Origin of the sequence: Pseudomonas sp. NFACC25 (assembly GCF_900100935.1) — a bacterium.
Lineage (GTDB): Bacteria > Pseudomonadota > Gammaproteobacteria > Pseudomonadales > Pseudomonadaceae > Aquipseudomonas > Aquipseudomonas marginalis.
In genome coordinates this window covers 1-57671 of sequence record NZ_FMUC01000022.1, presented here as the reverse complement: position 1 = coordinate 57671, position 57671 = coordinate 1, and the positions used below count along the sequence as shown (strand labels likewise).

Genomic DNA, 57671 nt, shown 5'->3' with positions numbered 1-57671 from the left:
GTGGACGTACTTCGAGAACAGTGTGATTGCTCGGGAACAACACCACCCCTGATAAGGAGGGTTGGGACGGACCGAACCCCAGATCAGCCATCATTTTTAGGGCATGGCGTTTGGGTCGGTAAGCAGTGGGTGTCACGGCAGGTAGATGGGAGCCCTGACGAACCAAGTCGCTCACTTCAACCTGATAAAAGTGGTCAGCTTTCTGCCGCGCAGAATTGCTCTCGGTTTGCTCACCGCTGGATTTTGAAAATTTCGTTTGTTCAGCTCTGACCTGAAGGTCGGTGATGGGTAACGGATACTTTTCTCGCCTCTGCAATGTCGAATAGTAGCTCCCCAACTCCTGATACATAGCATCGAAAACCAACACTACAGGACCACGGCAGTGCCCCTCTAATCGTACAAAACCATCTCCATTCAAACGGCCTGCGTATCGCTGCCCTGCACTGTCAAAAATTTCATAGTTGAGCCCTCCATAGGCTTTCCCGTCACCGGACTCGTCCACTAGACAAAAACTCAGCCAGTCTCCACGCAGCGTACAGGCGGGAATTTTTTCGTTAAAAAACGGTTTTTTCCATTGTTCTATCGTCATGCCTGAACATCCTTATTCACTGCAACTTGGATATATGTCACATACACGCCCATCGGGCATTTTGAAGGATTTGAAATCTGTAGTGTTACCCCCACAAAACGCGTACTGGTCCTCAAAGCTTTTGCCTCGACAGCGTTTCCACCCTTGAGAAAAACGAACCCAGTTATCGCCCATATAAGGTCGTTCCTCACTAATGAGGTTCAGCTTTATCACTACCTTTTTCCCACCCAACTCATCTCGCGAAAAAATACCGTTCGAGTGAGTTTTATATCTTTGCCCTGTAGCGCCCAGCGAATTACAGTTCAGAACCTTTCTGATCGCATGTATCGGCCCCACAGTCCGAAACAACCACTGACATTGCCAAGACAGTTCCTGAACTCCCGACTCCGGCATTCCAGGCCTATCACCCTCCAGACGATCCCGAATCGAAATCCCCGCAATATCCCCGCCAACATCCGAATCCCGCGTACCCCACTTAGCGTAAAAATCAAACTCCACATTGCGTAATACCAGCGGACACCCCTGTACCGTTTCACTCAGCGGTAACTCATAACTCGCCCGACTTGCCACCGGTTTGTACTCGGTAAAAAAAACCTTCCTCTCCGGCCTCTTGCCTCGGCGCCTTGGCAAGGTGCAGGTCTCACCCGTTGCGGGCCCGTAGTTGGCGGCAGTTTTAAGTTCAAATTCCGCCGGTAAATCCACCTCCAACGTAAAGCGATCAACCGGCTTCATCGCACACCCCGAAAGTCCCGCCGTTGCCAGTGCAAGCAGCACGCCCCATACACGCTTACTCATCCTTGTTCTCCAACATGAGCCACTGCTGCTTAACTCGTTCAAAGTGATCCTGCGGTGTTTCTCCAACCGTCGGCTGCCAACGAATCCCACTGCTGCGAGTGGCCTCTTCCAACCGTCGCACGACCAGAAACTCCAACTGTTCCGGCTGGCTCCATCGCCAACTGCGAGCCTGTTCCAACACTTGGGTCAGCCAGACCCTGGGGTCTTGGAACTCAACCAATGCCGCCAGATCTTCACTGCGTTCAGCCAGCAGGTAACGCAGGATATTGGCGTGCAGGATGGCGCTGGCATTCGGGTTGGGCGTGTTCAGCCAGGGGGCTGGCTCGGGCACCGGATAGTCACCGGGGGCAGGGTTGTCGCCACAGTGCCAACTGCCTTCATGCCAGTAGCACACACTGATCAGTGGGCCGAGGAATGCTGGCCAGTGTTCAAGGCCCAGATGGTTCAGTGCGCGCGCCAACGTACGATTGTCGTGAAGGCGGTACAGCGTCCGGTTATTCTCCGGTCCGACCAGCAGCCGGTCGCGCCAATGCCGGGACATGTCCGTCAGGTCCGCGTCTGGCAAGCTGCCCAGCCAGCCCCAATTCATCTCTGGTTCTTGCAGAAGATCGAGCAACGCGGGCTCCCCTACCTGATCCAGCAACAGGATCACGGGGCCAGCCATGGCCATTTCCGCCAGTGGGGTTTGTGCGTAGAGGCGGCAGTACGCTGGAAAACCGCGTGCCGCCAACATTGGCTGGCACGCTGCGTGATTTCCCTCAAGCATCAGGCACAGCCTGTGCCCCGCCTGTTGCTGTTGGCTCATCCATCGGCTTGGAAGGTTTTCCATCAGGCCGCCCTCCCGCCGACAGTGCAGAGGCCTTCGCGGCAGTCCTCGCATAGCGGGCAGAAGTCCGCATCCAGTTGCCTGGCCAAGTGCATGATGGCGCCCTGTGTGGCGGAGATTTTCGGGCTCTGCGCAACCAACAGGGCGTTCGCCGACCTGGTCGCGGACGGGGTTCCACCGAGGGTGATGGGCCGACTGCTGAAAATGCCGCCTGCCTGGATCACCAGGTGCTCTCCGCCGGCCTTGAAACTCAGTTGTACGCCCGCGTCGATAACCAGGCTGGCGCCGGCCTTGAGATGCACCTGTTGCCCGGCTTCAATCATCAGGGTTTGCCCGACATAGGTCCGGCTGTCGCCCTGCACGTCCAGATGATCGCTGGCGTTGAGTGCAACCTTGCGGTCACCGGTGACGTGACGATGCTCCTCGCTTTCCAGGTGCGCCGTACTTAACCCTCGAATGATTTCACGCCGCTCACCGGCCACTTCCAGGCGACTGTCATGCCCCACCTGCTGCTCCAGGTCCCGCTGGGCACGAAGGTAGATGAGCTCCTTGCCACGGCGGTCTTCCAGGTGCAATTCGTTGCCGCCGCCTCCGCCCGGGGTGCTGCGACTACGCAAGACGCTTCGGGTCTTGTGTTGCGGCAAGGAATAGGTCGGCATGTGCAACGCATTGGCCAGGCAACCGTTGATCAGCGGCTGGTCCGGGTCGCCCTCCAGGAACGTCACCAGCACTTCCATGCCCACCCGCGGGATCATCGTTGCGCCAAACCCGTCTCCGGCCCAACCCGATGCCACCCGCACCCAACAACTGCTTGTGTCATCGCTCTTGTCCAGTCGGTCCCAGTGAAACCGTACTTTCACCCGGCCGTATGCATCGCAATGCACCTCCTCGCCGGCAGGCCCGGTCACCGTGGCGGTCTGGGTGCCGTGGATGGTCGGCTTGGGGTACTTGAGAGGGGGTCGATACGGCGCACTCCAGGGTGTCGCGGTGAAACGGTTGCGATACCCCTGGAATGCATCCACCTCCTCACCAGTCGCATCCTCCAGCACCTGCGGTTGATAACCCTCGTGACGGACCGAAGTGATCAACCATAAATCATTGCAGGCCGGATCCGGATGGTCGTGCAGCTCAAGAAAGTGCCCACTGCGCAGCACCGCTTGGTCGCTCTTGCCCAATGCACGATATCGGCCGATCTGAAGGCGCTCCAACCCCCTGCGCGCCAGGCGAGCCCCCCGTGCATGGCCGGTAAACCCAGCCGGGTAGCGGTAGTCCTCAAGGGGTTGCGCTGAGGCAGAACCCGCGCTGTCTTGCAGGCATAAGGACGGATGCTCGAAGTCATGATCACGACGCACCGTTCGCTGGCTGCGGGTCGCCAGGCGTACGTCGAAACGCTGGATAACCCGTGTCTCGGCCAGCGGGCCGCCGGCAGCTGAATAACGCTGCGCAGGCAGGCGCTGAAATACGGTCTGGTCGTCGCCAAACACCAGCACATGCTGGTGCTCGCTGTGACGGAAGTGGTAGTGAATGCCCTCCTCTTCACACAGCCGCTGGATGAAATGCAGGTCGGTTTCCGCGTATTGCACGCAGAACGTCCGCGGCGGGTAGACCACCGGCCCCAACTCAAAGGCGTAGCGGTCGGCCAGGATGCCGTGGTGTTCGAGGACTGCCGCGATGATCTGCGGAACACTGCGCTGCTGGAAAATCCGCTGGTCGCGTCGATGGGCAAGGTAGGCGAGACTCGGCGCCAATGTCAGGTGATAGCGGGTGAGCCGCCGCCCGGGGTCGTCGCGGCCAATCGCGTAAACCTGCCCGTGCAGGCCTTCATTCGCATCGCCGAAAACCAGGTAGGCAGGCTGGTGGAGCAGTGACTCCAGGTCCAGCGAAGGGTTTTCGCTGACCACCTGCACCTGGATGAAAAACGGCTGATCAAGCACCTCCTGACCGTTGAACGCCAGTACTTGAAAGTCAGTCTTTATGCCTGGAAGGATTAATTTGAAACGTGACGAAACAAACGCGTTAACCATCCGTTGTTACCCGCCAATATCGATAGTTATTACCGGACTGAGATACCTCCCCCGCCAAACATGAAATAAGTTGCCGAGGAAAAGCGCCTGAACGCCTTGAAGCTTAGCGTTTCCAGGAAAAAATCGGCCCCGAAAAAATAAAAAAGAAGTTTCGTACGACTGAGATTGAAGTGTCTTTTACAAAATAATAAATCGAGTCAATGAGCCACTTCTTAAACATAAGAAATGCCCTACACCAACTTTTATCTGATCAATTAATCAATAGCGAAACAGCTGACACCCACTCAGGGCGTCAACTGCTCAAAAGACTTCATGCCCGAGGCAGTGCAGTCCCGAACAGACTGACGCTCAGCAGCGTATCGACCTGGGTATGCAAACGTACCGGCGCAGTGCCACCCGGCATCACCACCGCGACTTCACCCCCCTCAACCCAACCCGCTCGCCACGCCGCACAGGCGACGGCACTGGCGCTGGTGCCGGAGGACGCCGTGGGGCCCTCTCCCCGCTCGAACACCCGGGCAACCACCCGGTTGCCGGATTGCCTGGCGACCCATTGCAAATTGACGCCGGCCAAGCATGGCTCGCCGCTTCCTGCCGGGGGGGCGAAGGCAATTGCCTGCAACGGTTCGAACAGCGCTGGCTGTTGCATCTGCAGATTGTCCGGCAAGGCTGACAGGTGTTCGACCAGGGTCACACAATGAGGATTGCCCACACGCACAAACTGACTGTGCGCCCACTGTGGGTTGATCGCCGCCAACGCCTTCACATGGCTCAGTTCAATGTCGCCTTGGAACACCTGCTCAACCCCCTGCGCCCCCACGGCCGACGGCCCGAACCCGGGCAAACCCAATGCCAGCCAGAATCCAGAGCGGTGCCCATAGACAGCAGGCTCGACCCGAGTCACCAACGGCGACACCCCGTCAGGCTGGTCATGATGCACGCGCAAATCACAGGCCTCGGTCATCAAGCCCTGGTCAGTAAGCGCCTGGGCAAAAATCGTCAACCCATTGCCACTGCGCTCGGCCAGGGAGCCGTCGGTGTTCACGATCAACAGGTCAAACGGCGGCTCGGCCTGGAACGGGCCCACCAGCAAGCCATCGCAGCGGTGAGCCTTGGCATCGACCGGGCGCGGTATCGAACCCCACTCGCATTCGGAGCTTATGGCTGATGCAGCCCAACCCTCGCGAGTCCTCGCGGCCTGTGCGGCGTTATTGGGCACCTCGATACCCTGCTGTCGTAAAAACGCCGGGCTGGCGACCCCGTAAATGTTGCCACGTGCGTCATAGAACTGGGTCATGGCGCCACTTGCCTTGCAATCTTCATCGGTGCGTCCGCTCGGTTGCCTACAGGGTTGGACCAGCAGCGTATTACACAATGCAGGGTATGTGGGAGGCGGCCTGGAAGGTGGTAATCCACCGTGAAAAACCCGGGGGTTCACCAGTTCCCACAGGGATTACACACCTTCCAGAACGCCTTCTGCAAAGACACTTCGTGTGTGGTTGCCAACGCCCATGGCGTTCCCGAATTGCAAAAAGAAATCATCGCCGCTGATCTCGGGGGGGAACCCGGCTCGCCCCCAAGGGCCTGATGTGCAAGGATATCGCGCCGGACATCGTTCGCTGAACGCAAAACCAAGGATTTTTTCATGACTGCCATCCCCACCTCAGCACCCGTGGTTCCCGGGCGGCTGGAACAAATGTCGACCCGTATCGCATTTTTCATCGCCGGCTTCGGCATTGCTGCCTGGGCGCCGTTGGTGCCATACGCCAAAGCACGCGCCGAACTGAGTGAAGGCACCCTGGGCCTGCTGCTGTTGTGCCTGGGGGTGGGGTCTATCATCGCCATGCCGGCCGCCGGTGCGCTGGCGTCTCGTTATGGCTGCCGACGTGTGCTGAGCGCCGGCACGATCATGATCTGCCTGGCCTTGCCCATGCTGGCCACGGTCAGCTCGATTCCGTTACTGATCGCCGGATTGTTCCTGTTTGGCGCGGGCCTTGGCACGGTGGACTCCACGGTGAACCTGCAAGCGGTGATTGTTGAGCGCGCCAGTGGCAAAACCATGATGTCGGGCTTCCACGGCTTGTTCAGCCTGGGAGGGATCGTCGGCGCGGCCGGGGTTGCCGGGCTGCTGGGGTTGGGTCTGTCACCTCTGCAGGCGACCCTGGTGGTGATCGTCATCATGGCGCTGGCGCTGCTCAAGGCCGGGCCCCATTTGTTGCCCTACGGCAGTGAAAGTTCGGGTCCGGCATTTGCGATCCCCCACGGCGTAGTACTGTTCATCGGCTGTCTGTGCTTTATCGTGTTTTTGGCAGAAGGCGCCGTACTGGATTGGAGCGCCGTGTTCCTCAGTGCCGAACGCGGTCTGGACGAGGCCTACGCCGGCCTGGGTTACGCAGCCTTCGCCCTGACCATGACTGCCGGGCGCCTGACCGGCGATGCCATCGTGCGGCGCCTGGGCGCAACCCGCGTGATCGTGATCGGTGGTGCACTGGCCACTGCTGGCATGTTGCTGGCAACGTTATTGCCAGCCTGGGAAACCGCATTGCTGGGGTATGCGCTGGTAGGTGCCGGTTGCTCGAATATCGTGCCGGTGCTGTACACCGCCGTCGGCAAGCAAACGGTGATGCCGGAACATATTGCCGTGCCTGCCATCACGACCTTGGGGTATGCCGGGATTCTTGCCGGCCCCGCAGTGATCGGCTTCATTGCCCATGGCAGCAGCCTGAGCAGTGCCTTTGTGCTGATCGCAGTACTGCTCGCCGGTGTATCCCTGAGCGGCAAGGTCCTCAAGGTATGACCCCCGCACATCAGCGCGCTTTGCGGGCCTTGTCCTGTTCCAGCCAACGCTCGAGGCTTTTGTTACTGAGCCAGCCGTCCTTTTGCGGTGGACCAAACAATCGTGTGCCGTTCGCACGTACCAGCGAAGGCAGCAGACCTGGCCGCTCAAGAATGTTCTTCGCCGTGTAGACACAGAGCTCGCTGTACCTGGGCCGGGGCATGCCGGAGGAAGGATCCAGCACAGGCGCACCCTCTTGATCAACGGCATGCGGGTCCTGCATGACGGCCTTGAGCGTGGCGATTTCAACGTACTGGTGTTGTTCAAAGAAGAACGTCCGATCCTGCGATTTATCCCTCAATTGTTCGAACTGGCCCTGCAGGGCCAGCACCACCTGGGTATTGCCCTGGGCATGGAACGGGTCCTGGCTGAACACACTTGGCGAGCTGTTCCCCTGTAGCGTTTGGGCGGCCGCCCTGAGACTGTCCCGGGTGATATCGCCGTCGCGGCTCAAAATTGCATCGCTCAACCGCGGGCGCTTGAGAATCTCGCTGACCACTTGAATCGTCCGGTCCAACTCCTCGCTTTTCCCCATACGTTCGTCTGCAACACACTGCAATGACGAGCAGGTCAAACGCCCGTCGTTCAGGAAGGGGTACAGCCTGCCAAAATCCTTTTCCAGGGCCAACGCCAGTTGGCTGTCGGTGGACGTTACGCCGGGCTGGGCGAGGTTCGCGCGCGTAGCAGCGGGCAGGTTCTGCAGCGCTCGCTGGCGCAGCACCGACGTTGTCCCGCGCAGCACCAGAGGCACCCGCGACACGCCGTCGGGGCGCGCAGGAACAGCCCCCTGCCAGGTTCCAGAGGGCGTGAGCGGCGCTGGCACTGTAGACCGTAAAGCCGGCTCGTCCAGTGCCAAGGGCAGACCATGAGGGGGTACACCCTCGATCGTCATGGGTTTTCTCCAACGCGTTTCCGATACATACCTGCCCGGTGATCACCACCCCCAGACGGAATCAGCGAATGGATTCCACCGGCAAGTACCCCATGTGTGGTTGGACAAACACAACAGTTCCGGACAACCGATGAATACCAATGACAGCATGTAAACAACGACCAGAAGGTACGGAGATTCCCACCCTTACCGACGCAACCAGGTCGTCAGGCTATTGATCAGCCTGGAATATCTGGGGGCCTTGGCGTCATCACTCGCGACCTGCCCGGTCGCGAGCATGCCCCGGGAAAAGTCTTCCTCGACCGGCGCCTGGAATTTGCGCTGACCGGCAAAAGCCCTCATGCGCCTGGCTTCGACAGCATGCACATCGGCCGGGGCCGGGGGCTCGTGCGCAACGATGTCACCCGTGGGTACAGTCGGATCGCCATCATCCGTATTGCGAAAGAGCTCATGACAGCTGGGCTGGGGCGGGTGAAACGAGCTTGACGTCATTTGCTAGCCCTCCACACGGAATCTGAAAGCCGACCGGTTTGATCAAGGCCGGTGCCTATGAACTATGTGGTCAGTCGGCGTAAACAGTTCCTGACAAAATTGAGCCAGGCACGTCATTCAATGGCGGCGCCTGGCGGGCGGTCAGCGGGAAAGCTGATAAAGCGCTTGCCAACTGATCCGGCCGTCATCATCACGACCGGCGAGATTGTCCATTTTCCTCAACACGTCACTGCGCTTGAGCATTTCCTGGGACAGTTGGATCAGATGATCCATGGGCGAATCGCCTGTCTGCTCCTGGGCCGCCAGGCTCCTCAGGTGGTTGAAGCTCAGCTCCCGCTCCCAGGGATTACGTTTCAACTCGCCGAAATGCTCAAGCATTTCACCGGCCATTTCCTTGTCGGTCTTGTACTTGAAGTAGTTTTCCCCCTTGACCACGATGTTCACATTTTGCCGGTCGATCAGGCCATCCAGTGCACCGGTAGAAGAGTGCCGGTCCAGGGCGCCCAACACTTCCGGACGTCGTAGCAATTCGTTGGCCAGGCGAATGTTCGCGTTCGTGACCGGATTGGGAGACCAGGTTTTTTTCGCCATCCCATAGATACTGTCAACGCTGACATACCCAGGGTTGCTGCGGTCCCTGAAGGCATTGAAATTGTCACGTAACTGTTGCGCCAACTCGTCATTGCTTTTCAGCGAGTACGTCGGATCAGGCCAGCCCGGCGCGGGTGGATACGGTTTACCCACGCTAGGATAGGGGCGTGGTGGCGGATTGCTGCAGCCAGGACTCGGCCTCGGCGGCGGACTGCAGCAGCCAGGATTCGGCCTCGGCGGCGGATTGCAGCAGCCAGGACCTGGTTGTGGGCGATTCCAGCCAAACCAAGGGCCCATCCAGTGTCTGACCGTATTCATCAGGCCCTGCGCAGCCGGCACGCTGGAGTGACGCATCACGTTGTCAGCAGCACTCTGACGGGGGGCCTGCGAAGAGGGCGCGCCGAACACGGGCCCCCTCTGGTTTTCCCGAGGCAGGAAGCTGACGTTTGCAGCCGTTTGGCCGTTGGAGGCAGTCGCTGGCCGAGGGGCTTTGACCTCAGGCCTGGAAGTGGCCTGCAAAAGGTCAGAGGTTGATGAGGTAGAGGCCTGTGTATCGGACACCAATACCGACATAGTTTTCTCCATTACAGTGGGCGCGATCTTCAGCTTGCCGCTCCAACGCAACGTCGAAGCCCTTTAGCTTTCCCATGTGTGGCAATTCTGTCGGAAACGGTTCCTGAACCAGCCGCAATATGCGCTGCGAGGATGTAAGAAACAGGACAAACGATCGCAGCCTCTTGCAAGACTGCGACTTTTCCAAGCCGATAAAGGTCAGAACCCGACGCTGGCCTGTACAAAAAACGTACGCGGCTCGCCCAGGTACAGCCCGGCATTGTTGTCGCTGGAGCGGGTGTAGTGCTGCTGGTCAAAGACGTTTTTCACCCCCACCCCCAGCTTCAGGTTCGACAGTTGTTCGCCAAAGTCGTAGCCACTGCGCACGTTGACCGAGACATAGCCCGGGATATCACCGTACTGCCCATCGGCGGTGCCCTGGGTAATGTAGGTGCTGGTGGTACCCGGTGCACGCTGTCCGGACTGGGCGTACACATCCAGGTTGTGGGTCCAGTGGTTGACGTCGTAGCGCAGGCCCAGGGTTGCCACTTCCCGGGAATACAGTGGCAGGTCGCGCCCTTTGAACGGTACGTCACCTTCGGCGGTAGCCTTGGTGTAGGTGAAGCCGGCGTTGGCGGTCAGGCCGTCCAGGCGAGGGTCCAGGTTCGACAAGTCATAGTGGGCCGACGCTTCGATGCCGGTGTGCTTGGTGGCGCCAAGGTTGGTCCAGCCCACGGCATTGCTGACGTATTGCAGCTCATCCGAGAAGTCGATGTAGAAATACGTGAGTTCCCCGCCCCACACACTGTCGTTGTAGCGCGTACCGACCTCATAGGTCCTGGCTTTTTCCGGGTTCAGGCCGCTGGCGGTCTGGTCGCCGCTGCCGCCTTGTCCGAGTTGGAAGTACTGCAGGCTGCCGAAGGAGGTTTCGTAGTTGGCGAACAATTTCCACGCATCGGAAAGGTGGTACATCACGCTCAGTGCCGGCAGCGGTTCCCGGCTATGGACCTCGCGGCGTTTTTCCTGGGTGCGGGGCCCCGTAAGGGGGATGACCGGACGGTCGTGCCATTCGGTGCGGATGTCTTCAAAACGGATGCCCGGGGTGACGGTCCACTTGCCGATATCGATCTTGTTGTCCACATAGAAGGCGTTGGCCTCGGTGCCACCGGTGCGATCCTGGTAGACGTGACCATCGCTGCGGCCACCCGGCGTCGGCACGTTGTTGATCAGGTTCAGGCTGGTGGCCTGCTCGTGCATGCCTTCCTTGAGGTAGCGGTAACCGACGCTGACTTCCTGGGTGCTGGGGCCCACGTCGAATACATGGGACACCCGCGGCTCGATGCCGAAGGTGTAGTAGGTGCGCGGGTAGGACCCGAGGGTCGCGAGGTCGCGGTTAGCGATGTTACTGCCGCGGAAACTGTCGGAATAATAAGTCAGCACTTCGGCCTGGGTCCGGTCGTCGATCTGCCGGATGTACTTGAAGGACACGTCTTTGCGACGCCCGCTGAAATTGTCCCAATCGCGCACCGACTGGTACGGGTTGGCATCGAACTGTTTCTGGGTCAGCCCGCCGGGCATGTCGGCGCTGGCGTCGTAATAGTGGAAGTTCAGCGAGAAGTCGTCCTGGTCGGTCGGCGCCCAGTGGGTCTTGAAGATCACGTCGTCGATGTCGTTGCCGTTGTTGCTGTTGCGGTAGCCGTTGCCATTCACTCCGGAGTACAACAGCGCAGCGCCGATGCCGTTTTCGGCAGTGCCGCCGATAAAAGCGCTCTCGATGTGCTTCCAGCCACCATGGGCTGAAGTTTGCAGGGTGGTGCCGACTTCACCGGAGAATTTCTCGGGGATCGCGCGGGTCACGAAGTTGATCACGCCACCGACGTTCTGTGGCCCATAACGCACGGAACCGGCGCCGCGTACCACGTCGATGCTGTCCAGGTTGCTGGCGGTAATCGGCGCCATCGACAGTTGTGGCTGGCCATAGGGCGCGAATGCCGCCGGCACCCCGTCGATCAGCACGGTGGAGCGTGGTGACAGACGTGATGTCAGCCCGCGTACGCCGACATTGAGGGAAATATCGCTGCCACCTGTGCCGTTGGATTCCTGCACCTGGACCCCAGGCATACGACGCAGCACATCACCGACATTCATCGCGCCCTGCTCCACCATGGCTTCGCGACGAATCACCGTACGCGCGCCCGGGTGGTTCTGCACCACTTCGGTATTGGCATCCCCAAGCCAGTCGCCGACCACCCTGATGTCGGTGGCACCCAGTTCCAGGGGCGAACCGGCGTCACCGGCGCCGCTGCCGAGCGGGCGCAGGGTCACGGAACCGGCGTCGATCTGATAGTCCAGGCCACTGCCTTGCAGCAATTGGCGCAGGGCCTGTTCCGCCGACAGGTTGCCATCTACTGCGGGGGCCTGCTTGCCGGCGACCAGGTCGGGGCTGAAAAACACTTGCAGGGACGTCTGCTGCCCCAGTTGGCTCAGCGCGCTCCCCAGGGGTTGGGCCTGGATATGGATAGCGTCGCCAGCATAGGCTGCCGGCACTGCGGCACTGACAGCGAGCGCAAGGGCAAGCGGCGCCCAGCGGGAGATTTTATTGTTGTGAACGGCACAGTTTTTCACGTCGACCCCAGTCCTGTAATCGCAAGAGTATGCGGCTGTTAATGCAAACCAGTTGCAGCTGCAGGAGAAGACGAAGAACTCGGAAAAAACCTGAATCTCAGCGCGAAATAATTTCCTGGCTGCCATCCGGCAGGGTTCGCAGGGCCACGGGCAGGATATGGGGCAAAGCCTTGAGCAAGGCATCGGTATCATTGGCCTTGAACACACTGGTCAGTCGCAGGTTGCCAACGGCGGGTGTGCTGACGCGCAACGGGCGCTCGCGATAACGCGACACCTCACGGGCGACTTCACCCAGGGAGGCGTTGTTGAACACCAGTTTGCCGCTGCGCCAGGCCGTCAGTTCCTCGGTATTCACTGCGTAGGACGCTGCCACCAGGCCTTGGTCATTGATATGGGTCCCCAGCCCCGCCGTCAGCGTCACCCCCTCGTTCGGCGAGCGCCCCTGCACCTTCACCGTACCGGCCTCGACCACCACACGGGTCTGGTCATCATCGCGACGCACATCAAAGCGCGTTCCGGTGACCGTCACCTGCCCTGCACCGGCGGCGACCACAAAGGGACGGCGGGTGTCATGCTCGACACTGAACATGGCCTCGCCCTGCTTGAGTTCAACACTGCGGCGGCCTTTTTCGTAGTGCACCGAGACAACACTGCGGCTGTTCAAATCCATCGTCGAGCCGTCGGGCAATGCCACCTGGCGATGCTCACCCAGGCGCGTGCTGAAATCGGCCCGGTAGGGCTTCGGATGATCAAGGCCGCTGAACAAGCCGAGCCCCAAGGCCACGGCGACCACACTGGCCGCGACGGCGTAACGCAACACGCCGCGACGTTTTGGACGCTCGGCCGACGCCTCGCCCAACGCCTGCAAGCGGGCCTTGGGCACCAGGTCGGCGGCGCTCCACAGGCCTTGCAGCACATCGAATTCATATTGGTGTTCGGGCTTTTCACTGCGCCACGCATCGAAACGCTCGCGCTCGGTGGCGTCCAACCCAGCGTCTTGCAGGCGTACAAACCATTGCGCGGCTTCGTCGCGGGCACGGTTATCCATCATGGAAGGTCCTGTTTCAGAGCGAGCGTGTGTCATGGGGCCATCGCGTCCAGGCGCTCACGCAAATGCCGCAGGGTGCGGATCATATACTTTTCCACCATGTTCTTGGACAAGCCCAGGCGCTCGGCGATCTCCTGCTGGGTGAGGCCCTCGATCTTCTGCCAGATAAAGATCCTGCGGCAGTTGAGCGGCAACTCGGCCAATGCCCGCTCGATGGAGTCCGCCAGCTGGATCGCGTGCATGAAATGCTCCGGGTCACCGCCGTGGGGCTGGCTCTGATCAAAGGCTTCCAACGCCATGGCTTCCCGCCGGTCTTCGCGTCGGTAGGCATCCACGGCGATATTTCGCGCAGTTTGATGCAGATAAGCGCGCGGTTGCTCTACCTGGGAGGCGGTTGTCTCCAGCACTCTCACAAAGGTGTCATGGGCCAGGTCCTCGGCCTGCTGACGGTTTCTCAGGCGGCGTGTCCAGGTGCCGATCAACTCTTCGTAGTGCTCGAAAAAGCCTGTTCTGCGGGGCGGCTGAGGGATCATCGCGAGGGCACTGGGGAGGCGGGGCGTGAATAGTAATGTTTCCTATTAAGTGGAGCAATTGCTACCCGTCGACCGCGACATTGCCTGGCAACTAAAGCGCCTGTTTAAGGCGGCTCAATTTCTCCCGGCTGCCGCACACGCTCATCTGGCACCATTTGCGCAGCTTGTTCTTGGAAATATCCAGGAATAGCCAATCGCAGTCGGTGGCCGTGCAGCACTTCAAGGCACGAAGATCACCGGACACCAGCAATTGCGTGGCCTCGATCGCCAGGCGTCCGATCAACATTGCACTCAGTTCCTGGGCAGAGGTGCAGGTTTTCCACGCCCAGGCCGGCGTCCCGTCAACCGTGCGCAGCACTCGCCAGGCGGTGCCTTGCTGGAAATTCAGGTTGATCTGCTGCAAGGCGTCATCGGCCGCAGCCTGGCGCAAGGACAACGGGTAAAACACGGCATACAGGCATTCGCGGAACGCAATGATGGCGTCCAGATCCGGCTGGTAGGAAATAGGCGACTCAAACACCATGGCCTTGTATTCAGCGAACTCCTGGGCGGAGATCAACGAGGCGTGCAGCGCCCATTCAAAGAAAAACTGAAAACTGGTGAGCCGCTCTTCCATGACCTTGAGCGGCGACCCAGGACGGCGGCCGTTGGTGGTATTGATGAAGTCCAACACCTGGGCCCCGCCGATCAGACGGATGGATTTTGCAGTGCCGGTGAAATGCGTCATGCCTGCTCCTGAAAAAACGCGGTATGCCTGCGATGGCGCAGATTACCTTGTTTTCCGAAGGTGCAGGCACCGCCACCGCGGCGCCAAGACCAGCGGCTATGTGCGCTCGTCGTTACGGGCCATCCAATCGAGAATAGTCGCGACAGACTGTTCGACCGACAGCGCCTGGGTGTCCACGTGCACTTCCGGAAAGATCGGCACGTCGTAGTTCGAATCAATCCCGGTGAAATGTTGGATCAGCCCCAGGCGGGCTTTTTTATACAAGCCTTTAGGGTCACGTTGTTCCGCCGTTTCCAGCGGCGCATCCACATGCACCTCGACAAAATGCTCATTGCCGACAATGGCGCGCGCGTAGTGCCGGCTGGCCGCCGACGGTGAGATCAGCGCCACGATCACCACCAGCCCCGCGTCCAGCATCAAGCGCGCCACTTCGGCGACCCGCCGGATATTCTCATCGCGGTCGCTGTCGGTAAAACCCAGGTCGCGGCACAGGCCGTCGCGCACCGAGTCGCCGTCAATGATGCAGGTCAAGCGCCCCTGTGCCTGCAAGGCGCTGTCCAGCGCATCGGCAATCGTCGACTTGCCGGCCGCCGAGATGCCCGTCATCCAGATGACCAAGGGCTTCTGCCCCATACGCGAGCGTTCCGCGCCGAGATGGCTGAACGCAAACGCATGCAAATTCCGCTCTGGACGTTCCGCAAAATGACTCATGGCCGCTCACCCTCCGTCCCCGCCACAGGCGGTTTACCCAACAGGAACACCATCACGCATTGCACGAACAGCAACAGCGCAACCACCCAGTAGACGGTTGCGAACGAGCCGGTCAGGTCCTTGGAGAAACCGCCCAGGAAGTTGCCGCACACGCCCCCCAGGCCGATCAGCACATTGGCAATGCCGAATGCCTGGGTCAGTCGGCTGACTGGCACGATTTGTCCGATGTAGCTGGGGACAAGCCCGAAGATGGGGTAGAACGCCAGCGCAAACAAAAATGCCGCCAGGTAGAACAGCGGGAGGCTGTTGAAACTGAACACCAGGGTGGCGGCCAGCCCCGCACTCAGAAAGCACATGGCCAGCGACGCCCTGACGCCCACCTTGTCGGCGATCCACCCCACCAGAAAGCCCGAGGCCATGCCCACCGCACCGATGGTGGTCCAGACAAACCCGGCGTCCTGCACCGACACTCCCAACTCGTCCCGCAGGAACGGAGCCAGGTAAGTCTGGAACGGCAACAGCGCCATCCCGTTCAAAAACGCAATGGCCCAGGTCAGGTACAGCGAGCGACTCAACCAAGGTGCATGACTCTCGAACGCCGTCGAACGCGGCCCGGAAAAACCGGCGCCCTTGTCCGCCACCAGGTTGCGCAGCAGAAACCAGGCCACCACGCACAGGGCCACCGAGATCAGGCCCGCGGTGAGCCAGATCGAGCGCCAGCCGCCCTGCAGGGTGAGGAACGACACCAGCAAGCCATTGATGAACACGCCGTAGCTGGTGCCGCTGGAAATCAGCCCCATGACCCGCGAGCGATTCCCCGGGCTGAAGCCCTTGGTGACAATCTCCGCCAACGGGATGTACACCGAGGCCGAGCAGCCGCCGAGCAAAATCAACAGCGCCCCGGACAGCCAGATACTGTTGCTGACACTCAGCCCCAACAGCGCCAGGGAGGTCATCAGCGTCGACACCAGGCTGATTTTCCAGCCTTCGAAAAAACGGCTGATATAACTGGTGACCGATGAAAACAGCAGGAAGCCGATCTGCGCACCGCCAGTGATCAGGCCCACCGTGGTGTAGTCGAAACCGATATCGCGGCGCATGTCCACCACCAGGTTGGCGAACAGGTAGACACCAAACCCGTAGGTACTGGCCACGAACCCGGTCAACACCACCGCCAGCACGACGCTGTCCAACGGGCGCGCGCTACTGTGTACCAGTGTGCTCATCAGGTACTCCTTAAACGGCGCGTGCGGTGTGGATGACAAAATCACAATTCATCATGTCGTAGTCACGCTGGAAATCCCCGTAGCTCTCATGGGCGCAAAATCCGGACTTGAGCACCTCCCCCTTCAACTCGCCCGGCAACAGCGGATAGACCTGCAACCGGTACTGCTCGGCGTTATCGAACGAGTAGATGAACTCACACACGTGCTCATCCACCTGCCCCAGGCCGACGGATGCCTGCGTGCCGCAGTAATAGTAATGACCGCTGGATTTGAACTTGCCTGCGCGAATGGCAAAGAAGTTACGTTGATCCACAATCAGCAAGCCACCCGGATTGAGCAATGCCCTGAATTTCTCCAGCACCGCCAACCGTTCATGGGCTGCAAACACATGGCACAGCGAACTGCCCAGGCACACCACGGCATCGAAGCGCCCCAGTTCGGCGGGATCGAGGGCCTGCCAATCCCGATAGTGCGATTCGATCGCCAACCCGCGTTGCCGAAAATTCTCCCGGGCCTTGGTCAACATCGTGCTGCTGCCGTCCGTGGCGACGACATCGAACCCCGCCTGCTTAAGCTGGACCGCATGAAAACCACTGCCCGTGGAGACGTCGATCACCGACTTCACGCCGTGCTGCTTCAGCAGGTTTTCAAAGAACCCGTTCTCCCCCGCCTTTCTTTTTTCCCAATCGATCAAGTCATCCCAGCGCTCGACGAATTTTTTCGAGTATTGCGTGGCGTAACTGGCGACTTCGCTGTGCTTGTGCCGCGACATTTGATTCATCACACACCTACCAGGTTGAATGTTTGAAAGACAGGTATTTGCTCGACAGCTCGCGGGCAAATTCGGCGGACTGTTCGATGGACATGGTTTTCTTCGAGTACCCCAGCATCGCCTGCATCACGGCCATGCATTGCGGGTTATAGGTGACCGAACCATCGCAATGAATTTCATCGATACCATCCTGGCTCTGGCAGATGGTATTGATGCGCACCGCTTCGTCCTGGGGGCAGTCGGCGCTGAACTGCACCTTGATCTGCCCCTCCTGCAGCCACACCGGATAGCCGCCCGGCAACCCCAGCGGGCCGGGCGCGTGCACCAGCACCGGCGTGGGCGAAAACAACCCCTCGATCACGGTGACGGCCGAGCACGCCGTGAGGAACTGCCCATCGATACCGCCCAGGCGGCGGAACTCGGATTTAACCGTGGAAAAAATCGCTTCGGCCGGCAGGTGGGCCGCAGCCGGGCGGTCGCGCACCTCATACAACAAGCGGTAACTGGCACGCGGGGGCAAGCCGCCGCGCGGCACGTAGTGGCTGAAATAGTGCTGGGCATACAGGCACACCTGCACATCGGCGGGCGCACACTCCAGCAGCCGCGCGATGGAAAATCGCAGCGCCGGGACCAGGTTGGCGACATTGCCCACGCCAATATCCGGCGCCAGCCCGACCCTGGCCAGGATCGGGTTGACCGCATCGGGAAAGGCCGCGTTGACCGTCCTGGCCGCGATACCGGAGGCTTTTACCGCCTGCATCAAGTGATGCATCAGCGTCAGGTGCATGGGCAGCCAAGGTCCGAACTGCGCCTGGTCGAGCTGCTCGAAGGAGAGCCGGGGCAACCCCGTGATCACCCGCCACGATTGCAACGACGCACAGTTCACCACCATGTCCGGGGCCTCTTCATGCAGCACCCGCGTCACCCGCTCGATATCGGTGAGGTCGGCGATCACCGGCTTGATCGCGATGCAGTGCCCCAACTGCGCACACGACAGGGCCACCAGGTTGCACAGCCGCACGGTCGCGTCTTCATTGCGCCCCAACACCACGAATTCAAAGGCATTTTTCGGCCCGAGAATCTTCAGGATCTGCAGGCACAGGTTGCCCGCGCCCACCAGCAGCAGTTTCTTCTTGGTGGCTGACGGGCTCATCGTGGGTAGGCTCCGTTGTCTACCGGAATGACCTTGCCGGTGACATGCCGCATGGCATCGCTGATCACCAGCAAAATGACCTCGGCGACGCCGCCGGGCAGGATCGGTTCCTTGAGGATTTCCTGGCGCGCGTACTCGGCGCGGCGGTATTCAGGGATGGTGTCGTAGATGGCGGTGTCATGGATCAGCGCCGGCGACACTGCGTTAACCCGCACGAACGGCGCAAAATTCCAGGCATTGGCTTTGGTCAGGCCGATCACCGCCGCCTTGGTGGCGCCGTACAAGGCATCGCAGCTGCCTACCTCACCGGCCACCGAGGCGATATTGACGATGCTGCGCGGCGCCTCGTGTTTCATCTCCCGTTCGGCGAAGTCTTTGGAGAGATAGACCAAGGCCTTGAGGTTCACAGTCAGGATTTCGTCCACTTCGGCATCGGAATAGGCGTAGATGCTTTTGCCGTGGTAAATACCGGCGTTATTGATTAATGCATGAATAGTTGCGTGGCGCTCATACAGCGCAGGGATAAACCCCTTGATCAGCGCGTTATCCGAAAAGTCCGCGACATGGGTTTCCAATACATCCGCCGTGTAAGTGCGCTGTAACGCACGCAGGCCTTCGGCATCCTTGTCGGCACCGATAACGAAATAACCTGCCTGGATAGCCTTTTCCACAGTAGCCCGGCCGATCCCATTGGCCGCACCGGTGACAATCAACTTTTTCATACAACAATCCTTATTGGCAAAATTCATTCATGCGTGCGTAGAAGGGTCGGTGGTATTCGTAAAAGGCTTTTAATTTTGGCGACCGATCGAAAGCGTCCATATCGATAGCAGGTTTATCCGGCAGAGCAATGCGTTCACTGTTCTCCGCCGCCACATGCCAACTTCTCCAGGTTTTCCACTGTCGCGGACATTCGCGTTTCCATGTCATGGCGTGGGGCAAAAATTCAATCTGCAAGTAGTCACACAGTTTACGAATGACACGCTCCGGCTCGGCGGCGAGGTCATCGGCATTAATCACATAAGGCACTTTTCCGATGAGTTTGGTGACCACACAAAAAATCTCGTACAAGGCTTTATGCCCGATGGCCTGCACGGGCATATCGGGGTGTACCCGGTGATGGGAAATAATGCTGCTGGCGGGCTCGCGGATAATAAAAATATTGTGTTGTTGCGCCAGGAAGTCCCGGTCAACTTTCAAGTCATCCAGGCAGTGGTAACACATGTCTTTGTGAAACACATTGGTACTTTCCCGGGCCTTGAGCAGTTGCTCTTTTATGCCTTGATACGTGGTGGGCAAACTGTGATCCCATTCATCCGAAGGAATCACTGAATCTGCGGAAAACGCCATATGGGCAAACGGCTCGTGGAAAACCTCAAAATCCCCCCGCTCGATAAACACCCGTTCCAACACCGTGGAACGGGAACGCGGGTGCGCCCACAACCCGACCATCTTGTTCATGCCAGCACCCCGTATTCAGCGGCCAGGATGGCGTTGAGCGAGCGTGCGAAAGGCTTCGCCACCGGACACAGGCGCACGCAGTAGTCGGTCAGGCGCCGATTCGCACTGTTGGCCTCGTTGCAGGCGTTGATAAACGCCTCATGATTGCCAAAGTCGTAGGGCTCGATGCTGTCGATGAAATAGGCTTCGCAGAAGTACGGAATGCGAATGAGCCGGGCGAACGTCTCAGCCGGCGCCTGCTGGGGTTCACAGGCGGGTGCCACCGGTTTGCCGTGGCTTTCACGCTCGATCAGAAACTCCACCACATCCGGCGTCAGGGTGTAGCACGTGGTGGTCAGCCCGGTCTTTTCCAGGTGCCAGCAGTGCTTGTGGCCACGCTCGTCAACGTCGACCTTGATACTGGACAGCAGGGTCTTGACCGGTACCTTCGAGGCCGCGACCAGGGCCTGGATCTGCTGGTAAATCATCAGCTCGGCCCAGCGCATGTCCTCCGGGCCCAGCGCCAGGCCACGCTCGGCGGCCTGCAAGGCGAACTCGGGCTGGCAGGAAAAACGCCCGATCATAAAGGTGATCACATACTTGCAACAGTCGGTGTCGACGCCGTTGCGACGGGCGCTGGCGATGCCCCGCTCTATCGCCTGGATACCGGCCTGGAACTGCGAAACGGTGAAGCAGAACGTGATGTTGACCGAAACGCCTTGGGCCACCAGGTGTTCGATCGTCGCGAAACCCTCCAGGCTGCCCGGCACTTTGACCATCACATTCGCGGCCAGGCGATGCAGCTCCAGGCCCCGCGCGGTCATGCGTTCGCTGCACCGCACATCCGACGGGTCGACCTGGGCGCATAGCCAACCATCGGCCTGAGCCGATTGCACCCACAACGGCTTGAGCATCGAGGCGCCTTCTGCAATCACTTCGTTGTACAGCTGCTTGCGCAATTCCCCGGGAGACAGGCTGGCCAGATTAAAACGCGACGACCAATACTCTTTCTTGTCGAGGATTGCCGCCGTCACCAGCCGGGGGTTGGTGGTCACACTGCTGAAGCCCCAAGGCTGGGAGAGATCCTGCGGCATCAACTGTTCGATATGGGCAGCGGCCGCCGGGTACTTGTCCAACAAATGCTGTTTATACGGTGCGTACACCACGGGCGACGAATCCCACCACACTTCCGAACGTGGATCATTACGTTTAAGTCGCTCTATATAACCCAGTGTGCCCACAACACTTGCTCCTTGAGTAACGTGATCAATGAGGGTCGGTAACTCACGCATATCGGCAAAAGGTAACGCGCCGGCTTCGGCCAATATTCGATGTCGAGACAACGGACCAAAACCCAGGACTTTTATAGTGGCTGCAACGGCGGCTTGAATCCCTGTGACACTGTCTTCAATCACCAGCGCATCACAGGGTTCGACGTTGTAAGTTTCACACGCCGTTAAAAACACCAGCGGATCAGGCTTCCAACGCCCCAATTCATAACAACTGAATATTCGCCCTTCGAAATAAGGTAACAACCCCACAACGCGCAAACACTGTTCGATCTTATTGCGCGGCGCACTCGAGGCTACGCAATAGGGAGTTTCCAGCACTTCCAATACGTCAAGTATCCCATCAGTCGCTTTCACATTAAGCGTCAATGCTTCAAGCGCTCGAACTCGGAAGTCCTCTTCAAACTGAGGGGGCAAACAAATACCCAATAACGGTTCTACTTCGCGCAGGCAATCGGCAATCTTTCTTCCACGAAAGTGCTCAATGAAATACACACTATCCAGTGTCTTGCCGTCCTGTACGTGAGCATTAAGCATGCCGATCAATACAGACAAGGTGATCTCTTCGCTTTGGACGAGTACACCGTCGCAATCGAAAATAACTAACTTAGGCAACGGCGTAGCTCCCTGCTCTGGTAGTTCCCCTATAGCTGCCGATAAACACATAGGCATCTCTTATAGGTGACTCCGCATGACTTCCGAACTACCAGCGGAACGGGTTGAGGTGTGCTTATAAGACACGGGGCAAAAAACCCTGTCAAACGCTTTTTAGCGGTTTTTTAGTATCTTATGGTTATTTTTTATTCTTCTGTTATTCCATTTTTCACCATGGTTGTAGTCGCTAATTTCACACGGCTGAACTTCCGTTACGCGCCGTCAGTCAGCTACTTGAACTCACGAATTCAAGGTCGGGTGGGCAATGCATATCTCGTTGGAGCAACAAGTGGCACTGGTAACAGGCGCCAGTTCCGGTATCGGCGCCGGTGCGGCCAGGGCCCTGGCGCAGGCCGGTGCTGCGGTGGTGCTCAATTACAACAGCCAGGCCGCGCCCGCCGAGGCCTTGGCAGAGCAGATCAACGCCGAGGGCGGCCGGGCGATTGCCATCGGCGCCGACGTGTCGAAAGAAGCCGATGTGGAACGCCTGTTCGCAAAGACCCTCGAGGCGTTCGGCCATCTGGACATCCTGGTGGCCAACTCCGGTATGCAGAAGGACGCCGCCGTGGTCGACATGACCCTCGACGACTGGAACGCCGTGATCGGCGTCAACCTCACCGGCCAGTTCCTCTGTGCCCGGGCGGCGGTACGCCTCTTCAAGCGCCAGGGCATCCGTGAAGGCGTATCCCGCGCCGCCGGCAAAATCATCCACATGAGCTCGGTGCACCAGTTGATCCCCTGGGCCGGGCACGTGAATTACGCGGCGTCCAAGGGCGGCGTTGACATGCTGATGCGCACCCTCGCCCAGGAAGTGAGTGAACAGCGCATCCGTATCAACGGCATTGCGCCGGGGGCGATTCGTACGGCGATCAACCGTGCCGCCACCGAAGGTGCGGCGGAACAGGCGCTGCTCAAGTTGATCCCCTATGGCCGGGTCGGCGATGTGGAGGACGTGGCCAACGCTGTGGTATGGCTGGCCAGTGACGCCTCCGACTACGTGGTCGGCAGCACCCTGTTCATTGATGGCGGCATGAGCCTTTACCCGGAGTTTCGTGACAATGGTTGATTTGAAAAAAGAACCACAAAGCGCCATCGATGCCCACGGCATCATCGGCGACATGCGCAGCGCAGCGCTGGTAAACGATAAAGGCAGCATCGATTTCTTCTGCTGGCCGGAGTTCGACAGCCCGTCGATCTTCTGCTCACTGCTCGACACCCCCGATGCCGGCACGTTCCAACTCACCCCGGACCTGCCCAACGCCCGCCGCGAACAGATCTACCTGCCCGACACCAATGTGCTGCAAACCCGTTGGCTCAGCGATGAAGCCGTGGTGGAAATCACCGACCTGCTGGTCATCAGCGAAGAAATCGACGACGTGCCCCTGCTGATTCGCCGCGTACGCGTAGTCAGCGGCACGGCCACCCTCCATCTGCGCTGCGCCGTGCGCCATGACTATGCGCGCGCGCCCACCGAGACGAGCCTGGATAACGCCAGCGTCTGTTTCAACGCCGATGGCCAGCCGGGCATGCGCCTGTGCGGCAGCCATCCGTTGCAGATCGAAGATAACGCCGCCGTGGCCCGCTTCACCCTGGGTCAGGAAGAAAGCGCCGAGTTCGTACTCGGCGGCCAGGACGATGAGCGTGTGGGCAGTGTCTGCACCGACCTGGCCCTGGCCCACACCTTGAAGTTCTGGCGCGGCTGGATCGCGAAGTCGAACTACCGCGGGCGCTGGCGCGAAATGGTCAACCGCTCGGCCCTGGCCCTCAAGCTGCTGACCTCGCGCAAACACGGCGCAATCATCGCCGCGGCCACCTTCGGCTTGCCGGAAACGCCTGCGGGCGAACGCAACTGGGACTACCGCTACACCTGGATCCGCGACGCCTCGTTTACCGTCTACGCGTTTATGCGCCTGGGTTTTGTCGACGAGGCCAACGCCTATATGCGCTGGCTCAAGGGCCGGGTCAGCGACTGCTGTGGCCAGCCGACCAAGATCCATATCCTCTACGGCATCGACGGCCGCCAGGAGCTGCCCGAAACCACGCTGGAGCACCTCAGCGGCCACGGCGGCGCCAAGCCGGTGCGCGTCGGCAATGGCGCGGTCGACCAGGTCCAGCTGGATATCTATGGCGAGTTGATGGACGCGGTGTACCTGGTCAACAAGTACGGCGAAGCCATCTCCCACGAGGGCTGGAAACACACGGTGGAAGTCGCTGACCAGGTGTGTGAAATCTGGAACCAGAAAGACGTGGGCATCTGGGAAATGCGCGGCGAGCAGCATCACTTCCTGCATTCGCGGCTGATGTGCTGGGTGGCCCTGGACCGTGCGATCCGCCTGGCCTCCAAGCGCTCGTTGCCGGCGCCGTTTGCACGTTGGGACCAGACGCGCCAGGCGATCTATGCCGATATCTGGAGCAACTTCTGGAACGAAGAACGCGGGCATTTCGTGCAGCACATCGGCAGCACCGCCCTGGACGGTTCGATGCTGCTGATGCCGCTGGTGCGTTTTGTCGCCGCCACCGACCCGCGCTGGCTGAGCACGTTGCAGGCGATCCAGAAAAGCCTGGTGCGCGACGGCATGGTCTACCGCTACCGCAACGACGACAACGCGATCGACGGCCTGCAAGGCACCGAAGGCGCATTCGCCGCCTGCTCGTTCTGGTACGTCGAATGCCTGGCCCGCGCCGGGCAGGTGGAGAAGGCCCACCTGGAATTCGAACAACTGCTGCGCTACGCCAACCCGCTGGGCCTGTATGCCGAAGAGTTCGACAGCCAGGCCCGCCACCTGGGCAATACGCCCCAGGCGTTGAGCCATCTGGCGTTGATCAGCGCGGCGACGTTCCTGGACCGCAAGCTCAGTGGCGAGAAGACGACCTGGCAGCCCTGAGGCGCCCTGCCTTTACAGGCAGGGCATCCCGCCATGTCTTTCGACTAGAGTTTCAACACCTGACAGGAGTCCACCATGACCATCACCGCCCCACTCCTCTACGTGCGCACCTCCATGCTCGATGTGGCGTATGAAACCCACGGTCCCATCGACGGCGAGCCTGTGATCCTGCTGCATGGTTTCCCTTACGACCCGCGCGGCTATGACGAGATTGCGCCGGTGCTGGCCGAACGCGGCTACCGGGTGCTGGTGCCGTACCTGCGCGGTTATGGCCCTACGCGGTTTATCAACGCGCAGGTGATGCGCTCCGGCCAACAGGCGGCGCTGGGCAAGGATCTGCTGGATTTCATGGATGCGCTGTCGATCCCGCGCGCCACCCTGGCCGGGTATGACTGGGGCGGGCGCGCGGCGTGTATCGTCGCGGCGCTGTGGCCCGAACGGGTACGCGGGCTGGTGACCGGCGATGGCTATAACATCCAGGACATTGCCAGGTCGCGCCAGCCACGGGCGCCGGCGACGGAGCATCGGTTGTGGTACCAGTTCTACTTCCACACCCCGCGCGGTGTGGACGGGCTGACGGCCAATCGCCGCGAACTGTGTGAGTTGCTGTGGTCGCTGTGGTCGCCGTCCTGGGCCGAAGGGCCGGGGCTGTATGGGCAGACGGCGCCGTCATTCGATAACCCGGATTTTGTCGAGGTGGTGATTCACTCCTATCGCCATCGTTTCATGTATGCGCCTGGCGATCCGGCGCTGGAAGCCATCGAGCAGGCCCTCGCGCGGCAACCGGCGATTGCGGTGCCGAGCATTTCGCTGTGCGGCGCCGATGACGGCGTAGGCCCGCCGTCGCAAGAGGATGACGACGTGGAGCATTTCAGCGCTTTTTACCGGCGGGAGGTGTTGCCCGGTGTGGGCCACAATATTCCCCAGGAAGCACCGCAGGCCACCCTCGACGCCCTGCTTGAATTGCTCGCCTAGGCCACCGGCGAGAACCGCTCGCGGTAGGCCTGGGGCGTCACCGACAAGGCCCGCATAAAGCTGCGGCGCAAGGTTTCTTCGCAGCCGAAACCACACTGCACGGCGATGCGCTTGATCGATGTGGTGCTGTCGGCCAGTTGCCGGCGCGCGCTTTCGACACGGATCAGCTCCACCGCGCGCGCGGGCGTCTGGCCGGTTTCGGCGCGGTAGTGGCGCACGAAGCTGCGCTCGCTCATGCCGGCCTGGGCGGCCAGGGTCGGGATACTCAGGTCGAGGGCCAGATGCTCGGCTATCCAGGCATGCAGCTCGGTGAAACGACTGCCGCCCTTTTGCAGGGACAGGGTCACGCTGAATTGCGACTGGCCGCCGGGGCGTTTCAGGAACACCACCAGGTGCCGCGCCACTTCCAGGGCCACGGCGCGGCCCAGGTCTTCTTCCACCAGGGCCAGGCACAGGTCGATACCAGCGGTCACACCGGCGGAGGTCCACACCGCGCCCTGCTGGATAAAGATCGGGTTGGGCTCCACGGTCAGCGCCGGAAACTTGCGCGCCAGTTCTTCGCAACGGGTCCAGTGGGTGGCGACGCGGCAACCATCGAGCAAGCCACTGGCCGCCAGCAAAAACGCACCGGTGCACACCGACGCCATGCGCCGACTGTGCCGGGCTTTTTCGCGCACCCAATCCACCAGCGCAGGCTTTTCAGCGGCGCCGTACACGCCCCAGCCACCCGCGATCACCAGGGTGTCGCAGGGCTGGTCGACCGCAGGCAACGGCTCGGCCACCAGCGCCAGGCCGGCGGAGGTCATCACCGGGCCGGCCTGGTCGGCGATCACCGTGACCGCGTAAGGCAACGGCACGCCACGCTGGCGCGCCAGGTCATTGGCCGACGCAAACACCTGCAACGGCCCGGTGACGTCGAGCACCTGGGCATTCTCGAAAGCGAGTACGTGAACAATTCTGGGCATGATTGGCGTGATTCGTGGGTTCAATGGCGTATTCGCCAAAGCCTAGGCCGCTAGAGTGAGGTCGTCTACCCCTTTCTCGGAGCTTCATTCATGACCTTGCAGATCGGCTTTCTGTTGTTCCCCGGCATTCAGCAACTGGACCTGACCGGCCCCTACGACGTATTGGGTTCGCTGCCGGACGTGAAACTGCACCTGGTATGGAAGGACCTGGCGCCGGTCACTTCAAGCACGGGCCTGGTGTTCACGCCGACCATGACCTATGCCGACTGCCCGACGCTGGATGTGATCTGCGTGCCCGGTGGTTCCGGCGTGGGCCCATTGATGGAAGACCCGCAGACCCTGGACTTCCTCAAGGCCCAGGCGCAGACCTCGCGCTACGTGACCTCGGTGTGCACCGGCTCGCTGGTGCTCGGCGCAGCGGGGTTGCTGCGCGGGCGCAAGGCGACGACGCACTGGGCCTACCACGACATGCTCGCCCCGCTCGGCGCCATCCCGGTACAGGAGCGCGTGGTGCGTGACGGCAACCTGTTCACCGGCGGTGGCATTACCGCCGGTATCGACTTTGCCCTGGTGCTGGCGGCGGAGTTGTACAGCGAAGCGGCGGCGCAACTGGTGCAGTTGCAGATCGAATACGCGCCGGCACCGCCGTTCGATTCGGGTCGCCCGGACACAGCACCTGCGCATGTGCGGGAAGAAGCCAACAAACGCACCGCCGAATCGCGCAGGGTGCGCGGTGAAATCGTCGCGCGCGCAGCAGCACGGCTGGGCTGAGCCTGTACCTGTGGTGAGCGAGCTTGCTCGCGCTGGGGCGCGAAGCGGCCCCAAGCTTTGGAGGGGCTGCTGCGCAGCCCCGGCGCGAGCAAGCTCGCTCACCACAACAAGCTCGATCACCACAACAAGCTCGTTTGGCCACAGACCGCTTGCTCGCCGCACAATCCCTTCACCTCATGGGGTCAGGCTGGGCGCGACATCACCGCCAGGCGCACCGCCAGCACGCTCAGCACCGTCGCCAAGCCCCATCTCTGTAACCAGGCGCCTCTTGGGCGCCTGGCGAAGAAGCGGCTCAGCACCCCGCCGAAAATGCCCAGCAGCAGGTGAAACACCCCAGCGATCAAGGTCAGCACGCCGCCCAACAGCATCAACTGCACGGCGATGGAGCCGGCCTGCGGCCGTACGAACTGCGGCAAAAACACCACAAAAAACAGCAACGCCTTGGGGTTGAGCAGGCTGTTCAGCATGGCCTGCAGAAATACCCGGCCAAGGGGCACACGGTGCAGGTGGGCAGTATCTGGCCCAGGTTTTTTCTGCAGCGTCTTGAACACCAGCCACAGCAGGTAGACCACACCCGCACAACGGATCACGTCAAAGGATGGCGGCCAACTGGCGACCAACGCCGTCACCCCGCTGGCGGTCAATGCGCTCAGCAGTATGTCGGCCACACCGATGCCCAGGGCCGAGGCCACTCCCCCACGCCAGCCGTGAGTGACGCCATGGCTGATCACAAAGGCCATGTTCGGCCCCGGGGATAACAGCAACAACAGCACAGCACCTGAAAAAACCGCCAGGGTCCCAAGGTCGATCATGCTCAAGCCCTCCACCGGGAAAGCCTGCAGATTAGTGCGTGGGCCCGGAGCGAACAAAAAATTGTGCTGGATACATTGTTCATCGGCAATTGCGAATGGCCACGACCAGCGTCTAGAATGCGAAACATTATCAATTAAGACTGCTGCGCCAGGATGCCCATGTCGAGCGATCACCCACTGGACCTTGCCGCCATCGGCCAGCTTTACCACACCCATCACTCCTGGCTGCGCGGCTGGTTGAGCCGACGCACCGGTTGCCGTGAACGTGCCGCCGACCTCGCGCAGGAAACCTTTGTGCGCCTGCTCAACGCACGCAAACAGCAGGCCGTACTGCAGCCGCGCGCGTACCTGAGCAGCATCGCCCGCAGCTTGATGATCGACCAGTACCGGCGCCGCGAACTGGAGCGCGCCTACCTCGAAAGCCTTGCGCATTTCCCCCAGGCCGACGTGCCGTCGGAAGAAACCCGCCTGCTGATTCTCGACAGCCTGGAACGCATCGACCGCCTGCTCGACCAGCTCAAGCCGCGGGTGCGTGAAGCGTTCCTGCTGGCGCAACTGGACGGCCTGACCTGTGCGCAGATCGCCCTGCGCCTCGGGGTGTCCAAGGCTACGGTGGAGCGTGATCTGTCCAAGGCGCTGCACGCCTGCTATCGGTTGCGCTATGCCGACCTCTGACCCGCGCCTGGTCGACCAGGCTATCCAGTGGATGATCAAGCTGCGTTTCAACGTCGCCGACGACGCCAGCACCGCTGCGTTCGAGCGCTGGCTGCACACCAGCGCCGAACACCAGCAGGTCTGGCAACGGGTGGCGACGATGAATGATGAGTTCAGCCACCTGCCCGCGCAGGTCGGCCGCCACGCCCTGCACGGGGCGCGTCGACGTATCAGCCGGCGTGAAGGGTTGAAGCTGCTCGGCCTGGTGGCCGGTGCGGCCGGCCTGACCTGGTTCGGCCGCGACTACACCCCGCTGCCCGCCTTGATGGCCGACTACCGCACTGCCACCGGCGAACGGCGTTGGGTGGCGTTGAACGACGGCAGCCGCATCCAACTGAACAGCGCCAGCGCACTCGACACGGCGTTTACTCAGGAACGACGCCTGGTGCAGTTGCGCCAGGGTGAAATACTGGTCAATCCCGGTGCCGACACGCGGCCCTTCTGGGTACAGACCCGTGACGGTTACCTGCGCGCCCTCGGCACGCGCTTCCTGGTACGCGAAGAGCCCCAAGGCACCATGCTCGCCGTGCAGCAGGGCACGGTGGCGGTGTTTGCCGACAACCACGCCGCCGGCGCGCGCCAAGTGATCAACCCCGGCGAACAGGTGCTGTTCGACCGCAGTGGCATTCGTTCTCTCGCCTCCAATGGCCTGGACCCTTGGGCCTGGAGCGATGGTGTGATCAGCGCCCGGGACATGCGCCTGGATGCTTTCCTCGCCGAGCTGGGCCGCTACCGCAACGGCCTGCTGCGCTGCAGCGAAGCGGTGGCCGGGTTGCGGGTGTCGGGCACTTATCAGTTGGACGACACCGATGAGGTGCTGGGCCTGGTAGCCCACTCACTCAAGCTCGATGTCACTTACCGCAGCCGCTACTGGGTGACCGTCACCGCCCGCGTTTAACATTCGAAAATAAATGAGGTGAATTCTCATTGCCGCTCGACCTGTAAGGAAAGGCCGATCAACAGGCCGGTTCTGTTCACTTCCTTCAGGAGCATCCAGCGGTCATGCAAGCGTTCCCCTTCCCACGTTCACCCCTCAAGCACGCGGTGCACGCCACCTTGCTCGGCGCCTGCCTGAGCTGCGCAACCGCGCCGCCGTTCGCATGGGCCGAAACGCCGGCCAGCGACACCCAGGCCCGCGACTGGAACATCGCCGCCGGTTCCCTGGCCACCGCACTGGACCAGTTCGCCCGCCAGGCCGGCATCAGCCTGTCGTATGACGCCACCAGCGTCGCCGGCAAGACCAGCCAGGGCCTGAGTGGTCGCCTGGACCGCGAGCAGGCGCTCGGCCAGTTGCTGCGTGGCCAGGGCCTGCAAGCCCAGCGCCAGGGCAACAGTACCTGGCTGCTGTTGCCGCAAGTGGCCGACGGCGGCGCGCTGAACCTGGGCGCCACCACGGTCACCGGTGAGCGGTTGGGCGCCACCACCGATGGCACCGGGGCCTACACCACGGGTGCGGTGACGATCGGCAAGGGCGAACACAGCCTGCGGGAAACGCCGCAATCGGTGAGTGTGATGACCCGCCAATTGATGGATGACCAGAACCTCACCACCATCGATGACGTGATGGAACGCACGCCCGGGATCACCACCTACGAATCGCCCATGGGCGGCAAATATTTTTATTCCCGTGGTTTCAAGATGCTCGGCCAGTACCAGTACGATGGCGTGCCCCTGGACATGGGCAAGGACTACGTGCAGGCCGACAGCTTCAGCGCGAACATGGCGATCTACGACCGCGTGGAAGTGCTCAAGGGCGCGGCCGGCATGCTCAAGGGCGCCGGCACCGCCAGCGGCGCGGTGAACTTCGTGCGCAAGCGGCCCCAGGCCAAGCCCACCACCAGCCTGTCGCTGTCCGCCGGCACCTGGGACAACTACCGCGCCGACGTCGACACCGGCGGCCCGCTGAATGACAGCGGTACGGTGCGCGGCCGCGCGGCGATCAGCCAACAGAATCGCGGTTCCTACATGGACATTTCCAAGCGCCAGGACCAGGCGTTCTATGGCGCCCTGGATGTCGATCTCAGCGCCGACACCACCCTGGGCTTCGGCGCCAGCCATGAAGACGTCGACGCCACACCGTGCTGGGGCGGCCTGCCGCGCTATGCCGACGGCAAAAGCGCCCACCTCAGCCGCTCCACCTGCCTGGGCCAATCCTGGAACGACTGGCAAAGCCGGCGCACCACCTTCTTCGCCGACCTCACCCATCACTTCAACGATGACTGGAAACTCAAGGTTGCGGCCGTGCACAGCCGCAACCTGCAAGACACCAAATACGCCGCCAGCGAAGGCACCATTGCCTACGGCAACCCGACGCCTACGGCCAACTCCTATGCGGCGCTGATGGACTACGACCACAAGGACTTCGGCCTCGACGCCTATGTGGACGGCAAGTTCGAAGCCTTCGGGCTGGAACACGAACTGATCCTCGGTGCCAATGGCAGCCGTGGTACCCAGGACGATGTGTACGCGATCCAGAACCTGCCCAGGCGCCAAGGCATCTACCAACCCGACCACCATTTCCCGGAGCCGGCCAACAGCACCTTCTGGCCGAACATGTATCGCGGCGGCACGGTGAAGGAAACCGCCACCCAGTACGGCGCCTACACCACCTTGCGCCTGCGCCTGGCCGAGCCGTTGATGTTTATCGTAGGCAGCCGCGTGAGCTGGTACGAGAACCGTCGCCAGTCCAACAACCTGGCCTGGGGCGAGTGGGCCTTGCAGGATGCCCGCACCCGGGAAACCGGTGAAGTGACGCCGTTTGCCGCACTGATCTACGACCTCAACGAGCACCTGTCGGTGTACGCCAGCTACGCGGATATCTTCCAGCCGCAAAGTTCCTATGCCACGCTCGATGGCGCCGCGCTCAAGCCGAAGATCGGTGACAACTACGAGCTGGGTATCAAGGGCGAATGGTTCGACGGGCGCCTCAACAGCTCCCTGGCGCTGTTCCGCGCCGTCGAGAAAAACGCGGCCGAATCCGACTACATCGCCCAGTGCCCGACCTCCGCCGACGGCTATTGCTACACCGACAGCGGCAAGGTGCGCGCCCAAGGGGTGGAGGCGGAAATCAGCGGTGAAGTGCTCGAGCGCCTGCAGGTATCCGGCGGCTACACCTACACCCAGACCAAGTCCCTGAAGAACATCGATACCGCCCTGGAGGGCGGTACGTCCAACACCTACGTACCTCGACACATGCTGCGCATGTGGGGCGACTACCAGCTCGACGGCGCCCTGTCGAAATGGAGCGTGGGCACCGGCGTCAACGCCCAGAGCAGCAATTACCGCGTGCAGACCATCAAGCTCGAACAGGCCGGTTACGCAACCTGGAGTGCCCGTGTGGCGTACCGTATCGACGACACTTGGACCGTCGCACTCAACGGCAACAATCTATTCGATAAAAGCTACTACAACACTGTCGGAACAGCCTCCTGGGGCAACTTTTATGGCGAACCGCGAAATTTTACGGTGAGTTTGAAAGGCAACTTCTGATCTGGCGAAAGTCCCGCAGGCAGGGCACTTCGTGCGCCCTGCCAACCCCTCTTTGTCCCCCCTTCCTACCGCCTTTGAAAAAAGGTTTTTCCTTTATGCAGGAAAAATCCTGCATTTGTTTCTACACTCAAAAACACACCCAATCACCGCGTACCCGGACAAGGAATGTCAATAAAATGCCGAACAAAATACTGATAAACCTGTCTGCCCTGCCATCTCCGCACAACAGTCAATTAATTGACAGATTGATTAAGGTAACACTCCTGTAGTCACTACCCCCGCAAATTCCCTTCAAATGGATAGCTGCATTTGAATTGATAGTTGCGTATTACCCAGAGTAGCCGTAGTTGGAAGTGCTCTCTAAAGCAGTTCGCTGCTTTATTGAACAAACATCCAAACAATAGCTCTGGCGTGCAATGAGGGATGTTTTATGCGAGAGAAGTCGTCCGTCGACAGCCTGTTTTTAACGCGCGCCGGTTTTGTTGAGTTCTTTGTTGTTTTCGTCAAGTTCATACATGGCCTGAGTGCCATTTTGCCCCCGCTGATCCTGGTGATGTTCATCGACCCGATGGACCCCGAACTGCGCGGGCACTTCCTCGGCCTGCTGGTATTTTTCGCGGTCCTGACGATCATTCTGTTCCAGGCCCTGGGCATCTATTCCGAAGAACTGTTCAGCAACCGACTGCGCCTGAAAACCAAGGTGAAGGCATGGTCGGCGGCGTTTTGCATCCTGTTGTTCATGTACCAGATCCTGCAGTTTTTCCCGCAATTGACCCCGCGTAACCTGGTGGCCTGGTACGTCGCCAGCCTCGGGTTGTTCTGCCTTGAGCGCCTGCTGATGCTGCGCCTGTACCGCAGCCTGATGCGCAAGGGCAAATACCTGCAACGTACGGTGATCCTGGGCTTTACCGACACCGCCATGCACGTCGCCGACCACCTGCAACGCAACGGTGATATCCGCTCCGGCCTGATCGGCTTTATCGACGATCGCACCGAGCGGATCCCCAAGGAATTGAGCAACCTGCCCCTGCTGGGCAACACCCGTGAGCTGGAAAAACTCATCCGCGCCGAGCAGGTCAACCAAGTGATGATCTGCCTGCCCTGGGCCGCCGAGCAGCGCATCCACGGGCTGGTCAATCGCCTGCGGCAGATGTCGGTCAACGTGATGCTGGTGCCCGACATGGCCGCCCTGCGCTACGGCCATAGCCGCATCACCGATGTGGGCGGGATCCTGATGTTCAACACCTCGCAATTGCCGTTGCGTGGCTGGTCGCCGGTGATCAAGCGCCTGGAGGATGTGCTGCTGGCCAGCCTGGCCCTGGTGGCGCTGTCCCCTCTGATGGTCGCGACGGCGATTGCGATCAAGCTCGACTCCAAAGGGCCGATCCTGTTTCGCCAGAACCGCTTTGGCTACAACGACAACGAAATCCGCGTGTTCAAGTTCCGCTCGATGTACACCGACCAGAGCGACTTCACCGCCGAACGCCAGACCACCCGCCAGGACCCGCGCATCACCCGGGTGGGACGCATCATCCGCAAGACCAGCATCGACGAGCTGCCGCAATTGTTCAACGTGCTGCTGGGCAACATGTCCATGGTCGGCCCGCGCCCCCATGCCACGGCGACCAAAGCCGCCGGCATACCCTTCGAAGTGGCGGTGAGCGAGTACAGCTCGCGCCACCGCGTGAAACCGGGGATTACCGGCTGGGCGCAGATCAACGGTTACCGGGGTGAGACCGACACCCTGTTCAAGATCCAGAAACGTGTCGAGTACGACCTGGAGTACATCTCCAAGTGGTCGGTGTGGTTTGACCTGTACATCGTTTTCATGACGGTCCCGGCCGTCCTTTCCACCAAGGAAGTCTATTGATGAAGACCCTCAACGGATTAATTCCCTGCATCGTTTCCGGTGGTTCGGGCACTCGACTGTGGCCGGTGTCGCGGCAGAACATGCCCAAGCCGTTCATGCGCATGCGCGATGGCCAGAGCCTGCTGCAAAAAACCTTCCTGCGCGCGGCCAAACTGCCCGGCGTGGAAAGCGTGCTCACGGTGACCAACCGCGACCTGTTGTTTCGTACCCTCGATGACTACCGCGGAGTGAACAACGCCCGCCTGCCCCTGGACCTGCTGCTGGAACCGTTCGGTCGCAACACGGCGGCGGCCATCGCCGTGGCGGCCCTGCATGTGCAGGAGCATTTCGGCGGCGACGCACAGTTACTGGTGATGCCCGCCGACCACCTGATCCTCAATGAAGTGGCGTTCGCCGAGGCCGTGACCCAGGCCCGCGACCTGGCCGAAGCCGGCTACCTGGTGACGTTCGGCATCCAGCCCGACCACCCGGAAACCGGTTTTGGCTATATCGAGCAAGGCGAGGCGCTGAGCCATGGCTACCGGGTCAAACGCTTCGTCGAGAAACCCGACCTGGCCACCGCCCAGGCCTACCTGGACGGCGGCAAGCACCTGTGGAACGCCGGCATGTTCTGCTTCAAGGCCAGCACCCTGGTGGATGAGCTCGCCACCCATGCACCCGACGTGCTGGAGGCCGCATGCGCCGCGCTGGAGCACAGCCAGAGCCTGCAGAACACAACCTCGCGCCAACGTGAACTGGATGCGGATGCGTTCGGCAGTGCGCCGGATATTTCCATCGACGTGGCCTTGATGGAAAAGTCCCGGCAAGTGGCCGTGGTGCCCTGTGACATTGGCTGGAGCGACATCGGGTCCTGGGAAGCGCTGCGCCAGCTCACCCCCAGCGACGCCCATGGCAACCAGGTCAATGGCGAAGCGATTTTGCATGACGTGCACAACTGCTACATCGACTCGCCCAAGCGCGTGTTGGGCGCCGTGGGGGTGCGCGACCTGATCATCGTGGATACCCCCGACGCACTGCTGATCGCCGATGCCCACCGCAGCCAGGATGTGCGCCATATCGTCGCCGAGCTCAAGCGCCAGAACCATCCGGCGTACAGCCTGCACCGCACGGTGACCCGGCCGTGGGGCACCTACACCGTGCTGGAAGAAAGCAGCCGCTTCAAGATCAAGCGCATCGTGGTCAAGCCGCTGGCCTCGCTGTCGTTGCAGATGCACCATCACCGCAGCGAGCACTGGGTGGTGGTCAGCGGCGCGGCACAGATCACCAATGGCGACCGCGAGTTCCTGATCAACGCCAACGAGTCCACCTACATTCCCGCCGGGCACAAACACCGGCTGACCAACCCCGGCATCATCGACCTGGTGATGATCGAAGTGCAGAGCGGCGAGTACCTGGGCGAAGACGACATCGTGCGCTTCGACGACATCTACGGCCGCGCGCCTGCCGAGGCGAAGAAATGACATGCGCACTTCATTGATCATCCCCACCCGTAACGCCTCCAGCCACCTGGCACGCCTGCTGCCTGCGCTGAAGATGCAAACCCTGCAACCTGACGAGATGCTGGTGGTGGACAGCGCCTCCAGCGATGACACCGTGGCGCGCTTTCGAGCGTTCGGCGCGCGGGTCGAGGTGATCGACGCCCGTGACTTCAACCACGGCGGCACCCGCCGCTGGGCCAGCGAACAGGTGGGTGGCGACGCGCTGATCGTGATGACCCAGGACGCCATCCCGGCAACGCCCGAGACCTTTGCCAACCTGCTCGATGAATTGCAGCAGGACCCGCTCAACGGCGTCGCCTACGGGCGGCAATTGCCCCACCCCGATGCGGGCTTGCTGGGCGCGCAATCGCGGCACTTCAACTACCCGGAACACAGCCGCAGCAAAAGCCTGGCCGATGCACCGGAGCTTGGGATCAAGACCTGCTTCAGCTCCGACTCGTTTTCGGTGTACCGGCGCAGTGTGTTGCAGGCCGTTGGTGGCTTCCCTGCCGACGTGATCGGCAGCGAAGACGCCTTTGTGGCCGCACGCATGCTGCTCGACGGCTACAAGGTGCGCTATGCCGCCACCGCGCTGGTGCATCACTCCCACGATTACAAACTCATGGACGAGTTTCACCGCTACTTCGACATTGGCGTGTTCTACGGCCGCGAGCCGTGGATCAAGCAGGCCTTTGGCGACGCGGGTGGCGAGGGCAAACGCTATGTGCTGGCCGAACTCGCGGCGCTGCGCAAAGCCGGCGCCTTGCACCGCGCGCCCGAGGTGCTGGTGCGCAGTGCGTTCAAACTGCTCGGTTACCGCCTGGGCCATCTTGAACGCCGCCTGCCGCTCGCCCTCAAGCGGCGCATCAGCATGTTTCCCGGTTATTGGAGGTGAGCAGCATGACCCACAGGAAGTCCCCCTTGATGAAGCGAAGCGTGCTCGCCCTGGCCATGCTGGCCCTGGCCGCCTGCAACACCCCGGCGCGTATCGAGCCACCGGACAGCAAGACCGTCGAGGACGGCAAGCGCGCCCTCGACCAACTGGCCCAGCTGCCACCGGCGGTGGAACGCATCCGTATCGGCGACCAGTTGCGCATCGTCCGCGATGCCGGCGAGATGCCGACGCTGTCGGCGTTCAACGTCAGCACCATCTACGAGCTGACGCTGTACACGGTGCAGACCGACGGCAAGATCAACTACCCGTTCCTGGGACCGATCCAGGTTGCCGGGCGCCAGCCATCGGAGCTGGCCACCCAACTGACCCACGAGCTCGCGGCGACCTACCGCGAACCCCGGGTGACGGTGAACATCAACCAGGCGCCGAGCAACTCGGTGATCGTCGGCGGTGCGGTGAATAACCCCACGGCGGTGCAGATCGCCACGGCCAACACCCTGGAGCAGGCGATTGTCGGCGCCGGCGGGGTCAGCCCGGCGGGCAACGCGAGCATGGTCGCGCTGCTGCGCGAAGATGCCCAGGGCGCCTATCGTGCTTACTTCCTGGACTTCAGCCAGCTCCTCAAGACCGGCGCCAACGGACGCAAGCCGGTACGCCTGCAACGCGGCGACGTGGTGTTCGTGCCCAAGTCCAACGTCGGCGAGCGCATCCAGGGCGTGGACACCTACATGAACCAACTGATCCCGTTCACCAAGTCCATCGGGGTCGGCTACAACTACACGCGCACCAGCGGCGGCAGTAATTAAAGGAGCGACATCCCATGATCGAGATCCGTTCTTTTCGTGATCTGCTACGCCTGTTCTTCATCTTCCGCCACGAGTTCAAACTGGCCGCCATTGCGGCACTGGTGATCATTCTGCTGGGGGCTTTCCTGCTGCCGGCCAAGTACGAATCCACGGCGCGCCTGCTGGTCAAGCCGGGGCGTGATTCGACCTTGCCCATCGAGATCAGCAACCGCCAGGCGCTGGTGATGCCCAGCACCCAGCGCGACCCGATTGTCGACGAAGAGCGCCTGCTCACCGGGCGCCCGATTGTGCGGGCGGTGGCCGAGCACTACCTGGAGGTGATCAGTAACGCACCGCCACCGGAAGGCTTCTGGAAGCGCACCAAGTATTACGTCAAGAGTGGCGTAGGTGCGGTGTTCGATGGCATCCGCGTGGTACTGGAAACTGTCGGCGTGGTGGAAAAAACCACGCCGATGGAACGCCTGGCGGCGGGCCTGGAAAAGAACTTCGAAGTGAGCCACGCGGCCGGCTCCACGGTCATGGACATCAACTTTACCTGGGGCGACCCGGAGATAGCCCAGGCGGTGGTCAAGGATTGGGTCGAGACCTATGTCAACGAACGCACCCAGGCCCTGGGGCGCAAGAGCCTGTACGTCTTCTATGAAGGCCAGGTCGCCACCAGCGCCACCGAGATCCAGAGCTACAAGCAACAGATCCTCACGCACCTGAACCAGATCGGCGCGGCGAGCATCACCGATCGCCTGGAAGACTTGTCCGAGCGCATCAACGTGCTGCGGGGCGAAACGTTCAACACCACGCGCCTGATCGCCTCCTCCGACAGCGCCATACAGAGCACCCGCACCCAGCTCAAGAGCCAGCCCAAGGAAGTCACCACGGTGCGCCAGATCGCACTGAACCCCCAGCAGCAGGACCTGCGCCGCCTGCTGAACCAGAAGCTGCTGGAAAAGGCCGACATGATGCGCACCTACACGGACAACGCGCCGCCGGTCAAAGCCCTGGATGCGTCGATCCGCGCAATGCAGGCCCATGTCGCGAGTGAAAGCAACACCGTGCAAAGCTCGGAAAACCGCGCGCCCAATACCCTGGAAATCCACTTGCAGCGAGTACTGCTGGATGAGTCGAGCAACAACCTCGCGCTGCGTACCCAACTGACTCAACAACAGAAACAACTGGCCAACCTCGAAGCCCAGCGCAAGCAAGCCCTGGAGATCGAACCGGAACTGACACGCCTCGCCCGGGAGCTGGGCGCCGCCGAACGCAACTACGCGTTGTATGTGGACAACCTGGAGAAATCACGCATCGACCGTGAACTGGATAACAGCCAGATCAGCAACATCGCGGTGATCGAAGAGGCCACCCTGAACCCCGGCCGCATCTTCCCCAAAACCCTGGTGATGCTGGTGCTGGCGGTCCCATTCGCCGTCGTCGTCGGCCTGCTGGTGATTTACCTGTGCTACCTGCTCGACCAGCGCATCCACGATGGCGGCCTGGCGGAACGCAAGTTCGGCCTGCCGCTGTGGACCACCTTGCCCGAGCTGGACACCAGCACCGCCCAAAGCACCAACGCGTTCAATGCGAGCATCTACCGGCTGTACGGGTTGCTGCAGTTGGAGCGCATCGCCGAGCAGGGCCTGACCCTGGGGCTGACCTCGGCACGTCACGGCGAAGGGGTGACCTTTGTGGTGGAACAACTGCGTCAGTTGCTGCAGGAAAACGGTATCAACGTGCGTGTGGGCGGCGCCGAACCGGCGGCGCCAGGTGAAGTGGTGCTGCTGGACGCCTCGGCGCTGCTGGATAACCGCGATGCGTTTATCAACCTGCGTCGGGCCGACCTGATCGGGCTGGTGGTGGAAGCGCAGAAGAGCACGGTGCCGGTGGTGGAGCACGCGCTGTCGATCCTCAACACCGCGTTCGGCAAGGTCGACGGCATCATCATCAACCGGCGCAAATTCGAAGTGCCGGCCAAGGTGCTGAAAACCATCGCCAAGTACCGAGGGGCATTCTGATGCGCGTCGCCCTGCTCGCCCCGTTGCCGCCGGAGAAAAATGGCATCGCCGACTACGCGAACCATTTCCGCAGGGCACTGGAACAACTGGAGGTGACGGTGCTGACGCCGTTGGCCGGGGTGGCGGGCAACAGCGATGCGATCAAACAGGCCATCGGTGGGTTCGACTGGCACAGCGTGGACCTGGTCCACGCCGAGCTGGGCGGCGGACGGCTGGGGGAATTCCTGGCCCTGCGCGAATTGCGCAAGGCCTACCCGGCACTGCCCTTGACCGCCACGGTGCACGATCCGGAACGCATCGTCTGGCGGCGTGAGCGCTTGCCATTCCCGTTGAACCTGCTGGAGCGCTTGCCCAGCCCGATGCCACAGGCCGCAGTGGTGCTGGCCGATCCGCTGACCTTGCGTGAAGAGCGCCTGGTCGCCGCCGGCTTGACCCGCTTGATCACCCTCACCCGCCTGGGCGCCGAGTGCCTGGGCCAACGCATGCAACTGCCGGCGGGGAAAGTCGCGGTGATCCACCATGCCAACCTGGCGATTCCATCGGCGCCGTTGCCGCCCCTGGATACGCTGCGCCTGCTGTACTTCGGGTTTATCTACCGGGGTAAAGGCATCGAAGACCTGTTAGAGGCCCTGGCCGGCGTATTCAAGCAGGCCCCCGAATTGCGTGAGCGTGTGCGCCTGACCCTGGCCGGTGGCACCGCCGCCGAAATGGCGTTTGGCGCAGGCGGCAACTACCTGGAGCAGTTGAACCGCCAGATCGCCGAACTCGGCCTGGCGGATGCCATCGACTGGCAGCTGAACCTGCCGGCCGACGAGATTGCCCAGACCATCCAGGCCCACCATGTGATGGTACTGCCCTATCGCGAATCGAAAAAACTCGGCCTGCTCGGGCGCCAACGCGGGACCAGTGGCGCGCTGTCCTGGGCTGCCGCCTGCGGGCGTGGGGCGATTACCTCCGACGCTCGCGCGTTTGCCGAGGAAGTCGCCAGCGGCAACGGTGCCCTCTACCCCGAAGGCGATGTGGATGCCCTCAGCGCGCAACTGCTGCGCCTGGCGCGCACGCCGCTGCTGGCCCGGGACTGGGCCAAACGCGCCGGCGAAATCGGCCGCGAGCGCTTATGGCCGTTGACCGCGCAAAAGTTCAAGGCACTGTTTGAGCAAGCCATCGAGGGCAGCCACCATGGCGCGTAAACGCACCTACGTCGCCACCCTGGTTGTGGTCGCCGCCCTGGGCCTGACCGCGTTTTTGTGGGGGCGCCAGGCCGATGCCGAGAGCCATGTGCTCAAGGGCAACAAAACCGTGGTGTGGAAGGATTTCCTCGGGGTGAACGCGCAGTTCCTGTGGTTCGCCCCTGAGCGCTATCAGAAGCAGATCGACCGTCTCAAGGCGCTGGGCCTGGAGTGGGTACGCCTGGATTTGCATTGGGACCAGCTGGAGCCGGTCGAAGGGCAGTACCAGGTTGCGACGCTGGATCAGTTGGTGGGCAAACTACAGGACAACCAGCTCAAGTCGGTGTTCTACCTGGTCGGGTCGGCGCCGTTCGCCACCACTGCGCCGGTGGGGGCGCCGTATCAGGACCAGTACCCGCCAAAAGATCCTAACGTGTTCGCCAACCGCATGGCGCTGTTGGCCCAGCGCTACCCCAGTGTTGACGCCTGGCAGGTGTGGAACGAACCGAACCTGCTGGGCTTCTGGCGCCCGGTGGCCGACCCGGCCGGCTACGCCGCACTGCTGACCACCACCGCCGCCGCGTTGCGCGCAATGAACCCGAGCAAACCGGTGGTGGCCGCCGGCATGGCATTCTTCAGCGAAATGCCCAACGGCCAGAGCATGTTTGATGCCCTCGGCGCCCTGGGCGTGGCCAGCCTCAATACCGTCGTCTCGTACCACCCCTATACCCAATTGCCCGAAGGCAACGACCCGGCCAACCTGGACTTTATCGCCAGGACCACCACGCTCAACCAGGCCCTGCGCAGCGGCGGCGTGCAGACCCTGTGGAGCACCGAATGGGGCTGGTCGACCTACACCGGTCCCAAAGACGCCCAGGACATCATCACCCCACAGGCCCAGGCCGATTACGTGGTGCGCCGCCTGGCGCTGATGAGTGCGCTGGATTACGACCGGATCTTCCTGTTTACCCTCAGTGATCTGGACCAGCGCGCCAGTGTGCGGGACCAGTCTTACGGCTTGCTCGACATCGACGCCAACCCCAAGCCGGTCTACACCGCGCTGAAAAATTTCCTCGACGTCAGCGGTCCGACGCTCACCCCCGGCGATCCGCCCAGCGCCGACCAGTTGCCCGACGGCCTGTTCAGCATCGGCTGGACCCGCGCCGACGGGCGCAAGCTATGGTTCTTCTGGGCGGCCGGGGGCGGCAACGCACACCTGCCCAACCTGGCCAGCGCCACCCTGTATGACCCGCTGCGCGGTACGCAAACCCCGGTGAGCGGCACCCACGGGCTGACCGTCAGGGTCAAGCCGAACCTGCAAATTCTGTTATGGGAGTGAGGCCCGCCATGCGCATTTTATGGATCCTGCCCTACTCGCCCTGGCCCGCCACCAGCGGCGGCAAGACCCGCCAGTTCCACCTGCTGCGCAGCCTGGCGGCGCGGGGGCATCGGATCACCTTGCTGCTGCATGACAAGCATCCGGTGTCCCCTGCCGACCGCCAGGTGCTGGAAGCGTTTGTCGAACAGTTGATCATCCTGCCGCGCCGCCCGTTGCGCAGCCTCAAGACCCTGGTGGCGGGGCTGTTTGCCCCCTACCCGCTGCTGGCCAGCGTGAATGGGCTGGCGGGCGAGTTGCAGGACACCTTCAACTGGTTGCTGGGTGAACAGTGGGACGTGGTGCAGATCGAGCACAGCTACAGTTTCCAGCCTTACGAAGATGCGCTGGCGCGTAAATCACAGCCCTTTGTGCTGACCGAACACAATGTGGAATCGGCCCTGGGCGCGGCCACCTACGACCGCTTGCCGCGTTGGTCGCTGCCGTTCATTCGCTACGATCAATGGCGCTATGCCCGCTGGGAACGCCGGGTGATGCGCCAGGCCACGCAGGTGGTGGCGGTCACTCAAAGCGATGCGCACACCCTGGAGAAAATCGCCGGAAAACCCGTGCCGGTGGTGGTCAATGGCGTGGACTGCGATCACTTCGCCGCCGCCCATCCCGACCCGTCGACGTGCCGCGTGCTGTTCCTCGGCAACTATGAATACGCGCCGAACGTGGACGCCATCGAATGGGCCCTGGATGAAATCCTGCCCAAGGTCTGGGCGCGCTGTGCGGATGCGCGCATGAGCGTGTGCGGCTTCGGCATGCCCGGCAGCTGGCGCGAGCGTTGGAAAGACCCGCGTATCGAGTGGCAAGGCTTCGTGCCCAACCTGCTGGACCTGCAATCGAGCTGTTCGGTGTTCCTGGCCCCGTTGCGCCACGGCGGCGGCTCCAAGCTCAAGGTACTCGAAGCCCTGGCCGCCGGCCTGCCGCTGGCCAGCACCGAACAAGGCGTGTCGGGGCTGGACCTGGTGGAAGGCCTGGACTACCTCGGTGGGCAAAGCGCCGACGACCTGGCCGATGCCGTGGTGCGCCTGCTGCAATGCCCTGAAGCCGCCGCGCCCATGGGTGAGGCGGGCCGCGCCTACGTACGCCGCGCCCATGACTGGAGCGTCGCCGCCAGCCAATTGGAGCAGGTGTACGCCACCCTCGTGCCGCTGAGCCAGAGGGAGCCCGCATGCGTATAGGCCTGGATTACCGCACCGTCGGCACCTCGCCGCAATCGGGCATCAGCCGCCAGGTGTATGCGCTGGAAAGCGCCCTGCACACCTTGCCGGGCATTGAACTTGAACGGTTTACCGTGGCACCACTGGGCGATGAAACGCGCCTGCAGGCCCACTGCCCGGCGTGGGGCTGTGCCAAGACCGCCATGCACCAGCCGCAGAATCGTCTGCGTTTTGAGGCCGGTTTTCTGCCGCGCGCCTTGCGCGAGGAGCGTATCGACCTGTACATCAGCACCTTCAACATGGGCCTGCCGTTGCCGCCCAAACCGAAAGGCTTGCGCACGGTGGTGCTGCTGCATGACCTGTTCCAGATCACCCTGGAGAACTACCATGCCAACCGCTTGAAGGCGCTGATCTACAAGACCAGCGATCGCCTGTCGATTACCTACGCGGTGCACAGCGCCGACCGCGTGTGGACGCCGTCGCAATACAGCGCCGATGAAACCGCACGGCTGTTTCCCAAGGCGGTGGGCAAGATTCGTGTGCTGCCCAATCAGGTCGATGGCTTTGCCGGGCTGGTGGCGGACCTGAGCCGGCATCAATTGCCCGAGCGCTACTGGCTGCTGGTGGGCACCCGCGAGTTGCGCAAGAACGTGCCGTTTTTGGTGGACGCCTGGCAGCAGGCGCGGCGCCAATCCCCTTCGGTGCCGGAGTTGGTGCTGGTGGGCAGTTTGGAACACTTGCCCGAAGCCCAGCGCACATTGCCGGGGATTCGCGCCCTGAGTGGCGTGTCGGACGCCGAGTTGCAGGGGCTGTACCGCCAGGCGTCACGCCTGTGGCAGCCGTCCTATGCCGAAGGCTTTGGCCTGCCGGTGATCGAGGCCCTGAGCGTCGGTACGCCGGTGGCGGTGGCCAGCGGCACTTCGCTGGATGAAATCACCCCGCCGTCGGCCCCGCGGTTTTCGCCCACCGATGGCCCGGCGCTGGTGCAATTGATGCTCAGCCTGGGCGCGCGGCCGGATGAAGACTGCGCCGAGCAACGGCGCCTGTGGGCGCAACGTTTCAACCATCATGCTTATCGCCAACGCCTGGCCGAACTGATCGAGGAACTTCAGTGAGAGTGAACCTGGCAAGCCTCGTCGCGATCCTCTTCGGCCTGCTGTTTGGCGCCCTCGCCCTGTTGCTGTCGCCGGTCAAGGCGTTCCTGGCCGTGGTCGGCCTGGCGGGGGCAGTGACCATTCTGCGCTTTCCGTTGTGGGGGCTGTTGTTGTTCGCCATGATCGCCACGTTCATGCCGTACTCGACTATCAACCTTGGGATCCGCAGCACCGTCAGCGAAGCGATCCTGGCCCTGACCTGGGGCGCGGTGCTGTGGCACAACTTCCTGGCCCGCCTGCCCGATACGCCCAGCCTGACCCGCCGCCCCACCGACCAGATGCTGCTGTGGCTGATGCTGTTCAGCGTGTTCCCGTTTATCGTCGGCCAGGTCACCGTCCACGCCGACAGCAGCGGCGTGGCCAACTGGCTGCGCTGGTTGCTGAGCCTGTCGGCGGTGTTCCTCTGCGCCAGATTGCTGGTGGACCGCAAGCAGCGTGAATCCTTGGTGATCGCCCTGTTGCTGGGCAGCCTGGCGATGCTGGTGCTGTCGATTGCGGTGTTCGTGCGCACGCGCTCCGGGGCCGGCATTGCGCCGATTCTGGCGTTGTTCAACTACGGCAATTTCGACATGTTGAAATTCGGCCTGGAGGCCATGTCTTCGCGCATGGGTTCGCCGTGGATGCACCCGAATGCCATCGGCGGGATCATGGCATTGCTGCTGCCCCTGGCCTTCTGCTTCGGCGTGACCGAACAGGGCTGGAAACGTGCGCTGGGCCTGGGCGTCGCCTGCCTGGGCGCGGCGGCGTTGCTGTTGGCCAGCAGCCGTGGCGCGATGGTCAGCCTGGCGTTGGTGCTGGTGTGGATGGCTACGCGCCGCGTGCCCTACACCGGGCGCCTGCTGATGATCGGCGCGGCGCTGACCGTGGCACTGGTAATGGCCTACCCACCGTTGCAGGAACGCCTGGCGACGATTTTCTCGTCGGACAACGCCAGTACCGAAGTGCGGTTCGACGAGTACCGCATGTTCCCGCAGGCGGTGGTGTCTTATCCGTTCGGAATCGGCTTCAAGGTTGACCCGCCAGTACCGGGCACCCACCTGTTGGGGATCTCCAACCTGTGGCTGAACTTCATCTACAAGACCGGCATCGTCGGCATGCTGTTCTTTGTGGCGGTGACTGTGCGCTGGTGGCGCGAGGCGCGTCCGCAAAAAGGCCCGATCCGCCTGACCAAGGACAATGCCCTGTGGCTGGGCACCACCGGCGGGATTCTGTCGGCGCTGGTCAGCGGCCTGTTCGACCACTACTTCAGTTTTGCGGTGGTGATGGTGGCGTTGTTCTGGCTGATGGTGGGCATCAATGTGCTGGAGGCGCGGCGGTTGTTTCCGGCGCGGCTGCCGCAGGTGAAGACCGTGGCCTACCGCAAACACCTGCCTGATGGGGCACGGCCCTGATGCTCGGCTCCGCCGCCTGGCTGACCCTGGCGACCCTGGTGGGCCTGTGCCTGGGATTTGCCCGTGAATGGTTGCTGGTGGCGGCCTGGGGCGCCGGAGAGCGCAGCGATGCCTTCCTGATCGCGCTGTTTTTGCCGGAAGCGCTGCGCATGTCGTTGGCCGGCGGTGTGCTGAGCGCCGCCGCGCTGCCGTTGTACCTGCAACGCAAGCATGGCGAACGCCTGGAGTGGCTGGCGGTGCTGTTCCCGGCGTTGCTGCTGATCGCGCTGGTCATCAGCCTGCTGCTGACGCTGTTGGCACCGTGGCTGGTGCAAGTGCTCGGCCCGGGGTTGGCCGACACCGCCACAGTCTTGGCCAGCAGCAACCTGCAGATCCTCGCCTGGTGTGTGCCGGGCTTGATGTTGCATGGGCTGTTCAGCATTCCCTTGCAGGCCGGTGAACGTTTTGTCCTCGCGGGGCTGGGCTCGTTGCTGTTCAACCTGCCGCCGGTGACGTACCTCGCCCTCGCCGGCACCACCAGCCAACCGCACGCGCTGGCCCTGGCCTGCCTGGCCGGCAGCCTGTTGATGCCGCTGGCGCTGTTGCCGTCGGTGTGGCGCCAAGGCTGGCGGCCATGGCGCTGGCAACTGAGCGTCGCACCCTTGCGGGAGCTGGGCCAGCGCATCGGCCCGCTGTTGCTGAGCAATGGCGCCAGCCAGGGGTTGGCGCTGATCGAGCGGCTGGTGGCATCGCTGCTGGGCGAAGGCGCGGTGACCTGGGTCAACCTGGCGCGCAAGCTGATGAACCTGCCGCTGATTGCACTGATGAGTCTCAACCAGGTACTGCTGGGCATGATGAGCCGCCGTCAGGGCGATGAGCGCCTGGCCCTGCTCAAGCGCGGCCTGGAAACCGCCAGCGTGTTGACCCTGCCTGCCGGTGTCGGCCTGGTGGCGGCAGCCCCGAGCCTGGTGGCATTGCTGCTGCCCAGGCAATCGGCGGATTCGCCGTTGCCGCTGCTGCTGGCCTGGTTTGCCGTGCCGTTGGTGTTCGGCGCCTGGAACGCCTTGCTCGCGCGCTATGCCTACGCCGCCGGCGATACGCGCGAGCCGCTGCGCTGCGAGTTGCTCGGCAGCCTGGTCAACGTGGTGTTGCTGGGAGCGCTGCCCTGGGTGTTCGGCCTGGCCGGTATCCCCTTGGCCGCACTGGCCGGCGTGCTCTGCACCGCACTGTTGCTGATGCAGCGCCAGGCCTTGCTCGACGCCGTGCCCTGGGCCCGGCACTGGCTGCTCAGTGCACTGCTGATGGGGCTGGCGGCGCTGATGCTGTTTGGTATTGAGGGCGTGTGGCTGCAACTGGGGCTGAGCACCCTGGCCGGCGCCGTGGTGCTGCTCGGCATGGGGCTGTGGCTCAAGCCGTGGCGCAAGGCATGAATGATCGATCGGGAGCACTCAGGTGAAAAATCGCTGGATTCAAATGGATATCGCCAAGGGCATCGGCATCCTGGTGATCGTGTACGCCCACAGTTGGTTTGTCGCCACGTCGCCGGACTTGATGTACCCGATCCTGGCGTCGTTCGTACTGCCGTTGTTCTTCTTTCTGTCGGGGGTGTTTTTCAAACCTGAACAGCCGTTTGTCGAGATGGCGGTGCGTAAGGCCGATGGTCTGCTCAAGCCGTTTTTCTTCACCATGCTGGTGTATGTGATCGTGCGCGATGTGCTGCGCGGCCAACCGCTGCTGCCGGATATCGGCGGCGTGCTGTACGCCTCGGTGGACACCATCCCGTGGCAGGCGCTGTGGTTTTTGCCGCACTTCTGGGTGGCGATCCTGTTCAGTTGGGCGGTGCTGCGGCTGATCCAGCGCCTGCCGCTGGCGGTGAGCTGTGCAGTGATGCTGGTGCCGCTGCTGATCGGCATCTGGATGCTGCCGTGGTTCTGGCAACTGCCGGTGACTCTCGGCGGGCAAACCTGGGTGCTGCCCGGCTTGCCCTTCAGCCTGGATATCACCCTGATCAGCAGCGCGTGTTTCGTCTACGGCTACCTGCTGCGCGGCTGGCTGCGTACCCATGCGGGCTCCCTGCTGACCCTGCTGGTGTCGGTGGCGCTGTTCGCGGCGGTGTTCCTCTACCGGGGCGACACCATGGACCTGGCGCAGCGTCGCTACGACCACTGGCTGTGGACCAGCCTGCTGGCGGTGATTGGGGTGTACCTGTGCTGGGCGTTGGCGCGGGTGCTGATGGCGTCGGCCCTGATCACCCGGGTCATGACCTACATCGGCCAGTCGACCCTGATCCTGCTGATCTTCCATGGGGAGATCCAGCACAAGACATTCGACTTGATGGAGCGTCTGGGGCTGCACGCGTTTGTCGCGGCCTGTATCGGCTTTGTGGTGGCGGTGGTGGTGCCGTTGTTGATCGGGGAAGTGATCAAGCGGGTGGCGTTCCTGCGGTTTTTCTACTTTCCATTTCCGCTGCGCAAGGCTGCCAGATAACGGTAGGAGCGAGCGTGCTCCTACCGGGTATCGGGTTCAGTCATCCAGTTGTTGCGCGGCGGGCTTGCCGGCGTGTTTCGCCGGCTTGGCGCCCTTGGCCGGAGCCGGTGCAACGGGCTCGGGTTCCGGGGCGGCGGCGGTTTCTTTCTCGGTCATCGGCATCTGGTCGATGGCGCTGAAAAACTCTTTCAAGTCGAGGCTATCCGGCGGCACGGTCTTCTCGACTTTCTTCTCGCCATCCTTGCCCACCAGGATCACTTTGGTGCCGCTGCCGGCGCCCAGTTTGAGGGCGCGGATCAGCGCATTGGTCTCAGGCGGCGTGAGCTTCTTGTTGTCCTTGGGGTCCTTGGCGAACTTCTCCCCTTCGGCACCGATGCTGCCGAACTTCACGGTGTAGAACACCATGCTGCGCTCTTCAAAGGACTGCTTGGTGGCAGGCTCGTCCAGTTGTTTCTTGAGGGTCGCCAGTGTGTCGTTGCCGGAATCAAGCTCCACCACCACCAGTGGCCGGGCTTTGCCCAGGTCCTGCTTGAGCGGGTTGATATCATCAGCAGCCAACAGCGGCCCCGTAAAAGCCATCAAGGTAGCCAGGGTCAGCGACCGGATGAGCATGCGCACCTCCTTTGAATTCCATGCAGGGTTCTTGAGTTTCATGTCTGCGACAGTCAAATTCAAGGATGATTCCTACACCGCGTTCAGAAAGCGTAGGCCAGGACGCCCGCTCCGCAAGGACTTGGCGGCGACATGCGGCATTGTTTCCTTTGATTGCACAAACATTACGAGACCTTCCAGCCCGGCCAATGGCGGGCAAAGACAGGTGCCACGATCGGGTCGGCATCCACCTGCGCCAGGGTCTGGGCAAAACCTGGCGCCAGGGCAGTCAACGCCTCACGCGCTTCATCCCAGCGCGACACCGCCGCCGCCATGATGCCCAGCGCATTCGGTGCGCCGTCGGGCGCGAACAGCTGGCCGGCAAACTGTTCGGCAAACACCACCCAGGCCTGGTGCAGATAGCGGCGCGTGCCCGTGGCCAATTGCGCCAGCACCGCCTCATCGGCGTTGCCCAGCCAGCGTTGCGGGTAGTCGATGATGCCGATCGCCGAATAACAATTGGCCGCGATGTACACCAGGCCGCGGATGATCTGGTCACGGTCGCCGCCCAGCAGATGCGCATCGGGAAACGCCAGGCCCAGGTGGATCAGGATCGCGGCACTTTCCGTCAGCACCTGTCCATCGGGGGTGACCAGGGTGGGCACCTGTTTGAGCGGGTTGATACGGGCAAGCTCGTCGCTGCCCTCGCCGTCGGCCCAGGAGGCGGCGTCCACCCGTCGCCAGGGTACCGCGCAACGGTGCAGGGCGATTTCGATCATGCAGGAGCCGGACTCGTCGATGCCATAGAGTGTGTACATAGCCTTTCCTCCATTGGATGAATCAAGAATTTTAGAACAGGCCCATTTGCCCGCCGACCAGGGTGCTGAAATCGTCACTCACGAACGGCAGGATGGCATCTGCGACCGGTTGCAATTGCCGGGTGACGTAGTGGTCGTAATCAATCGGCGCCTGGCGTACTTCCAGCGGTTCGGGGCCGTTGACGCTGATCACATAGCGGATCCAGCCGCCGCGCTGGTACTGGCGCGGGCGCCCCAGGCGGTCGTTGTATTCATCGGCCAGGCGCGCCGCGCGTACATGGGGCGGCACGTTGCGCTCGTAGTCGTCCAATTGGCGGCGCAGACGCTTGCGGTAGATCAGCAGTTCATCGAACTCGCCGCTCAGGGTCCGGCGCACGTAGTCGCGTATGTAGTCCTGATGGGGCTGGCGGTGGAAGATGCGCTGGTAGAGTTCCTGCTGGAACCGACGGGCCAGGGGCGACCAGTCGCTGCGTACGGTCTCCAGGCCTTTGTAGATCATCTCTTCGCTGCCGTCGGCATGTACCACCAGGCCGGCGTAGCGCTTCTTGCTGCCCTCCTCCGCGCCGCGAATGGTCGGCATCAGGAAGCGGCTGAAGTGGGTTTCGTACTGCAACTCCAGGGCGCTTTGCAGGCCGAACGCGCTGTGCAGGTGCTCACGCCACCAGGTGTTGACGTGCTTGACCAGCGCCTGGCCGATACGGCTGGCGTCGTCCTGGGAATGCGCGCTGCCGAGCCACACGAAGGTGGAGTCGGTGTCGCCGTAGATCACCTCATACCCCTGGGCTTCAACCAGTTCGCGGGTCTGGCGCATGATCTGGTGGCCGCGCATCGTGATCGAGGAAGCCAGGCGTGTATCGAAAAAGCGGCAACCGCTGGAACCGAGTACGCCGTAGAACGCATTCATGATGATTTTCAGCGCCTGGGACAGCGGCGCGTTGTGCTCACGCTTGGCCTCTTCGCGACCTTCGGAGACACGCGCAACGATGGCCGGCAGGCAGTGCCGGGTACGAGAAAAGCGTGCACCGCGAAAGCCTTCGACGGAGTCGCTGTCGTCGGGGTGCTTGAGGCCTTCGATCAGGCCCACCGGATCAATCAGGAAGCTGCGGATGATCGACGGGTAGAGGCTTTTGTAATCGAGCACCAGCACCGATTCGTAGAGGCCGGGGCGCGAGTCCATGACAAACCCGCCGGGGCTGGCCTGAGGCGGTTTGTCGCCCAGGTTCGGCGCGACGAAGCCCTGGCGGTGCATCAGCGGCATGTACAGGTGGGTAAATGCCGCTACCGAGCCGCCGTTGCGGTCGGCCGGCAACCCGGTGACGCTGGCGCGCTCGAGCAGGAACTTGAGCAGCTCGGTCTTCTCGAAAATCCGTGTGACCAGCTCGCAGTCCTTGAGGTTGTAACGCGCCAGGGCGGGCTTGTCCTCGGCGAACATGCGGTTGATTTCGTCCATGCGTTGATACGGTGTGGAGATGTCCTTGCCCTCGCCAAGCAGGGTTTGCGCGACGTTTTCCAGGCTGAAGGATTCGAAGCTCCAGGTGGCCGAACGCAAGGCTTCGATACCGTCGATAATCAGGCGCCCCGCGGCCGCGGCGAAGTAATGGTTGCGACTGCCGTGTTCGCGCCAGGCCATGGGCTCATCGCCGCGACCGAGCATCAGCGGCACGTTGAGGCGCTGGGCATGTTCGTGGAGTACGCGCAGGTCGAACTGCACCACATTCCAGCCGATGATTGCATCGGGGTCATGGGTGGCGAGCCATTGGTTGAGGCATTCGAGCAGTTGGGCGCGGGTGTCGCAGTAGTCGAGCTTGAAATCCACCGCGTCCGTCTTGTTCGGCGGGCCGAGCATGTACACCTGGCGTTCGCCGCAGCCTTCGAGGGCGATGGAATAGAGGTCGCCCTGGGCGGTGGTCTCGATATCCAGGGACACCAGCTTGAGCGGCGGGCGGTAGTCGGGCGCGGGCTTCATCTGCGCATCGCACAGGGCACCGCCGGCATCCGGTGTACCCCCGAACCAGACCGGAGCGGTGATGAAACGCTCCATCATGTAGCGTTCCGGCGGGCGCACATCGGCTTCGTAGACATCGACACCGGCGGCGCGCAGGCGCTTTTCCACGTCCATCAACTGGCGGTGCTGGCGCGTGTAAAGGCCCAGGACCGGGCGGTGATGGAAATCGCAGAGTTGCAGCGGGCGCAATTCGATATCGCGTTCGCCTTTGAGCAACCAATCCAGCGGCTTGCGATGGGCCTCGGGAATAAACATCACCGAGGTCTGCACGGGTAGGCGGATAAACCGTGGCCCCTGGTCTGTGGCCAGCCAGAAACTGACCTCCGTGCCCGCCGGGGTGTCGCGCCAATGCCGGGTCAGGACAAAACCCTGCTGTAAATCCACCGTACCGCACCTCTGGAATAGCTTTCAGGCGTTGATTCTACGCGGCATCTGGGCAAACGCGGCAGGTAAACGCGCATGCAGACTGCAATCTGACAAATTTGTTGCACGTCGTTAATAATAATTACTATCATCTGCGCCGGAGTCGTATTCGCGCAGTGAGGAAGCGCAACGCCTGTTGCCCCTCTTCTCACATTGACGGTTCGCCGTCAGGATCGACCATGCCCACCCGTAGCCCATTCGCTGTGCCGTTTTGCCCGACCTTGCTCGCCCTTTGCTGTTCCCTGAGCTTTGCCGCCCATGCTGCAACCCCAGTCAACCCGCAGGATGCGAACAACCGTCAGGACGGCAGCACACTGGAATTGGGTGCCACCACTATCAACGCCGACGGGCCCGGACCGGGTGCCCTTCCCCCCGTGTACAGCGGCGGCCAGGTGGCACGCGGTGGTCAATTGGGAGTGCTGGGCAACCAGGACATCATGGACGTCCCCTTCAGCATGGCCTCCTATACCGAAAAATTGATTCGTGATCAGCAGGCCGAGACCGTCGGCGACGTGCTGCTCAATGACTCGTCGGTGCGCCAGGCGTCGGGGTATGCGAACCAGGCGCAGACCTTCATGATCCGTGGCCTGCCGTTGAACGGCGATGATATTTCCTACAATGGTTTGTACGGCATCCTGCCACGTCAGATCATCTCTACCGACGCGCTGGAGCGTGTGGAAGTGTTCAAGGGGCCCAACGCGTTTATCAACGGCGTGACACCGGGCGGCTCGGGGATCGGCGGCGGCGTGAACCTGCAACCCAAGCGCGCCGATGATGTACCGCTGCGTCGCTTCAGCACGGATATCAGCAACGATGGCCGTGTAGGCGAACACTTGGATATCGGCCAGCGGTTCGGCGAAGACAATCGTTTTGGTGCACGGGTAAACCTGTCCCAACGCGAAGGGGATACTGGTATTGACGATGAAAGCCAGCGTTCCAAACTGTTTGCCCTCGGCCTGGATTACCGCGGCGATGCTTTGCGCGTATCGAGTGATTTTGTCTATCAAAAGCAGCGCATCAACGGCGGGCGCAATTCGGTATTCCTGGGTACCGCCACCCATGTACCGGATGCGCCTTCAGCAGACACGAACTATGCGCCGAGCTGGAGCAGTACCAACCTTGAAGACACCTTGGGGATGCTGCGCGCCGAGTATGACCTGAACGAAAACTGGACGGCTTATGCCGCAGCCGGTGCCAAACACAGCCGTGAAATGGGCCAATATTCATCGGTGACCCTGACCGATAACCTCGGCAATGCCACATCCAGCCGCTCGACCATCGCGCACGAAGAAGACAACTCCAGTCTAATGAGCGGCCTGAACGGCAAATTCCAGACCGGCGCCGTCAGCCATCGACTCAACTTCGGCCTCGCGGGCATTTGGACCCAGGCACGTAACGCCTATGTCTTCAACGGCTCACCGAGTGCGACCAATATCTACGCGCCTGTGACTGGCGCACCACCGACTCTCAACAACCCGCGCAATACCCCAGGTACCGATTTCAGCGACCCGACCATTACCGCCAAGACATTCGTGCGCAGCGTAGCCGTCTCCGACACCCTGGGCTTCTTCGATGACCGCCTATTGGTGACCGTCGGCGCACGTCGCCAGCAGATGGTGGTTCAGGGTTACAACTACATGAGCGGTACACGCACCGCCAACTATGACGAATCGATCACCACGCCGGTCTACGGCATTGTGTTCAAGCCATGGGAACACGTGTCGGTGTACGCCAACCGCATCGAAGGCTTGGCCCAAGGACCGGTTTCCCCGCTCGTGGCAGGCACCCGCACTGTGATTGGCGGCGGGCAGGCCTACGCGCCCGCTCGCTCCAAGCAGATCGAAGCGGGCGTCAAAGTGGACATGGGTACCTATGGCGCTACCTTAGGGGTTTATCGTATCGAGCAGCCTGGAGCAGGTTACTCGGAGGTCGTCGATGCAACCACCGCACGCTACGTTCGTGAAGGCCAGCAGATCAATAAAGGCGTCGAATTGAATGTCTTCGGCGAACCGGTCAGCGGCCTGCGTTTGCTGAGTGGTGTGACCATGATGAAGACCGAACTCAAGGACACACAGAACGGTGCCAACGATGGCAACCGCGCCATTGGTGTACCGTCCTTCCAGCTCAACGCGGGCGTGGACTGGGATGTACCCGCCCTGCAAGGCGTGACCCTCAACGGGCGCATGCTGCGCACCGGTGGCCAGTACGCGGATGCAGCCAACAACTTGAGCCTGCCGGCCTGGAACCGCTTCGATATAGGCGCGCGCTATACGTTCACGCTGGACCAGCGTGATGTAACTCTCGGGGTTACTGTGGAAAACGTCGCTAACGAAAAATACTGGGAATCGGCTCAGGGCGGGTTCCTGAGCCAGGGCGATCCTCGCGTAGCCAAGTTATCCGCGACGGTGGACTTCTAACCGTAAGGCCAGGTCACTCCCCCCGTGAACACTGGAAACGACAAGGACGGGCATCCGTTAATGATGCCCGTTATGCGGCTCACGCCCTACGTGCTTTGCTCAAATAGTTTTCGATATTGCCCATCTGCTCGTCCCAGCCACGGGAGTTCATCTTGAAGGCCTTTTGCCGACGAGCCTCCGGCACCGCGTTGAAACCGGATTCAACCACCCGCAGCAAAATGCCCGGCGCCCGATCCTCAATGGTGAATTCAACCAGTGTCGGGGTTTCCTTGTCGTAGTCGACGCCCTTTTCTACCGCGAAGGGGTGCCACCAGAAAGAGAACAACGTTTGCGGCAGGATGCGTTCGATTTTGGCTTTCCAGATCACGTGTTCGTAACCTGGGTAGGTAATCGGCGCCTCTATGGTTTCCCCTGCCACAAAGGCTTTGCCCTTGAGGGCGATACCAAACCAATCGCCGAATTGCTCGGCATTGGCGAGCGCTTCCCAGACCTGTTTACGTGAAGCATTCAGCAGAACTTTTCGCTCAATGCGATCTAATACGTGCATAAGTCACCTCCTCCATTGACAGTAGGCGACACCAAATAATGCGCAACCTCAGGTTGTAAGCAATCATGATGACCCCGTCCTTGAACCGGCAATACGTTTATGACTGACCCATTGAATGGAAGTTGCTTCTGCAAAGGTGTCCGCTATCAGGTGGACCAGTTGGACATGCCTATCAGCCACTGCCACTGCGCAAGCTGCCGCAAAATACATGCGGCGCCGTTTGTCGCCACTGCAGGCGTAATGCGCGAACATTTTCGCTGGACGCGGGGAGAGGAGCTGTTGGCGTCCGTTGAATCTTCGCCGGGCAAGCTCAGGCATTTCTGCTCGCGCTGTGGCTCACATCTGATAGCAGAACGTGGGCATCAGCCCCATGTGATCGTGCGGGTGGCGACGCTGGACGATGATCCGGGCGTCAGGCCCACCTCGCACATCTGGACGGCCCATGATGTGCCCTGGCTTGCCCATGAAGGCATAGAGCAATGGGACGAGTGGAAGGCATGATTTAAACGCGGGGGTCACCTGGCGCTTTTGCCGGCGTCGCATATTGCGGCTTCAGGTGACCGTCCTGGTCGAGTAGCCAGGCATCCATGATTTGCCGCACCACCGGACCCGCGACGCGACCACCGGCCTCACCGTTTTCGATCATCACCGAAATCACGATCTTCGGATGTTCGGCCGGAGCGAAGCCAACGAACAACGCGTTGTCACGGTGGCGTTCCAGTGTCTTCTCGCGGTTGTAACGCTCGCCTTGCTTGATCGCAACCACTTGCGCGGTACCGCTCTTGCCGGCAATGCGATATTGCGCCCCTTGTGCGGCGGCCCGGGCGATACCTCGTGGGTCATGCATCACCAACTGCATACCGTGATTGACCTGCTCCCAATCACGCGGATCCTTGAGGACGACGTTGGGCATGGGGTTCTGGTCCACCGGCGGCTCGCCATTGATCGTCTTGGCCAGGTGAGGCCGATTCCACACGCCTTTGTTGGCGATCAACGCCGTGGCCTGGGCCAATTGCAGCGGAGTGACTTGCATGTAACCCTGGCCAATGCCGAGGATCACGGTTTCACCAGGGAACCAGGGTTGGCGCCGTGTGGCGCGCTTCCATGCCTGGGATGGCATCAAGCCAGCGGACTCTTCGAACATGTCCAGGGAGACTTTCTGACCCAGGCCGAACTCAGCCAAGTAGTCATGCAGGCGGTCAATGCCGAGCTTGTGAGCCAGGTCGTAAAAGTAAGTGTCGTTGGAACGCATGATGGCAGCGTCCATGTCTACCCAGCCGTCACCACTGTGGTTCCAATTGCGGTATTTGTGGTCAAAGTCGGGGAGCTGGTAGTAACCGGGGTCGAATACACGGGTCTGTGGGGTGACGACACCGCTGTCGAGACCAGCGATGGCTACTTCTGGCTTGATGGTCGAACCTGGCGCATAGAGCCCCCGGAGGACGCGGTTGAACAGCGGCCGGTCAATGGAGTCGTGCAGCGCGGCATATTCCTTGAAACTGATGCCGGTGACGAACAGGTTCGGGTCAAAACTCGGCTTGCTGACCATGGCCAGCACTTCACCGGTTTGCGGATCGAGGGCAACCACCGAGCCACGGCGATCACCCAGGGCCTCTTCCGCAGCCTCCTGGAGCTTCACATCGAGGCTCAGGACGATATTTTTGCCAGGGATCGGGTCGGTGTGCTTGAGCACACGGAGTACGCGGCCCTGGGCATTGGTCTCAACCTCTTCGTAGCCGACATGACCATGCAGTTCGGACTCGTAGAAACGCTCGATACCGGTTTTGCCGATGGACTGCGTGCCACGGTACTCCACCGAGTCGAGGGCTTTGGATTCTTTCTCATTGATCCGCCCCACATAACCGATGGAGTGGGCAAAGTGCGCGCCCAGCGGGTAGTGACGGACGAATTGCGGCTCTACATCTACTCCTGGCAGGCGGAACTCATTTACCGCCAGCAATGCAATTTGCTCTTCGGTCAACTCGTAAAACAACGTCACGGGGACGAATGGGTGGCGTGCCTGCTTCAGAGCCTTGTCGAACAGTGCTCGGTCTTCGACAGGCAGGTGCAGCAAGTTGACGATGGCGTCGAGCTCGCCCTTGAGGTCAGTGGTGCGCTCGCGGGTGATGGTCAGGTTGTAGCTGGGTCGATTATCAGCCAGCACCACGCCATTACGGTCATAGATAAGGCCGCGCGTCGGAGTGATGGGCAGCACATGGACGCGGTTGTTTTCAGAAATCGTGGAGTGGTAGTCGAACTGTACGACTTGAAGGAAATACATACGCCCCACCAGGGCACACGTAATGCCTATCACCAACAACGCACAAGCGAGCAGGCGCTTGTTGACCAGGCGGTTTTCTTTTTCGTGATCTTTAATCGGTATCGGTTCAGGCATTTCTACAGCATCTCGTTGAAGAAGGTCGACGCCGCATCCTGCGATGAAAGATCAGTCCTTGGGAAATGTGCTGCACCATACCAAAAATGCAGAAACACTTTGCATTGAATTCCCCAACGGCACTCTGAAGTGAGTTCCCTCTCGACGGGTACGGTGATACGGCAGCTGCCCTTGAAGATAATCAACAGCTCATCCGCCTAGGCGTACCCACTTTTCGAGCACCCAAAACAAAACCCCATCTGCTTTCGCAAATGGGGTTTCGGAATTTAATCTTGACGATGACCTACTCTCACATGGGGAAACCCCACAC

At 61.5% G+C, this 57671-nt stretch carries 48 protein-coding genes and 1 pseudogene (1 of these 49 running past the window's edge); 22 read left to right on the top strand and 27 right to left on the bottom strand.

The genetic code is table 11. From position 1 onward, the window contains the following. From BLQ09_RS29645 to BLQ09_RS29625, 5 genes are all read right to left on the bottom strand, one after another. Positions 1 to 589, bottom strand: partial view of a lipase family protein gene (locus BLQ09_RS29645; protein ID WP_092359604.1) — the beginning only. Its footprint begins 1562 nt before the window's first position; only the first 589 of its 2151 coding nucleotides appear in the window; the start codon lies at positions 587 to 589; its stop codon lies off the left edge, out of view. Positions 590 to 601: 12 nt separating this feature from the next. Beyond that, positions 602 to 1384 (bottom strand): hypothetical protein, encoded by a 783-nt coding sequence (locus BLQ09_RS29640; RefSeq protein WP_092359602.1) that lies wholly within the window; start codon positions 1382 to 1384, stop codon positions 602 to 604. Next, entirely contained in the window at positions 1377 to 2213 is an 837-nt protein-coding gene (locus BLQ09_RS29635; protein WP_092359601.1) for a DUF4123 domain-containing protein, read from the bottom strand. Before BLQ09_RS29635 ends, BLQ09_RS29640 begins: the two co-directional genes overlap by 8 nt. Then, positions 2213 to 4234, bottom strand: coding sequence for a type VI secretion system Vgr family protein (locus BLQ09_RS29630; protein ID WP_092359600.1), 2022 nt, complete (start codon positions 4232 to 4234; stop codon positions 2213 to 2215). Before BLQ09_RS29630 ends, BLQ09_RS29635 begins: the two co-directional genes overlap by 1 nt. A 310-nt stretch (positions 4235 to 4544) precedes the next feature. Next, positions 4545 to 5531 carry a diaminopimelate epimerase gene (locus BLQ09_RS29625; RefSeq protein ID WP_092359598.1) on the bottom strand — a complete coding sequence of 329 codons (987 nt, stop codon included), beginning with the start codon at positions 5529 to 5531 and terminating at the stop codon, positions 4545 to 4547. Positions 5532 to 5879: 348 nt separating this feature from the next. On the opposite strand from BLQ09_RS29625, the gene BLQ09_RS29620 reads away from it, so the two are divergent. Then, positions 5880 to 7031 carry an MFS transporter gene (locus BLQ09_RS29620; protein ID WP_027603128.1) on the top strand — a complete coding sequence of 384 codons (1152 nt, stop codon included), beginning with the start codon at positions 5880 to 5882 and terminating at the stop codon, positions 7029 to 7031. Positions 7032 to 7041: 10 nt separating this feature from the next. Here the strand turns inward: BLQ09_RS29620 and BLQ09_RS31735 are convergent, their stop codons facing one another. The 15 genes and pseudogenes from BLQ09_RS31735 to BLQ09_RS29545 form a co-directional block, all read right to left on the bottom strand. Then, entirely contained in the window at positions 7042 to 7962 is a 921-nt protein-coding gene (locus tag BLQ09_RS31735; RefSeq protein WP_256569355.1) for a type III secretion protein, read from the bottom strand. A gap of 186 nt (positions 7963 to 8148) precedes the next feature. Next, positions 8149 to 8304, bottom strand: coding sequence for a type III secretion effector protein (locus tag BLQ09_RS31195; protein ID WP_098480019.1), 156 nt, complete (start codon positions 8302 to 8304; stop codon positions 8149 to 8151). Between the two features lie 291 nt (positions 8305 to 8595). Continuing rightward, entirely contained in the window at positions 8596 to 9045 is a 450-nt protein-coding gene (locus BLQ09_RS31730; protein ID WP_092359624.1) for a hypothetical protein, read from the bottom strand. A 771-nt stretch (positions 9046 to 9816) separates the two neighbouring features. Continuing rightward, positions 9817 to 12222 (bottom strand): TonB-dependent siderophore receptor, encoded by a 2406-nt coding sequence (locus BLQ09_RS29600; RefSeq protein ID WP_092359596.1) that lies wholly within the window; start codon positions 12220 to 12222, stop codon positions 9817 to 9819. A 97-nt stretch (positions 12223 to 12319) separates the two neighbouring features. Continuing rightward, positions 12320 to 13273, bottom strand: coding sequence for a FecR family protein (locus BLQ09_RS29595; protein ID WP_043293201.1), 954 nt, complete (start codon positions 13271 to 13273; stop codon positions 12320 to 12322). 29 nt (positions 13274 to 13302) lie between these two features. Continuing rightward, on the bottom strand, positions 13303 to 13803 hold the full coding sequence (locus tag BLQ09_RS29590) for a sigma-70 family RNA polymerase sigma factor (RefSeq protein ID WP_027603123.1): 501 nt from the start codon (positions 13801 to 13803) through the stop codon (positions 13303 to 13305). A gap of 91 nt (positions 13804 to 13894) precedes the next feature. Beyond that, positions 13895 to 14530 (bottom strand): CGNR zinc finger domain-containing protein, encoded by a 636-nt coding sequence (locus tag BLQ09_RS29585; protein WP_043293200.1) that lies wholly within the window; start codon positions 14528 to 14530, stop codon positions 13895 to 13897. Between the two features lie 96 nt (positions 14531 to 14626). Next, the gene (cysC, locus tag BLQ09_RS29580) at positions 14627 to 15241 is read right to left on the bottom strand and encodes an adenylyl-sulfate kinase (protein ID WP_027603122.1); all 615 of its coding nucleotides are present in this window, start codon (positions 15239 to 15241) and stop codon (positions 14627 to 14629) included. Then, positions 15238 to 16467, bottom strand: a complete 1230-nt coding sequence (locus BLQ09_RS29575; RefSeq protein ID WP_027603121.1) for an MFS transporter — start codon at positions 16465 to 16467, stop codon at positions 15238 to 15240. The genes cysC and BLQ09_RS29575 overlap by 4 nt, the downstream gene beginning before the upstream one ends. A gap of 10 nt (positions 16468 to 16477) precedes the next feature. Then, positions 16478 to 17248 (bottom strand): class I SAM-dependent methyltransferase, encoded by a 771-nt coding sequence (locus BLQ09_RS29570; RefSeq protein ID WP_027603120.1) that lies wholly within the window; start codon positions 17246 to 17248, stop codon positions 16478 to 16480. 7 nt (positions 17249 to 17255) lie between these two features. Continuing rightward, the gene (locus BLQ09_RS29565; protein WP_027603119.1) at positions 17256 to 18392 is read right to left on the bottom strand and encodes a Rossmann-fold NAD(P)-binding domain-containing protein; all 1137 of its coding nucleotides are present in this window, start codon (positions 18390 to 18392) and stop codon (positions 17256 to 17258) included. Further along, positions 18389 to 19114: an SDR family oxidoreductase gene (locus BLQ09_RS29560; protein WP_027603118.1), complete on the bottom strand. Its 726-nt coding sequence runs from the start codon at positions 19112 to 19114 to the stop codon at positions 18389 to 18391. Before BLQ09_RS29560 ends, BLQ09_RS29565 begins: the two co-directional genes overlap by 4 nt. 10 nt (positions 19115 to 19124) lie before the next feature. Beyond that, entirely contained in the window at positions 19125 to 19853 is a 729-nt protein-coding gene (locus BLQ09_RS29555; protein WP_027603117.1) for a sulfotransferase-like domain-containing protein, read from the bottom strand. Next, complete coding sequence (locus tag BLQ09_RS29550; protein ID WP_043293199.1) at positions 19850 to 21073, bottom strand: transaldolase family protein; 1224 nt, start codon at positions 21071 to 21073, stop codon at positions 19850 to 19852. The genes BLQ09_RS29555 and BLQ09_RS29550 overlap by 4 nt, the downstream gene beginning before the upstream one ends. 123 nt (positions 21074 to 21196) lie before the next feature. Beyond that, positions 21197 to 21787, bottom strand: a pseudogene (locus BLQ09_RS29545) (HAD family hydrolase); the annotation flags it as partial. A 253-nt stretch (positions 21788 to 22040) separates the two neighbouring features. Between BLQ09_RS29545 and BLQ09_RS29540 the strand changes: the two are divergent. The 3 genes from BLQ09_RS29540 (at position 22041) to BLQ09_RS29530 (ending at position 25635) form a co-directional block, all read left to right on the top strand. Continuing rightward, entirely contained in the window at positions 22041 to 22841 is an 801-nt protein-coding gene (locus tag BLQ09_RS29540) for a glucose 1-dehydrogenase (RefSeq protein WP_027603115.1), read from the top strand. Beyond that, positions 22834 to 24660 carry a glycoside hydrolase family 15 protein gene (locus tag BLQ09_RS29535; RefSeq protein WP_027603114.1) on the top strand — a complete coding sequence of 609 codons (1827 nt, stop codon included), beginning with the start codon at positions 22834 to 22836 and terminating at the stop codon, positions 24658 to 24660. Before BLQ09_RS29540 ends, BLQ09_RS29535 begins: the two co-directional genes overlap by 8 nt. A gap of 75 nt (positions 24661 to 24735) precedes the next feature. Next, entirely contained in the window at positions 24736 to 25635 is a 900-nt protein-coding gene (locus BLQ09_RS29530) for an alpha/beta fold hydrolase (RefSeq protein ID WP_027603113.1), read from the top strand. On the opposite strand, the gene BLQ09_RS29525 is transcribed toward BLQ09_RS29530, so the two are convergent. Next, the gene (locus BLQ09_RS29525; RefSeq protein ID WP_027603112.1) at positions 25632 to 26600 is read right to left on the bottom strand and encodes a GlxA family transcriptional regulator; all 969 of its coding nucleotides are present in this window, start codon (positions 26598 to 26600) and stop codon (positions 25632 to 25634) included. The two genes, BLQ09_RS29530 and BLQ09_RS29525, sit on opposite strands and share 4 nt — an antisense overlap. 90 nt (positions 26601 to 26690) lie before the next feature. On the opposite strand from BLQ09_RS29525, the gene inhA reads away from it, so the two are divergent. Continuing rightward, positions 26691 to 27371 (top strand): isonitrile hydratase, encoded by a 681-nt coding sequence (inhA, locus tag BLQ09_RS29520; RefSeq protein ID WP_027603111.1) that lies wholly within the window; start codon positions 26691 to 26693, stop codon positions 27369 to 27371. A gap of 182 nt (positions 27372 to 27553) precedes the next feature. Here the strand turns inward: inhA and BLQ09_RS29515 are convergent, their stop codons facing one another. After that, on the bottom strand, positions 27554 to 28183 hold the full coding sequence (locus tag BLQ09_RS29515) for a LysE family translocator (RefSeq protein WP_092359594.1): 630 nt from the start codon (positions 28181 to 28183) through the stop codon (positions 27554 to 27556). Positions 28184 to 28342: 159 nt separating this feature from the next. On the opposite strand from BLQ09_RS29515, the gene BLQ09_RS29510 reads away from it, so the two are divergent. The 15 genes from BLQ09_RS29510 (at position 28343) to BLQ09_RS29440 (ending at position 48165) form a co-directional block, all read left to right on the top strand. Beyond that, a complete protein-coding gene (locus tag BLQ09_RS29510; RefSeq protein WP_092359592.1) occupies positions 28343 to 28858 on the top strand; it encodes a sigma-70 family RNA polymerase sigma factor in 516 nt (171 codons plus the stop codon). Beyond that, the gene (locus tag BLQ09_RS29505; protein ID WP_092359590.1) at positions 28845 to 29795 is read left to right on the top strand and encodes a FecR domain-containing protein; all 951 of its coding nucleotides are present in this window, start codon (positions 28845 to 28847) and stop codon (positions 29793 to 29795) included. The genes BLQ09_RS29510 and BLQ09_RS29505 overlap by 14 nt, the downstream gene beginning before the upstream one ends. 104 nt (positions 29796 to 29899) lie before the next feature. Continuing rightward, complete coding sequence (locus BLQ09_RS29500; RefSeq protein WP_092359588.1) at positions 29900 to 32386, top strand: TonB-dependent siderophore receptor; 2487 nt, start codon at positions 29900 to 29902, stop codon at positions 32384 to 32386. A gap of 430 nt (positions 32387 to 32816) precedes the next feature. Then, the gene (locus BLQ09_RS29495) at positions 32817 to 34256 is read left to right on the top strand and encodes an undecaprenyl-phosphate glucose phosphotransferase (protein ID WP_027603106.1); all 1440 of its coding nucleotides are present in this window, start codon (positions 32817 to 32819) and stop codon (positions 34254 to 34256) included. Beyond that, complete coding sequence (locus tag BLQ09_RS29490) at positions 34256 to 35716, top strand: mannose-1-phosphate guanylyltransferase/mannose-6-phosphate isomerase (protein WP_027603105.1); 1461 nt, start codon at positions 34256 to 34258, stop codon at positions 35714 to 35716. The genes BLQ09_RS29495 and BLQ09_RS29490 overlap by 1 nt, the downstream gene beginning before the upstream one ends. Before the next feature lies 1 nt (position 35717). Beyond that, complete coding sequence (locus BLQ09_RS29485) at positions 35718 to 36629, top strand: glycosyltransferase family 2 protein (protein ID WP_027603104.1); 912 nt, start codon at positions 35718 to 35720, stop codon at positions 36627 to 36629. A gap of 29 nt (positions 36630 to 36658) precedes the next feature. Continuing rightward, entirely contained in the window at positions 36659 to 37435 is a 777-nt protein-coding gene (locus BLQ09_RS29480; protein WP_027603103.1) for a polysaccharide biosynthesis/export family protein, read from the top strand. Between the two features lie 14 nt (positions 37436 to 37449). Next, entirely contained in the window at positions 37450 to 39441 is a 1992-nt protein-coding gene (locus tag BLQ09_RS29475; protein ID WP_092359586.1) for a GumC family protein, read from the top strand. Further along, the gene (locus BLQ09_RS29470) at positions 39441 to 40631 is read left to right on the top strand and encodes a glycosyltransferase (RefSeq protein ID WP_092359584.1); all 1191 of its coding nucleotides are present in this window, start codon (positions 39441 to 39443) and stop codon (positions 40629 to 40631) included. Before BLQ09_RS29475 ends, BLQ09_RS29470 begins: the two co-directional genes overlap by 1 nt. Then, positions 40621 to 41949: a GH39 family glycosyl hydrolase gene (locus BLQ09_RS29465; protein ID WP_092359582.1), complete on the top strand. Its 1329-nt coding sequence runs from the start codon at positions 40621 to 40623 to the stop codon at positions 41947 to 41949. Before BLQ09_RS29470 ends, BLQ09_RS29465 begins: the two co-directional genes overlap by 11 nt. A gap of 8 nt (positions 41950 to 41957) precedes the next feature. After that, positions 41958 to 43175: a glycosyltransferase family 4 protein gene (locus tag BLQ09_RS29460; protein WP_092359581.1), complete on the top strand. Its 1218-nt coding sequence runs from the start codon at positions 41958 to 41960 to the stop codon at positions 43173 to 43175. Continuing rightward, positions 43166 to 44269, top strand: coding sequence for a glycosyltransferase family 4 protein (locus BLQ09_RS29455; protein WP_027603098.1), 1104 nt, complete (start codon positions 43166 to 43168; stop codon positions 44267 to 44269). The genes BLQ09_RS29460 and BLQ09_RS29455 overlap by 10 nt, the downstream gene beginning before the upstream one ends. Positions 44270 to 44271: 2 nt before the next feature. Further along, entirely contained in the window at positions 44272 to 45699 is a 1428-nt protein-coding gene (locus tag BLQ09_RS29450; RefSeq protein WP_092359579.1) for an O-antigen ligase family protein, read from the top strand. Continuing rightward, positions 45699 to 47108, top strand: a complete 1410-nt coding sequence (locus tag BLQ09_RS29445) for a lipid II flippase MurJ (RefSeq protein WP_092359577.1) — start codon at positions 45699 to 45701, stop codon at positions 47106 to 47108. Before BLQ09_RS29450 ends, BLQ09_RS29445 begins: the two co-directional genes overlap by 1 nt. 22 nt (positions 47109 to 47130) lie before the next feature. Continuing rightward, positions 47131 to 48165, top strand: a complete 1035-nt coding sequence (locus BLQ09_RS29440) for an acyltransferase family protein (RefSeq protein ID WP_092359575.1) — start codon at positions 47131 to 47133, stop codon at positions 48163 to 48165. A 36-nt stretch (positions 48166 to 48201) separates the two neighbouring features. Here BLQ09_RS29440 and BLQ09_RS29435 read toward each other — a convergent pair whose 3' ends face one another. From BLQ09_RS29435 to BLQ09_RS29425, 3 genes are all read right to left on the bottom strand, one after another. After that, complete coding sequence (locus tag BLQ09_RS29435; RefSeq protein WP_092359573.1) at positions 48202 to 48777, bottom strand: DUF4174 domain-containing protein; 576 nt, start codon at positions 48775 to 48777, stop codon at positions 48202 to 48204. A 164-nt stretch (positions 48778 to 48941) separates the two neighbouring features. Next, complete coding sequence (locus BLQ09_RS29430; RefSeq protein ID WP_092359571.1) at positions 48942 to 49574, bottom strand: glutathione S-transferase N-terminal domain-containing protein; 633 nt, start codon at positions 49572 to 49574, stop codon at positions 48942 to 48944. 31 nt (positions 49575 to 49605) lie between these two features. Beyond that, positions 49606 to 51963 (bottom strand): DNA polymerase II, encoded by a 2358-nt coding sequence (locus BLQ09_RS29425; protein ID WP_092359568.1) that lies wholly within the window; start codon positions 51961 to 51963, stop codon positions 49606 to 49608. Between the two features lie 218 nt (positions 51964 to 52181). Here BLQ09_RS29425 and BLQ09_RS29420 point away from each other — a divergent pair, with 218 nt between their 5' ends. Continuing rightward, positions 52182 to 54419, top strand: coding sequence for a TonB-dependent receptor (locus tag BLQ09_RS29420; protein WP_092359565.1), 2238 nt, complete (start codon positions 52182 to 52184; stop codon positions 54417 to 54419). 79 nt (positions 54420 to 54498) lie between these two features. Here BLQ09_RS29420 and BLQ09_RS29415 read toward each other — a convergent pair whose 3' ends face one another. Then, on the bottom strand, positions 54499 to 54966 hold the full coding sequence (locus BLQ09_RS29415; protein ID WP_092359563.1) for an SRPBCC family protein: 468 nt from the start codon (positions 54964 to 54966) through the stop codon (positions 54499 to 54501). Between the two features lie 99 nt (positions 54967 to 55065). Between BLQ09_RS29415 and BLQ09_RS29410 the strand changes: the two genes are divergently transcribed. Then, positions 55066 to 55467, top strand: a complete 402-nt coding sequence (locus tag BLQ09_RS29410) for a GFA family protein (protein WP_043293198.1) — start codon at positions 55066 to 55068, stop codon at positions 55465 to 55467. 1 nt (position 55468) lies between these two features. Here the strand turns inward: BLQ09_RS29410 and mrdA are convergent, their stop codons facing one another. Further along, positions 55469 to 57361: a penicillin-binding protein 2 gene (gene mrdA, locus BLQ09_RS29405; protein ID WP_027603090.1), complete on the bottom strand. Its 1893-nt coding sequence runs from the start codon at positions 57359 to 57361 to the stop codon at positions 55469 to 55471. Between the last annotated feature and the right edge of the window lie 310 nt (positions 57362 to 57671).

What these genes read in the sequence shown, in the direction of transcription:
- BLQ09_RS29640 (WP_092359602.1), bottom strand. Translation starts at nt 1,384, where the DNA reads ATGAGTAAGCGTGTATGGGGCGTGCTGCTTGCACTGGCAACGGCGGGA.
- BLQ09_RS29635 (WP_092359601.1), bottom strand. Translation starts at nt 2,213, where the DNA reads ATGGAAAACCTTCCAAGCCGATGGATGAGCCAACAGCAACAGGCGGGG.
- BLQ09_RS29630 (WP_092359600.1), bottom strand. Translation starts at nt 4,234, where the DNA reads ATGGTTAACGCGTTTGTTTCGTCACGTTTCAAATTAATCCTTCCAGGC.
- BLQ09_RS29625 (WP_092359598.1), bottom strand. Translation starts at nt 5,531, where the DNA reads ATGACCCAGTTCTATGACGCACGTGGCAACATTTACGGGGTCGCCAGC.
- BLQ09_RS29620 (WP_027603128.1), top strand. Translation starts at nt 5,880, where the DNA reads ATGACTGCCATCCCCACCTCAGCACCCGTGGTTCCCGGGCGGCTGGAA.
- BLQ09_RS31735 (WP_256569355.1), bottom strand. Translation starts at nt 7,962, where the DNA reads ATGACGATCGAGGGTGTACCCCCTCATGGTCTGCCCTTGGCACTGGAC.
- BLQ09_RS31195 (WP_098480019.1), bottom strand. Translation starts at nt 8,304, where the DNA reads ATGAGGGCTTTTGCCGGTCAGCGCAAATTCCAGGCGCCGGTCGAGGAA.
- BLQ09_RS31730 (WP_092359624.1), bottom strand. Translation starts at nt 9,045, where the DNA reads ATGGCGAAAAAAACCTGGTCTCCCAATCCGGTCACGAACGCGAACATT.
- BLQ09_RS29595 (WP_043293201.1), bottom strand. Translation starts at nt 13,273, where the DNA reads ATGATGGATAACCGTGCCCGCGACGAAGCCGCGCAATGGTTTGTACGC.
- BLQ09_RS29590 (WP_027603123.1), bottom strand. Translation starts at nt 13,803, where the DNA reads ATGATCCCTCAGCCGCCCCGCAGAACAGGCTTTTTCGAGCACTACGAA.
- BLQ09_RS29585 (WP_043293200.1), bottom strand. Translation starts at nt 14,530, where the DNA reads ATGACGCATTTCACCGGCACTGCAAAATCCATCCGTCTGATCGGCGGG.
- cysC (WP_027603122.1), bottom strand. Translation starts at nt 15,241, where the DNA reads ATGAGTCATTTTGCGGAACGTCCAGAGCGGAATTTGCATGCGTTTGCG.
- BLQ09_RS29575 (WP_027603121.1), bottom strand. Translation starts at nt 16,467, where the DNA reads ATGAGCACACTGGTACACAGTAGCGCGCGCCCGTTGGACAGCGTCGTG.
- BLQ09_RS29570 (WP_027603120.1), bottom strand. Translation starts at nt 17,248, where the DNA reads ATGAATCAAATGTCGCGGCACAAGCACAGCGAAGTCGCCAGTTACGCC.
- BLQ09_RS29565 (WP_027603119.1), bottom strand. Translation starts at nt 18,392, where the DNA reads ATGAGCCCGTCAGCCACCAAGAAGAAACTGCTGCTGGTGGGCGCGGGC.
- BLQ09_RS29560 (WP_027603118.1), bottom strand. Translation starts at nt 19,114, where the DNA reads ATGAAAAAGTTGATTGTCACCGGTGCGGCCAATGGGATCGGCCGGGCT.
- BLQ09_RS29555 (WP_027603117.1), bottom strand. Translation starts at nt 19,853, where the DNA reads ATGAACAAGATGGTCGGGTTGTGGGCGCACCCGCGTTCCCGTTCCACG.
- BLQ09_RS29540 (WP_027603115.1), top strand. Translation starts at nt 22,041, where the DNA reads ATGCATATCTCGTTGGAGCAACAAGTGGCACTGGTAACAGGCGCCAGT.
- BLQ09_RS29535 (WP_027603114.1), top strand. Translation starts at nt 22,834, where the DNA reads ATGGTTGATTTGAAAAAAGAACCACAAAGCGCCATCGATGCCCACGGC.
- BLQ09_RS29530 (WP_027603113.1), top strand. Translation starts at nt 24,736, where the DNA reads ATGACCATCACCGCCCCACTCCTCTACGTGCGCACCTCCATGCTCGAT.
- BLQ09_RS29525 (WP_027603112.1), bottom strand. Translation starts at nt 26,600, where the DNA reads ATGCCCAGAATTGTTCACGTACTCGCTTTCGAGAATGCCCAGGTGCTC.
- inhA (WP_027603111.1), top strand. Translation starts at nt 26,691, where the DNA reads ATGACCTTGCAGATCGGCTTTCTGTTGTTCCCCGGCATTCAGCAACTG.
- BLQ09_RS29515 (WP_092359594.1), bottom strand. Translation starts at nt 28,183, where the DNA reads ATGATCGACCTTGGGACCCTGGCGGTTTTTTCAGGTGCTGTGCTGTTG.
- BLQ09_RS29510 (WP_092359592.1), top strand. Translation starts at nt 28,343, where the DNA reads ATGTCGAGCGATCACCCACTGGACCTTGCCGCCATCGGCCAGCTTTAC.
- BLQ09_RS29505 (WP_092359590.1), top strand. Translation starts at nt 28,845, where the DNA reads ATGCCGACCTCTGACCCGCGCCTGGTCGACCAGGCTATCCAGTGGATG.
- BLQ09_RS29500 (WP_092359588.1), top strand. Translation starts at nt 29,900, where the DNA reads ATGCAAGCGTTCCCCTTCCCACGTTCACCCCTCAAGCACGCGGTGCAC.
- BLQ09_RS29495 (WP_027603106.1), top strand. Translation starts at nt 32,817, where the DNA reads ATGCGAGAGAAGTCGTCCGTCGACAGCCTGTTTTTAACGCGCGCCGGT.
- BLQ09_RS29490 (WP_027603105.1), top strand. Translation starts at nt 34,256, where the DNA reads ATGAAGACCCTCAACGGATTAATTCCCTGCATCGTTTCCGGTGGTTCG.
- BLQ09_RS29485 (WP_027603104.1), top strand. Translation starts at nt 35,718, where the DNA reads ATGCGCACTTCATTGATCATCCCCACCCGTAACGCCTCCAGCCACCTG.
- BLQ09_RS29480 (WP_027603103.1), top strand. Translation starts at nt 36,659, where the DNA reads ATGAAGCGAAGCGTGCTCGCCCTGGCCATGCTGGCCCTGGCCGCCTGC.
- BLQ09_RS29475 (WP_092359586.1), top strand. Translation starts at nt 37,450, where the DNA reads ATGATCGAGATCCGTTCTTTTCGTGATCTGCTACGCCTGTTCTTCATC.
- BLQ09_RS29470 (WP_092359584.1), top strand. Translation starts at nt 39,441, where the DNA reads ATGCGCGTCGCCCTGCTCGCCCCGTTGCCGCCGGAGAAAAATGGCATC.
- BLQ09_RS29465 (WP_092359582.1), top strand. Translation starts at nt 40,621, where the DNA reads ATGGCGCGTAAACGCACCTACGTCGCCACCCTGGTTGTGGTCGCCGCC.
- BLQ09_RS29460 (WP_092359581.1), top strand. Translation starts at nt 41,958, where the DNA reads ATGCGCATTTTATGGATCCTGCCCTACTCGCCCTGGCCCGCCACCAGC.
- BLQ09_RS29455 (WP_027603098.1), top strand. Translation starts at nt 43,166, where the DNA reads ATGCGTATAGGCCTGGATTACCGCACCGTCGGCACCTCGCCGCAATCG.
- BLQ09_RS29445 (WP_092359577.1), top strand. Translation starts at nt 45,699, where the DNA reads ATGCTCGGCTCCGCCGCCTGGCTGACCCTGGCGACCCTGGTGGGCCTG.
- BLQ09_RS29435 (WP_092359573.1), bottom strand. Translation starts at nt 48,777, where the DNA reads ATGCTCATCCGGTCGCTGACCCTGGCTACCTTGATGGCTTTTACGGGG.
- BLQ09_RS29430 (WP_092359571.1), bottom strand. Translation starts at nt 49,574, where the DNA reads ATGTACACACTCTATGGCATCGACGAGTCCGGCTCCTGCATGATCGAA.
- BLQ09_RS29420 (WP_092359565.1), top strand. Translation starts at nt 52,182, where the DNA reads ATGCCCACCCGTAGCCCATTCGCTGTGCCGTTTTGCCCGACCTTGCTC.
- BLQ09_RS29415 (WP_092359563.1), bottom strand. Translation starts at nt 54,966, where the DNA reads ATGCACGTATTAGATCGCATTGAGCGAAAAGTTCTGCTGAATGCTTCA.
- BLQ09_RS29410 (WP_043293198.1), top strand. Translation starts at nt 55,066, where the DNA reads ATGACTGACCCATTGAATGGAAGTTGCTTCTGCAAAGGTGTCCGCTAT.
- mrdA (WP_027603090.1), bottom strand. Translation starts at nt 57,361, where the DNA reads ATGCCTGAACCGATACCGATTAAAGATCACGAAAAAGAAAACCGCCTG.